This window comes from Methyloceanibacter sp. (assembly GCF_051306395.1).
GTDB lineage: Bacteria > Pseudomonadota > Alphaproteobacteria > Rhizobiales > Methyloligellaceae > Methyloceanibacter.
This window is the reverse complement of the sequence record NZ_JBPPND010000202.1, coordinates 1-56,913: the sequence shown is the minus strand read 5'-3', so window position 1 is coordinate 56,913 and position 56,913 is coordinate 1. Positions and strand designations below refer to the sequence as shown.

47 protein-coding genes, 1 rRNA gene and 1 pseudogene (1 of these 49 only partly in view) are annotated in these 56,913 nt (G+C 64.5%); 30 read left to right on the top strand and 19 right to left on the bottom strand.

Going from position 1 to position 56,913, the window contains the following annotated elements; genetic code table 11:
* The 3 genes from ACSLE4_RS10655 to ACSLE4_RS10645 form a co-directional block, all read left to right on the top strand.
* On the top strand, positions 1-1,444 hold the end of the coding sequence (locus ACSLE4_RS10655; RefSeq protein WP_435904435.1) for a response regulator. It extends 1,778 nt beyond the left edge of the window; 1,444 of the gene's 3,222 nt are visible here — the last part of the coding sequence; its start codon lies beyond the left edge, outside the window; its stop codon occupies positions 1,442-1,444.
* Positions 1,441-2,469: an adenylate/guanylate cyclase domain-containing protein gene (locus ACSLE4_RS10650; protein WP_435904434.1), complete on the top strand. Its 1,029-nt coding sequence runs from the start codon at positions 1,441-1,443 to the stop codon at positions 2,467-2,469. The genes ACSLE4_RS10655 and ACSLE4_RS10650 overlap by 4 nt, the downstream gene beginning before the upstream one ends.
* 165 nt (positions 2,470-2,634) lie before the next feature.
* Positions 2,635-3,150 carry a plastocyanin/azurin family copper-binding protein gene (locus ACSLE4_RS10645; RefSeq protein WP_435904433.1) on the top strand — a complete coding sequence of 172 codons (516 nt, stop codon included), beginning with the start codon at positions 2,635-2,637 and terminating at the stop codon, positions 3,148-3,150.
* Positions 3,151-3,216: 66 nt separating this feature from the next.
* Here the strand turns inward: ACSLE4_RS10645 and ACSLE4_RS10640 are convergent.
* Positions 3,217-3,786: pseudogene (locus tag ACSLE4_RS10640) on the bottom strand (CarD family transcriptional regulator); the annotation flags it as partial.
* A 365-nt stretch (positions 3,787-4,151) separates the two neighbouring features.
* Positions 4,152-4,490: a ferredoxin FdxA gene (fdxA, locus tag ACSLE4_RS10635; RefSeq protein WP_435904432.1), complete on the bottom strand. Its 339-nt coding sequence runs from the start codon at positions 4,488-4,490 to the stop codon at positions 4,152-4,154.
* A 306-nt stretch (positions 4,491-4,796) separates the two neighbouring features.
* Between fdxA and ACSLE4_RS10630 the strand changes: the two genes are divergently transcribed.
* Complete coding sequence (locus tag ACSLE4_RS10630; RefSeq protein ID WP_435904431.1) at positions 4,797-7,259, top strand: putative bifunctional diguanylate cyclase/phosphodiesterase; 2,463 nt, start codon at positions 4,797-4,799, stop codon at positions 7,257-7,259.
* A gap of 7 nt (positions 7,260-7,266) precedes the next feature.
* Here the strand turns inward: ACSLE4_RS10630 and ACSLE4_RS10625 are convergent, their stop codons facing one another.
* The 3 genes from ACSLE4_RS10625 to ACSLE4_RS10615 form a co-directional block, all read right to left on the bottom strand.
* Complete coding sequence (locus tag ACSLE4_RS10625; RefSeq protein WP_435904430.1) at positions 7,267-7,626, bottom strand: RNA-binding S4 domain-containing protein; 360 nt, start codon at positions 7,624-7,626, stop codon at positions 7,267-7,269.
* A 12-nt stretch (positions 7,627-7,638) separates the two neighbouring features.
* On the bottom strand, positions 7,639-10,659 hold the full coding sequence (locus tag ACSLE4_RS10620) for a helicase-related protein (protein WP_435904429.1): 3,021 nt from the start codon (positions 10,657-10,659) through the stop codon (positions 7,639-7,641).
* Positions 10,660-10,996: 337 nt separating this feature from the next.
* Positions 10,997-11,836, bottom strand: coding sequence for a DUF3108 domain-containing protein (locus ACSLE4_RS10615; RefSeq protein ID WP_435904428.1), 840 nt, complete (start codon positions 11,834-11,836; stop codon positions 10,997-10,999).
* A 256-nt stretch (positions 11,837-12,092) separates the two neighbouring features.
* Here ACSLE4_RS10615 and rpmB point away from each other — a divergent pair, with 256 nt between their 5' ends.
* The gene (gene rpmB, locus ACSLE4_RS10610; RefSeq protein ID WP_435904427.1) at positions 12,093-12,392 is read left to right on the top strand and encodes a 50S ribosomal protein L28; all 300 of its coding nucleotides are present in this window, start codon (positions 12,093-12,095) and stop codon (positions 12,390-12,392) included.
* Between the two features lie 21 nt (positions 12,393-12,413).
* Here rpmB and ACSLE4_RS10605 read toward each other — a convergent pair whose 3' ends face one another.
* The 4 genes from ACSLE4_RS10605 to ACSLE4_RS10590 form a co-directional block, all read right to left on the bottom strand.
* Positions 12,414-13,454: an esterase-like activity of phytase family protein gene (locus tag ACSLE4_RS10605; RefSeq protein WP_435904426.1), complete on the bottom strand. Its 1,041-nt coding sequence runs from the start codon at positions 13,452-13,454 to the stop codon at positions 12,414-12,416.
* 1 nt (position 13,455) lies between these two features.
* The gene (gene cobT / locus ACSLE4_RS10600) at positions 13,456-15,357 is read right to left on the bottom strand and encodes a cobaltochelatase subunit CobT (protein WP_435904425.1); all 1,902 of its coding nucleotides are present in this window, start codon (positions 15,355-15,357) and stop codon (positions 13,456-13,458) included.
* Positions 15,358-15,361: 4 nt separating this feature from the next.
* On the bottom strand, positions 15,362-16,351 hold the full coding sequence (cobS, locus tag ACSLE4_RS10595) for a cobaltochelatase subunit CobS (protein ID WP_435904424.1): 990 nt from the start codon (positions 16,349-16,351) through the stop codon (positions 15,362-15,364).
* Between the two features lie 87 nt (positions 16,352-16,438).
* Positions 16,439-17,098 carry a J domain-containing protein gene (locus ACSLE4_RS10590; RefSeq protein ID WP_435904423.1) on the bottom strand — a complete coding sequence of 220 codons (660 nt, stop codon included), beginning with the start codon at positions 17,096-17,098 and terminating at the stop codon, positions 16,439-16,441.
* A gap of 86 nt (positions 17,099-17,184) precedes the next feature.
* On the opposite strand from ACSLE4_RS10590, the gene ACSLE4_RS10585 reads away from it, so the two are divergent.
* Positions 17,185-17,466, top strand: a complete 282-nt coding sequence (locus ACSLE4_RS10585; protein ID WP_435904422.1) for a BolA family protein — start codon at positions 17,185-17,187, stop codon at positions 17,464-17,466.
* Here the strand turns inward: ACSLE4_RS10585 and ACSLE4_RS10580 are convergent.
* Genes ACSLE4_RS10580 through ACSLE4_RS10570 form a run of 3 tightly spaced genes read right to left on the bottom strand, consistent with a single transcriptional unit; the run spans position 17,461 to position 20,542 of the window.
* On the bottom strand, positions 17,461-18,765 hold the full coding sequence (locus ACSLE4_RS10580) for an HlyC/CorC family transporter (RefSeq protein WP_435904421.1): 1,305 nt from the start codon (positions 18,763-18,765) through the stop codon (positions 17,461-17,463). The two genes, ACSLE4_RS10585 and ACSLE4_RS10580, sit on opposite strands and share 6 nt — an antisense overlap.
* Positions 18,762-19,913, bottom strand: coding sequence for a 3-dehydroquinate synthase (gene aroB / locus ACSLE4_RS10575; protein WP_435904420.1), 1,152 nt, complete (start codon positions 19,911-19,913; stop codon positions 18,762-18,764). Before aroB ends, ACSLE4_RS10580 begins: the two co-directional genes overlap by 4 nt.
* A complete protein-coding gene (locus tag ACSLE4_RS10570; protein WP_435904419.1) occupies positions 19,913-20,542 on the bottom strand; it encodes a shikimate kinase in 630 nt (209 codons plus the stop codon). Before ACSLE4_RS10570 ends, aroB begins: the two co-directional genes overlap by 1 nt.
* Positions 20,543-20,696: 154 nt before the next feature.
* On the opposite strand from ACSLE4_RS10570, the gene ACSLE4_RS10565 reads away from it, so the two are divergent.
* The 5 genes from ACSLE4_RS10565 (at position 20,697) to ACSLE4_RS10545 (ending at position 25,047) form a co-directional block, all read left to right on the top strand.
* Positions 20,697-20,915 (top strand): hypothetical protein, encoded by a 219-nt coding sequence (locus ACSLE4_RS10565; protein ID WP_435904418.1) that lies wholly within the window; start codon positions 20,697-20,699, stop codon positions 20,913-20,915.
* Between the two features lie 29 nt (positions 20,916-20,944).
* Positions 20,945-21,916 (top strand): site-specific tyrosine recombinase XerD, encoded by a 972-nt coding sequence (locus ACSLE4_RS10560; protein WP_435904417.1) that lies wholly within the window; start codon positions 20,945-20,947, stop codon positions 21,914-21,916.
* A 145-nt stretch (positions 21,917-22,061) separates the two neighbouring features.
* Positions 22,062-23,012, top strand: a complete 951-nt coding sequence (locus ACSLE4_RS10555; protein WP_435904416.1) for an acetyl-CoA carboxylase carboxyltransferase subunit alpha — start codon at positions 22,062-22,064, stop codon at positions 23,010-23,012.
* 169 nt (positions 23,013-23,181) lie between these two features.
* Positions 23,182-24,132, top strand: coding sequence for a L,D-transpeptidase family protein (locus tag ACSLE4_RS10550; RefSeq protein ID WP_435904415.1), 951 nt, complete (start codon positions 23,182-23,184; stop codon positions 24,130-24,132).
* Between the two features lie 75 nt (positions 24,133-24,207).
* The gene (locus tag ACSLE4_RS10545) at positions 24,208-25,047 is read left to right on the top strand and encodes a L,D-transpeptidase family protein (protein ID WP_435904414.1); all 840 of its coding nucleotides are present in this window, start codon (positions 24,208-24,210) and stop codon (positions 25,045-25,047) included.
* Position 25,048: 1 nt separating this feature from the next.
* Here the strand turns inward: ACSLE4_RS10545 and ACSLE4_RS10540 are convergent, their stop codons facing one another.
* The 4 genes from ACSLE4_RS10540 to ACSLE4_RS10525 form a co-directional block, all read right to left on the bottom strand.
* Positions 25,049-26,821, bottom strand: a complete 1,773-nt coding sequence (locus tag ACSLE4_RS10540; protein WP_435904413.1) for an SLC13 family permease — start codon at positions 26,819-26,821, stop codon at positions 25,049-25,051.
* 133 nt (positions 26,822-26,954) lie between these two features.
* Positions 26,955-29,726, bottom strand: coding sequence for a preprotein translocase subunit SecA (gene secA, locus ACSLE4_RS10535; protein WP_435904412.1), 2,772 nt, complete (start codon positions 29,724-29,726; stop codon positions 26,955-26,957).
* Between the two features lie 212 nt (positions 29,727-29,938).
* Positions 29,939-30,472 (bottom strand): arsenate reductase ArsC, encoded by a 534-nt coding sequence (locus ACSLE4_RS10530; RefSeq protein ID WP_435904411.1) that lies wholly within the window; start codon positions 30,470-30,472, stop codon positions 29,939-29,941.
* A gap of 15 nt (positions 30,473-30,487) precedes the next feature.
* Complete coding sequence (locus ACSLE4_RS10525) at positions 30,488-30,829, bottom strand: ArsR/SmtB family transcription factor (RefSeq protein ID WP_435904410.1); 342 nt, start codon at positions 30,827-30,829, stop codon at positions 30,488-30,490.
* A gap of 156 nt (positions 30,830-30,985) precedes the next feature.
* On the opposite strand from ACSLE4_RS10525, the gene ACSLE4_RS10520 reads away from it, so the two are divergent.
* Genes ACSLE4_RS10520 through ACSLE4_RS10505 form a run of 4 tightly spaced genes read left to right on the top strand, consistent with a single transcriptional unit; the run spans position 30,986 to position 33,764 of the window.
* On the top strand, positions 30,986-31,861 hold the full coding sequence (locus ACSLE4_RS10520) for a peptidylprolyl isomerase (RefSeq protein WP_435904409.1): 876 nt from the start codon (positions 30,986-30,988) through the stop codon (positions 31,859-31,861).
* A 17-nt stretch (positions 31,862-31,878) separates the two neighbouring features.
* A complete protein-coding gene (gene argJ, locus ACSLE4_RS10515) occupies positions 31,879-33,117 on the top strand; it encodes a bifunctional glutamate N-acetyltransferase/amino-acid acetyltransferase ArgJ (protein ID WP_435904408.1) in 1,239 nt (412 codons plus the stop codon).
* Positions 33,118-33,124: 7 nt separating this feature from the next.
* Positions 33,125-33,571, top strand: a complete 447-nt coding sequence (gene mutT / locus ACSLE4_RS10510; protein WP_435904407.1) for an 8-oxo-dGTP diphosphatase MutT — start codon at positions 33,125-33,127, stop codon at positions 33,569-33,571.
* Positions 33,558-33,764, top strand: coding sequence for a Flp family type IVb pilin (locus tag ACSLE4_RS10505; RefSeq protein ID WP_435904406.1), 207 nt, complete (start codon positions 33,558-33,560; stop codon positions 33,762-33,764). The genes mutT and ACSLE4_RS10505 overlap by 14 nt, the downstream gene beginning before the upstream one ends.
* An 8-nt stretch (positions 33,765-33,772) precedes the next feature.
* Here ACSLE4_RS10505 and ACSLE4_RS10500 read toward each other — a convergent pair whose 3' ends face one another.
* Entirely contained in the window at positions 33,773-34,573 is an 801-nt protein-coding gene (locus tag ACSLE4_RS10500) for a class I SAM-dependent methyltransferase (RefSeq protein ID WP_435904405.1), read from the bottom strand.
* Between ACSLE4_RS10500 and ACSLE4_RS10495 the strand changes: the two genes are divergently transcribed.
* From ACSLE4_RS10495 to ACSLE4_RS10475, 5 genes are all read left to right on the top strand, one after another.
* Complete coding sequence (locus ACSLE4_RS10495; protein ID WP_435904404.1) at positions 34,529-35,524, top strand: double zinc ribbon domain-containing protein; 996 nt, start codon at positions 34,529-34,531, stop codon at positions 35,522-35,524. The genes ACSLE4_RS10500 and ACSLE4_RS10495 overlap by 45 nt on opposite strands.
* A 53-nt stretch (positions 35,525-35,577) precedes the next feature.
* Positions 35,578-35,877 (top strand): glutaredoxin 3, encoded by a 300-nt coding sequence (gene grxC, locus ACSLE4_RS10490; protein ID WP_435904403.1) that lies wholly within the window; start codon positions 35,578-35,580, stop codon positions 35,875-35,877.
* Positions 35,874-36,752: a carbon-nitrogen hydrolase family protein gene (locus ACSLE4_RS10485; RefSeq protein ID WP_435904402.1), complete on the top strand. Its 879-nt coding sequence runs from the start codon at positions 35,874-35,876 to the stop codon at positions 36,750-36,752. The genes grxC and ACSLE4_RS10485 overlap by 4 nt, the downstream gene beginning before the upstream one ends.
* Positions 36,749-37,183: a DUF1178 family protein gene (locus ACSLE4_RS10480; protein ID WP_435904401.1), complete on the top strand. Its 435-nt coding sequence runs from the start codon at positions 36,749-36,751 to the stop codon at positions 37,181-37,183. The genes ACSLE4_RS10485 and ACSLE4_RS10480 overlap by 4 nt, the downstream gene beginning before the upstream one ends.
* Positions 37,184-37,366: 183 nt before the next feature.
* Positions 37,367-38,194, top strand: a complete 828-nt coding sequence (locus ACSLE4_RS10475; RefSeq protein ID WP_435904400.1) for a L,D-transpeptidase — start codon at positions 37,367-37,369, stop codon at positions 38,192-38,194.
* A 6-nt stretch (positions 38,195-38,200) separates the two neighbouring features.
* Here ACSLE4_RS10475 and ubiG read toward each other — a convergent pair whose 3' ends face one another.
* Positions 38,201-38,953 carry a bifunctional 2-polyprenyl-6-hydroxyphenol methylase/3-demethylubiquinol 3-O-methyltransferase UbiG gene (ubiG, locus tag ACSLE4_RS10470; RefSeq protein WP_435904399.1) on the bottom strand — a complete coding sequence of 251 codons (753 nt, stop codon included), beginning with the start codon at positions 38,951-38,953 and terminating at the stop codon, positions 38,201-38,203.
* A gap of 162 nt (positions 38,954-39,115) precedes the next feature.
* On the opposite strand from ubiG, the gene ACSLE4_RS10465 reads away from it, so the two are divergent.
* The 9 genes from ACSLE4_RS10465 (at position 39,116) to ACSLE4_RS10425 (ending at position 53,498) form a co-directional block, all read left to right on the top strand.
* Positions 39,116-40,414, top strand: a complete 1,299-nt coding sequence (locus ACSLE4_RS10465) for an aspartate kinase (protein WP_435904398.1) — start codon at positions 39,116-39,118, stop codon at positions 40,412-40,414.
* 81 nt (positions 40,415-40,495) lie between these two features.
* A complete protein-coding gene (gene ptsP / locus ACSLE4_RS10460; RefSeq protein WP_435904397.1) occupies positions 40,496-42,754 on the top strand; it encodes a phosphoenolpyruvate--protein phosphotransferase in 2,259 nt (752 codons plus the stop codon).
* Between the two features lie 205 nt (positions 42,755-42,959).
* Positions 42,960-43,934 (top strand): helix-turn-helix domain-containing protein, encoded by a 975-nt coding sequence (locus ACSLE4_RS10455; protein WP_435904396.1) that lies wholly within the window; start codon positions 42,960-42,962, stop codon positions 43,932-43,934.
* Between the two features lie 18 nt (positions 43,935-43,952).
* A complete protein-coding gene (gene prfA / locus ACSLE4_RS10450; protein ID WP_435904395.1) occupies positions 43,953-45,044 on the top strand; it encodes a peptide chain release factor 1 in 1,092 nt (363 codons plus the stop codon).
* Positions 45,041-45,988 (top strand): peptide chain release factor N(5)-glutamine methyltransferase, encoded by a 948-nt coding sequence (prmC, locus tag ACSLE4_RS10445; protein WP_435904394.1) that lies wholly within the window; start codon positions 45,041-45,043, stop codon positions 45,986-45,988. Before prfA ends, prmC begins: the two co-directional genes overlap by 4 nt.
* A gap of 367 nt (positions 45,989-46,355) precedes the next feature.
* Positions 46,356-46,943, top strand: a complete 588-nt coding sequence (locus ACSLE4_RS10440) for a DUF4167 domain-containing protein (RefSeq protein WP_435904393.1) — start codon at positions 46,356-46,358, stop codon at positions 46,941-46,943.
* A 245-nt stretch (positions 46,944-47,188) separates the two neighbouring features.
* Positions 47,189-49,795 (top strand): ATP-dependent chaperone ClpB, encoded by a 2,607-nt coding sequence (gene clpB / locus ACSLE4_RS10435; protein WP_435904392.1) that lies wholly within the window; start codon positions 47,189-47,191, stop codon positions 49,793-49,795.
* 272 nt (positions 49,796-50,067) lie between these two features.
* Positions 50,068-51,531, top strand: a complete 1,464-nt coding sequence (locus ACSLE4_RS10430; protein WP_435904391.1) for an HlyD family secretion protein — start codon at positions 50,068-50,070, stop codon at positions 51,529-51,531.
* Complete coding sequence (locus ACSLE4_RS10425) at positions 51,528-53,498, top strand: glycosyltransferase (protein WP_435904390.1); 1,971 nt, start codon at positions 51,528-51,530, stop codon at positions 53,496-53,498. Before ACSLE4_RS10430 ends, ACSLE4_RS10425 begins: the two co-directional genes overlap by 4 nt.
* A gap of 221 nt (positions 53,499-53,719) precedes the next feature.
* On the opposite strand, the gene ACSLE4_RS10420 is transcribed toward ACSLE4_RS10425, so the two are convergent.
* A complete protein-coding gene (locus ACSLE4_RS10420) occupies positions 53,720-55,732 on the bottom strand; it encodes a peptidoglycan DD-metalloendopeptidase family protein (protein ID WP_435904389.1) in 2,013 nt (670 codons plus the stop codon).
* 822 nt (positions 55,733-56,554) lie between these two features.
* On the opposite strand from ACSLE4_RS10420, the gene ACSLE4_RS10415 reads away from it, so the two are divergent.
* A 16S ribosomal RNA gene (locus ACSLE4_RS10415) occupies positions 56,555-56,913 on the top strand; the annotation flags it as partial.

The following is a 56,913-nucleotide window of genomic DNA, read 5'->3' as shown; positions in this document are numbered from 1 at the left end:
CGCGGTACTGGGGAATATGCTCACCAGCATGACCTTCACCACGGACGAGGCTGCCTCCGGCGAAGAGGCGCTGGAGATGATGGTTCAGGCCGCCAAGCTCGGAGAGCGCTACGAGATTGCGTTCATCGACTGGCAGATGCCCGGGCTCGATGGGATCGAGACCGGACGGCGCATCCAGGCCTTGGCCGACGGGTCTAAGCCGCCGCATCTGGTGATGGTCACCGCCTACGGGCGCGAAGAGGTTCTCAAGCAGGCCGAGGAGAGCGGCTTTGAGAATGTTCTGATCAAGCCGGTCACCTCGTCGATCCTGTTCGACACTGCCGTCGTCGTTCTCGGTGGGGAGAGCGGTGACTTCGAGCCCGTGCAAGCCGCCCCCGCGATCGAAACCGATATCCTGCGAGGCGCGCGGGTCCTTTTGGTGGAGGACAACGAGATCAACCAAGAGGTGGCTATCGGCCAGCTCGAAGACGCCAACATCTTCGTGGACCTGGCCGAGAACGGCGAGCAAGCGATCCGCATGATCGAGAAGAACGACTACGACGTCGTGCTGATGGACATGCAGATGCCCGTCATGGACGGCGTTGCCGCCACGCGCATTTTGCGCTCCGACCGGCGCTACCGGGATCTGCCTATCATCGCCATGACGGCGAACGCTCTCGCGTCCGACCGCGAGCTCTGCCTAAACGTCGGCATGAACGATCACATCGCAAAGCCGATCGATCCCCACCAGCTATTCGGTGTGCTGATGCGTTGGACCCGCAGGGACGATCGTGACGATCACGGAGATGTGCCTGGCGTTCCATTGCCGCTCGACGCCGGCAAGAGCGACATGGCCCCGTTGGCGATACAGGGCATCGACACCGGCGCGGGTTTGCGTCTCACCGGCGGCAACCGCGCCCGCTATGAGGTTCTGTTGCGGAAATTCGTCGAACGGCAGGCCGATACGATCGGTGTCATACGCTTTGCGTTATCCGAGGGTGACGCGGGCGCCGCCGAACGGGCGGCGCATTCCCTCAAAGGTGTTGCCGCGACGCTTGGCGCCAGGGCTTTGTCGGCTGCCGCGGCGGAGGCTGAAGTTCTTATCCGGACCGGTCAGGACGCGGAGCAGGCCTTGGAGGCTCTCTCTCTTGCGCTAGAGCCCGTGATCAATGGCATCGACGCGGCATTGCCGCCGGAGGCGGACGATGACGCCACCGCACAGCTGTCGGGCGATCCGAGCACGGTCGTTGCCCCGCTCGCCAGGCTCAAGCAGCTCCTGGAAACCGACGATGGCGAAGCGGCCGATTTCGTCATCGACGCCAAGTCTCAGCTGGCTGGCGTCCTCACGCCCGGCGAAATCAAAAAACTGTCGACGCAGGTCGGGAATTTCGAGTTCGATGCCGCACTCGAGAATTTGTCGGGCATCGCCTCGCGCCTCTCGATCGATCTCGGAGGCGGATCGTGACCGGCTCTAAGCGAAAGCTCGTCCTGATTGTCGACGATACACCGACGAATGTTTCCGTGGTTTCCGGCGTGCTCAAAGATCAATACCGGACCAAGGTGGCCACCAACGGCGAGAAGGCCTTGGCGATTGCGACGGCGGAGGAGAAGCCCGATCTCATCCTGCTCGATGTGATGATGCCCGGTATGGACGGATTTGAGGTGTGCCGCAGGCTCAAGGCGAACCCGGATACACGAGAAATTCCGATCATCTTCCTCACGGCCAAGACCGATTCCGTCGACGAGGAGAACGGCTTCGAGGTTGGCGCGGTAGACTATATTCATAAGCCCTTCTCCGCGCCGATCGTCCTTGCCCGCGTAAGAACGCAACTTGCTTTGCAGGACGCGGTCAGCGAGGCGCAGGATGCGCGCGCCCAAGCGGATCAGTTGCTGCATGCCTTGCTGCCAAAGAAGGCGGCGGACGAGATCCGCAGCTACGGCACGGTGATCCCGCGGCGTTACGAGAACGTCGCGGTTCTGTTTTGCGACGTGAGCAACTTCACGGCCTATTGCGATCAGCACGAGCCGGAAGATGTGATCTCACGGCTCGATGCGCTGTTCGTCATCTTCGAGCGCGTCACCGCCAAACACGACCTCGAGAAGATCAAGACCATCGGCGACGGGTTCATGGCGGCGGCGGGTCTCTTGCGCGAGGTGGAGGATCCGATTGGCGCGGCGGTGCGCTGCGGCCTGGAGATGGCCTCAACCCTGATCGACGCCCATCTCGGTTGGGAGGTGCGCGTCGGCGTACACGCGGGCCCGGTGGTGGCCGGCGTTGTCGGCCAGGAGCGCTATCAGTTCGACATCTGGGGCGACACCGTCAACATCGCGGCGCGCATGGTCGGCATGAGTGCGCCCGGCACTGTCGCCGCCACGGCGGAGATCTGGGAACAGCTTCGCTCGACCTTCCACGGCGAGGCCCTTGGTGAGCTCGAAGTCAAAGGCAAAGGCACGATCTCGATCTTCGGCATCCGGGCGCTGCCGGCGTAGCATTCACCGGCGGCGGGCACTCCTTCCGGCGCTTTACCGGGAGTTCTCCCGGGCCGCATAGGGCAGAGAAACCTCCCAAATCGTCGCATTGACGCTGCTTCGCCATGGCGGCTTTACTGATGATGCTGGGCATCCTGACCATCAAGAACACCATAGGGAGGAAGGATGTCACTCCACTTCATACGACTCTCGATCGCCGTTGCCGCGCCGCTCGCTATTGCCCCAGCGGGCGCGCTTGCCGCCGAGCATGTGGTGAAAATGCTCAACGACAACGGCAAGGGCGAGTACATGGTCTTCGAGCCGAGCTATATCGAGGCCGCGCCCGGCGACACGGTGAAGTTCGTGGCCGTGGACCAGTTCCACAATGCCGAGACGATGCCCGAGATCTGGCCCGAAGGCGCGGCGACATTTCAGGGCGAACTCTCCAAAGACGTCACGCTCACGATTGAGGAACCCGGTGTCTATGGCATCAAGTGCCAGCCGCACTGGCGCAGCGACTTTACCATCACCATCGAACGGAAGGCCCTGGCGATGTTGGAGGCGGCCGGTCTCGACCTTGGGGCGCTTCCCGGCAAGCTCGTGCGCGTGCGGGGTTTTATCGAGTGGTGGAACGGCCCGATGATCGCGGCCACCCATCCCGAGCAGATCGAGGTCTTGGCGCCGGCATCGCCCGCCGGCTGAACTCCCCAAACGAAAATGGCCGGGCTTTTGGCCCGGCCATGATCCGATCCAAATCTCGGACGCCGTTTAGGCAGCCTTGCCGTGCGGTTCGGCCTCGGCAGCCGCTTTGGCAGTGCGTGCGGACTTTGCGAGCACGTCATCGATCTTGGCGACGGCGGATGCCTCGTCCAACTTCTCCACGGCGGCAAGCTCGCGCGCCATGCGGTCGAGCGCGGCTTCGTAGAGCTGACGCTCGGAATAGGACTGCTCGGGCTGGGCTTCGGAGCGGTACAGGTCGCGCACCACCTCGGCGATGGAAATGAGGTCGCCGGAGTTGATCTTGGCCTCATACTCCTGGGCGCGGCGCGACCACATGGTGCGCTTCACGCGGGCCTTGCCCTTGAGCGTCGTGAGGGCCTTCTTGACCACCTTGTCCTCGGACAGCTTGCGCATGCCGACGCTCTCAAGCTTCGAGGTCGGGACGCGAAGGGTCATCTTGTCCTTCTCGAAGTTGATGACGAACAGCTCAAGCTTCGCACCGGCAATCTCTTGCTCTTCGATGCTGACAATGCGGCCAACGCCATGGGCCGGATAGACGATGTACTCGTTCGTCCGAAATCCGTGTCTTTGCTGGGGTCTTTTCTTTTCCGGCATGCGATCGCCTCACTATTGAAAAATTACTTTGTGGGCGCGAAAGCTTGGAGCGTGAGCTTGCCCTAGAAACTCGAAAGGCCAGCGATTGGTTCGCCGGCGCCGCCAAGAGCGGCTTTCGCGGGGCAATAAGCGAGTGGTCGATCAGGAGGCCTGATCGTGCCAACTCCCTCAAGTCAGAAAAAAGCGCGCCCAAATAATGGCGTCGCCTCTTTTGGTGCTTCACGCGCCGACAGTCTGCGCCATTTCAAAAGCACCATATCACAAATTTAGTGAATCTGGAAGCCGCGCGGCAGTGCAGCATGGCGCATGAGGCGGCGCAATATGCGGCATTTTGACCATAGGGTTAACGCTTAACCCCTGGAAGGTCCTCAATCCCCTTCCCCCGGTTCCTGGGAGAAATATTTACCGAACTTGTCCGGCTCGGAGACGAAGGCGTCGGCGTCCGGGGGCGCGGGCTTCTTGGTGGTGATGTTGGGCCAAGTCTCCGAATACTGCCGGTTCACCTCCAGCCATTGGTCCAGGCTCGGCTCGGTATCCGGCTTAATAGCGTCCACCGGGCATTCCGGCTCACAGACGCCGCAATCGATGCATTCGTCAGGATGAATGACGAGCATGTTGGCGCCCTCGTAGAAACAATCCACGGGACAGACCTCAACACAGTCGGTGTACTTGCACTTGATGCAAACTTCAGTGACGACGTAAGTCATCGATTCCACATGCTCTGAGGCTTGCCCAGCCTTGTTCTCTAAAAGTCCTTATCGGGCTGTCCGACAAGCCCTGGGAGCGCCCTGCGTATAACAATAGGACGAGCAGCACAAGGCAGCGCAAGACCCCGCAAACCCTTATTTTTGGGATGCATTTGCGGCTTGGGACGCCACCATTAGGTTGAATTTCTTGGTCCGGACTAAGGGCGCGTCAATCTATTTATGGCACCTCCCGTTGGTTGTTCCGCGGTGGGCGCGCACGTAGTTGTCCGCCCGACTTTGGCGCGCCGAGAGGGGGGCCAATCTGGAATGCAAGACGTGTCCGGAGCCCTTAGCAAGCGGCTGCACCTAGCCCAGGTCTGGCCCTTGGTGGCTGTGGGCCTGCTCGGCCTGGCGGTCGCCGCGGCGGCCTGGGTCGCGGTGTCGGTCTGGGAGGAAAGGCTCGCCAAGGCCCGGTTCAATGACGGGGCGGGCGATTATCAGGCGGCTCTGCAAACCGGATTAGACCGCTATATCGACGAGATCCGGGCGGTTCGAGCCCTGTACGACGCCTCCCAGAGCGTGGACTTCCGAGAATTCGACCTCTTCACCCGCCAGATTCTCAGCGGCAACCGGGACGCGGTCGGTGCACGAGCTGATCATTCACACGATCCAATCGTCCGAATCCGATGGAGCCCGCTGGTGACAGGCAGTGAACGGGCAGCCTTCGAGCGCGCACAGCAGGCTGGCGGTCACAATGACTTCGCCATCACACAGTGGACCCTGGCCGCGCGTATCAAGGCGGAAAGACCGCGCGCCGAGTACTTCCCGGTCTTATTCAGCACCGACCACGACACCGATCCCGCCATCATCGGCATGGACCTGAACTCCGAGCCTGTCCGGCGGGACACGATCCGGCGGGCCATTGCCACCGGGAGCATGGCGACCGCGCAGGACGTCATCCTCCGGGAGCCCGGCGGCAACGACGTGCGCGGCTTCTTCGTCGCGTTGCCGGTTTACAAGCAAGGCGCGCTTCAGGGCGCTGGAGCCAAGCCCCAGGAATTACTCGGCGTACTGACTGCAAGTTTCGAAACCGAGCCGCTGATGGACGCCATTCTCGATAAGGCGGGTCTGCCGCCCACGGTCGCCGTCTATCTCTTCGCCGCCAATGCAGGCGAGAAGTCGGTACCCCTGTTCAGCCGTAGCGAGTCGCAATCCTGGCTGGCCCTGGATAAGGAGAAGGTCCAGGAGCAGCCCCATTGGTCATCACGGCTCGTCGTCGGCGATTCCCGGTGGGAGCTCTTCCTCGTGCCCATCAAGGGCGCCATGGTCGGGTACTACCGCACTTGGCTCGTCATCGGCGTGATCGGACTGATCTTCGCTGCGGTGCTCGCCTATATGTGGTCGTCGCTGCGGCACACTTTGCGCCTTGAGACGGCCAACCGGCGCATCCTCCAGCTCGCGCAGACGGACATTCTGACGTCCTTGGCAAATCGCCGCGCCTTCATGAAACGGCTCAAAATGGCCTTCAATGCGAGCCTGCGCGGCTCACCGGCATTCGCCGTGCTCTACCTGGACATCGATGACTTCAAGGACGTGAACGACACGCTTGGCCACGCCATGGGCGATCAGCTTCTCAAGGAAGTCGTGGCGCGGCTAAAAAGCGTGGTGCGGGAGGAAGACCTCGTCGCGCGCTTCGGCGGCGACGAGTTCGCCGTTCTCGCCTCTAACGTGAACGATCCCATGGAAGCCGGAACGCTCGCCGCCAGAATTGGCAAGGTTCTGACCGACCCCTTCATCATCGACGGTCACAAAATCTCCGTCGCATCGAGCATCGGCATCGCACAGTTCTCACGCGATATCGCCGGCCCCGAAGCGATGATGGTCCAGGCCGATCTCGCGCTCTATGGCGCCAAGGACGAGGGGCGCGACTGCTATCGCTTTCACAGCGAGGATCTCGACAGGCAAGTGCATGAACGGGTCCGCGTCGCACACGAGCTAAGGACGGCGATCGAGGACGGCGAACTGGAGCTCTACTACCAGCCGCAAGTCGAGCTGGCGACGGGGCGCTTGACGGGGGTCGAGGCCCTGGTGCGGTGGAACCACAAGACGCGCGGGCTGCTCACGCCCGGCTCGTTCATTGCCATTGCGGAGCGTACCGGTGCGGTGCAGCCGCTTGGCAACTGGATCTTCGATGAGGCCTGCCGGCAGATGAAGGCGTGGCAGGCCGAAGGCGTCGCGCCACACGTGCTCGCGGTCAACGTCTCGGGCGTTCAGCTCAAGTCCGCCGAGCTCGAACGGGAGGTCGAGGCCAGCATCGCCAAATGGGGCCTCAATCCCGGCGAGGTCGAACTGGAGCTCACCGAATCCGTTCTCATGGAGGCGACGCAACGGCACGGCGCTACCCTTGAGTCTCTGCGCCGCATGGGAATCCGGATTGCCATCGACGATTTCGGCACGGGCTATTCGTCACTCAAATATCTAACCACATATCCGGTCAACCGCCTGAAGCTCGCCCAAGAGTTCGTGTTCCGCGTGACGGTGGATTACCGGAACGCCGCCGTGGTACGCGCGGCCATCCGGCTTGCGCATGAGCTCGGCATCGATGTGATCGCCGAAGGCGTGGAGACGGAGGCGCAAATGCGCTTCCTGATCGGCGCCGGTTGCGAGCAAGCGCAAGGCTATTTCTTCAGCCGGCCGGTGCCCGTGTCCCAGATGACGGCGCTGCTTCATGAAGGATATATCAAGCCCGCGCCTCCGCCGCAGCAGCCGCGATTCACCTCCGCCGCGTAATCCGTTCCTAGGTCCAGCCGACACGCAAGGCGTCGAGACGGCGCCGGTCGCGCTTGGTCGGCCGCTTGCCGCTGCGCACCGGGGTTAGCGGCCTGTTGGCGGACGGCATAGGCGTGAGATCTTCATAGAGTGTTTGCGCGATTTTTGCGGGTCCGCGGCGCTCCACCGCATCGACCACGCGCACGACGGCAAGCCGCCCTTGGTTGGCGGTCGTCACCACGTCCCCGGCTTGAACCAATCGGCTCGGCTTCAGCGCCCGCTCACCATTGATGCGGACTTTTCCATCGCTAATGAGTCGTGCGGCGCCCGAACGCGTCTTCATCAGCCGCGCGCACCACAGCCATTTGTCGAGGCGCTGCGGCGTCATCGGCAACCCGGGTTAGTTTTTCTCGGGACGACTGCGGGCTGCAAGGCTGTCGCGGAGGTCTTTCAAGGCCGCGAAAGGCGAGTGTTCCGGCAGCATCCGCTCGCGCTTCGGCTGGCCTTGGCGGTCTCGGCCCTGGCGGGCTTGGCGGTCTCGATCCTGGCCTTTGGCCTGATCCCGCTCGTTGCCTTTCGCTTTCTTGTGGCCCTTGCCCTGCCGTGGTGACAGATCGCCTGCCTCCGCCGGTTTGCGCCCTTTTCCTCTGGCGTGCTGCGGCCGGTGTGGATCCCGACGCTTGCCTGGGCGCCAAATTTCGTCGAACGCGGGCTCGGTAACAGCATCCTTCGGCGCCTCCGCCACGGCGTCGGCGGTTTCGGCCGAAGGCGTCTCGGGCGGGGCCGACGCGGGTTCGGTCGCAGTCGCTTCCGCCGGCGCGGCCTCGGCAAGGGGAGCTTCTGTATGCGGAGTCTCGGCAGGTGCGGCTTCGGCCGTGGCCGGTATCGCGTCGGCACCGTTGCCGCCTTCAATCTTCCGGCGCTCCAAGCGGAAGCCAAGCGCGCGCAGAATTGAGGTGAATTCATCGCCCGAGCAGCCGACCATGGACATCAACTCCGGCACGATCCGGAAGCCGCCGTCGCCGGTGGCGCCGGAAGGGGGTGCCGCGGGCTCCTTGCGGTTTGTGCCGTTCGCCTCCGTTTGCGCCTCCGTCACCGCCGCCTGCCGCCAAATAACGCGCGCGCGGATGAGATCGGAAAGCCGCTCCAGCATGTCGATGCGGACCGCACGGTTGCCGGCCACGTGAAAGCCCGCCGCGCGCCAATAAGGCTCTGGGATTGCCTTGTCAGCGGGGACAGAGGTCAGGCCCTGTTTGGGCCGCTCGGGCAGCGCATCGGCATCGAGCCCGTGTTCTTGACCGGCATGCAGCGCCCACAGCAGAAGCAGCAGCTCTGCCGCTGCCGGCTTGAGCAGCGCCGGGAAGTAGAGATTGAAGGCGCCGAAGCGGACGCCGTATTTGCGCAATTGTCCCCGGTCCGCTTGATCGAGTGCCTTGATCTCGGCAGCGGCCGTGTCGCGGCGCAGCACCCCGAGATTCTCGGTGAGGCGGAAGGCAAGCCCGCGGGCCAGCCCGGTCAGGTCCTGCGCCTCGCTCAGCGCGATCAGCGGCTTCAGTTTGGCGTCGAGATAGGCGGCGAGCCACGAATCGAGCCGCGCCGTGACACGCTCGCGGTCGGGCGGACCCAAATACTCATCGGCGAAAAGCTCGATGCGGGGCTTCAGCGCCGTATCTCCGCGCGTGAGCCGGCCGATCTCCGAGCCTTGCCAAACGATCCGCCCATTGGGTGTGAGCGTGATGGTCTCATCGGCGGCGGCCGCGAGCGCCGCGGCACGCGAAGCGAGCTCGGTAGCGAGCACTTGCGTCGCCGCATGGAGCGCAGCCTTGCCGTGAATGCCGTCGCTCGACGCATCGGGCGTGAAGCGGAAGCCGTCCAGGCTGCCGACGAAGTGGTTCTCGACAAGAATCTGACCGTCGTCGCTGATCTCGGCCATCATCTCCTCCTTGTCACGCAAGCGCCGCATGAGCACGCTGGTGCGCCGGTCGACAAAACGTTGTGTCAGGCGCTCGTGAAGCGCGTCGGACAGCTTGTCCTCGATCGCCCTGGTGCGGTCCTGCCAGTGTTCCGGATCGTGAAGCCATTGAGCCCGGTGAGACACAAAAGTCCAGGTACGAATTTGGGCGAGGCGGTTCGACAGCGTATCGAGATCGCCGTCGGTGCGGTCGGTTTGCGATACCTGATTGGCGAACCAGTCTTCGGGAATTTTGCCTTCATCGCTCATGACATAGCGGTAGAGCGTGGCCGCAAGATCTGCGTGATCGGTGGGCGAGACCTTCCGATAGTCGGGAATCTGGCACATCTCCCACAACAGCCCGACCGCTGCCGGCGATCTCGCCAAATCGCAAATGCGCTCGTCGCGGGTCACGTTCTCCAGCGCGATGACGTCATCCACCATGCGCGAGCGGGTGAGGCGCGGATGGTCGGGCATCTCGCGCAAGCTTTCTTTCAGCGCCTCGATGGAGGCGAAGTCGAGGGTGCGGCTGCGCCATTGCAGCATGCCGACCTGGTCAAAACTGTGGGTCTCCAGCCGTTCGATCAGCTCGTGATCGAAGGGCGGGACCTGTCCTGTCACGCCGAACGTGCCGTCGTTCATATGGCGCCCGGCACGGCCGGCGATTTGGCCGATCTCCGAGGGCGAGAGATTGCGGTGGGCATGACCGTCGAATTTCCGCACGCCGGCGAAAGCGACATGATCGAGATCGAGGTTCAGCCCCATGCCAATGGCGTCGGTCGCCACCAGGAAATCCACGTCGCCGTTCTGGTAGAGCTCGACTTGGGCGTTGCGGGTGCGGGGGCTGAGGGCGCCGAGCACGACCGCGGCGCCGCCGCGCTGCCGCCGCACGAGTTCGGCGATGGCATAGACGTCGTTCACCGAGAAGGCGACGATGGCCGCGCGCCGCGGCAGGCGGGTGATCTTTTTCTCGCCGGCATAAGAGAGGTTCGACAGGCGCGGGCGCGACACGAGATTGGCGCCGGGCAGTACCTCGCGGATGGCGTCGCGCATGGTCGCCGCGCCGAGCAGCAGCGTCTCGTTGAGGCCGCGCGCGTGGAACAGGCGGTTGGTGAACACATGGCCGCGCTCGGCGTCCGCCGCGAGCTGGATCTCATCCACGGCCACGAAGTCGGCCTCGAGCTCCCGCGGCATCGCCTCCACCGTGCACACATAGAAGCGCGCGGAAGGCGGCTTGATCTTCTCCTCGCCAGTGATCAGCGCCACCTGGTTGGCGCCGGCCCGAGCCACGACCTTGTCGTAGACCTCGCGTGCCAGCAGCCTGAGCGGCAGGCCGATGACGCCGACGTCATGGGCCAGCATGCGCTCGATGGCGAGATGCGTCTTGCCGGTATTGGTCGGGCCGAGCACAGCGGTGACGCCGCGTCCTCTGGCCGGACCTGTGGATTGCGTGGATAAAGTCTTGGTCATTCTACGCACTTCTTAACGTGACTCCCGCGCGGGCCGTGAACGGGAGAAGAACGAATCTCGTCCGAATCGGTGACAAAGCCCATTCGGCTTATGTTCTGCCCCAAACTGGCACATTCTGGCGGGCGCTTTTGCGGGTGCCGGCACGATCCGGCACTTTTCGGCTCGACCCAATATCTGGCCTTTGCTCCCAGCCCGGTCTCTCTCCGCATGGGATCGCAACGGGAACAGAGCACGGACGAATCAGGGGATCGTAAATTTTCAACGTCCGTTCCCTACGACATGTTGGGTTTTGGGCTTCGCGCGTTAACACTCGGTGCGACGCCTCGCCATTACTAGCCTAGTCGACACTCGCGCGCCGGGACCCCGCGACCTGGATCGAGGTGACGACCGCGGTGCCATAGCCCACGGGTGTCGGCAGGACGATGCGGTAGGGCACATACATTTGCGTGCCCCTGACCGGCATTAGCCAGACCTCGATCTCGTCGGACTGCGTCATCATCTGGATGCCGGCATTGTTAGGCTGGTAGCCGGAGATGGGGATGAACTTCACCCGGCAAATCGCCGCCGGTCCCGAATAGGCGGTCCGCGCCGTGTTCTGGACCATAACGCGCTTCTTCGGCTTGAGCACGAGGTCGAAGCGCGACTTGCCGTCGAACACCGGGAGCATCTGATTGCAGACGCTAAGATCGCCGTGCGGATTGGTGGAGCGGGCGGTGAGAAAGGCGCCGCTCATGGGATCGAGCACGCCTTCGAGCTGCTCGCGCTTTACCGGGATCGTGCCCGGGATCGTGCCCTTGCGCGGCGAAATGGAAACCTGCTGCACGGCCCCATCGCCGAAAGTCATGCGCAAGCGCTCATCCGTCTTGCCGCCGTCGGAATAGCTGAAGGCGTAGGTGGCGGGCTCGGGCCCCGCCTCCGTCACCTCGCCGGTGCTCGCGGTGACCCCCTGCCATTTGTAGACAAGGCCCTCGAGGATGGAGAACTTGCCTTCCCCGCGCATTTGGTAGCCGCTGCCGTTCAGCGTCGTGGTGACGCTGAAATTGCCGAGATTGAAGTTGCCGACCTTGACCTGATAGACCGCGATGATGCGGGCGGCGGACGTGGCGGGGCTCTCCGCCCGGGCGCGTTCGTCCTCAAACGCCGGGCCGAGGCCGAGCGTAAGGACGGCCACAGCCATAAGGCTCAAGCAATGTCGTGCTGCCCACATGTCTCCCGACCCCTAGCAAGACGTCCTCCCGCTAGTCCTCCCTGATCCTGAGACTGTCCAGGTATTTGGCGGATTCGTCAATTCGGCCAACTTAGACGGGAATCGAGGCGGTGCCTTGACCGAATAGGACCATCCCCGTATATCTCGCCTCCCTGGCTGCCGCGCTTGTGGATAGTAACGAGCCGCAACCGGCTTTCAAAGATATTCGTTAGAAGGACATAGGACCATGGCCCGTCGCTGCGAGCTGTCCGGCAAAGCCGTGCTCACCGGCAACAATGTGAGCCATGCCAAGCGCCGGACCAGGCGCCGTTTCCTGCCGAATCTGTGCAATGTCACGCTTCAGAGCGACGTGCTGAAAAAGCGCGTCCGGCTCACCGTATCCGCCAACGCGCTCCGCTCGGTGGAGCATCGGGGCGGGCTCGACGCCTACCTGCTTAAGGCCGGCGAAGATGAGCTGTCCCTGAAGGCGCGGCGCCTGAAGCGCGAGATCGCCAAGGTGCACGAGACGCAAGCGGCCGCCTCTTAAGGCTCTCCAGGCTCCAGGCCCTCATGGCAGGGCAAACTGCATGATCAGCGACCGCTGAAACGGACTGAAATTGTCGTCCGACATCAGGGTCAGGATGGTCTCGCCGGCGCGCGAGCGGTGGACGGCGATCGCCTCCATATTGTCGATATTGAGCCGGTCGGTCGCCTCCAGCAGCACCTCGCCGTCGATCAGCTTGCCCGGTTTGAGCTCCGCCGCGCTGACACGGCGGATGCGCATCTTCACGCCTTCGCTGTAGCGGAACCGGCGTTCGAGCAGGACCAGGCCGCCGTCGGGGAGCCCCGCGGCGTCGGTGATGTCGAAGCCGCCGAGGCGCCGCACCGTGATGGGCCCGGGGCCGCGGCCGCCGATCAGCCAGCCTCGGAGATTGCCGTTTGCGTCCTTCAGCCGCTCGGAGAAGGCGACGACGGTGCCTTTCAGCCGCCCGGCATGGATCAGCGCGACGGCCTCGAGGCCTTGATTGGCGTCCATGCCCTCCGCTTCCTTCGGCAGACGCACTACCCCGTTGGGCGGCCCAAAGCTCTTCGTGGTGAAGGGGTAGCGCAGGATGCGGTGCTCGCGCTCGAAAGAGATAAGCGCCTGGCCAGCGTGCGTGTCGCCTGCCGTGAGCGCCAGCCCCTCGGCGTCGCGCTCGGCGTCCGTGCGCAGCGGCTTGCCGTCGTGGCCGAGAATCGGCCCCAGCGTCACATCCTCCATGCCCTTCAGCCAGCGGCCGTCATAGGCGAGGGTCGCGCGCATCCACGCGCCTGCGTCCGTCACGGCCAACAGCGTCGTGCCGGAGGCATCCAGCGCGATGCCGGAGAAGCCGCCGAAATGCCGCGATCTGCCGAACAGGTTGAGCCCGCCGCGGAAAATCAGCTTGCCGAACTCTTTGCGCTCCGGCCGATCGCGGTCGAAATTGATGGGAATGACGGCGACGCGCGTCTCGATCGGGCGTTCCGGCACGTCGGCGGGCTTGGCGATCAGCGAGGACGCGACGGCGCATAGGGAGCCTGCGGTGAACAGCGCAAGGGCGAGCGCCGCTCTGCGCGAAGCGAGCTTCACGTTAGTGGAGCTGCCGGCGTTTGGCGCGGGCGGCCGACGGCACGGTGCGGTGCAGTTTCCGCCAGGCGAGGTCCTCGTCGAACAGCTCGGCGAGCTTCTCGGTCATGACGCCGGCAAGCTCCTCGGCGTCGGTGATGGTGACCGCCCGCCGGTAGTAGCGGGTGACGTCGTGGCCGATGCCGATGGCGAGCAACTCGACGGGCGAGCGCGTCTCGATCTCGTTGATCACCTGGCGAAGATGCTTCTCCAGATAGGAGCCCGAATTGACGGAGAGCGTAGAATCGTCCACCGGCGCGCCATCCGAGATCATCATCAGGATGCGCCGCTGCTCGGGGCGCGCCAGCAGCCGCTGATGGGCCCAAGCCAGCGCCTCACCGTCGATATTCTCCTTGAGCAGCCCCTCGCGCATCATCAGACCGAGATTGCGCCGGGCGCGGCGCCAGGGCGTGTCGGCGGCCTTGTAGATAATGTGGCGCAGATCGTTTAGGCGGCCGGGCAGGGGCGGCTTCATGGCATTGAGCCACGCCTCGCGCGAATGTCCGCCCTTCCAGGCGCGGGTGGTGAAGCCCAGGATCTCGACCTTCACGCCGCAACGCTCCAGGGTGCGCGCCAGGATGTCGGCGCAGCAGGCCGCGACCATGATGGGCCGGCCGCGCATGGAGCCCGAGTTGTCGAGCAGAAGCGTTACCACCGTGTCGCGGAACTCAGTGTCGCGCTCCTGCTTGAAGGTGAGCGGGTGCATGGGGTCGATGATCACGCGGGTCAGCCGCCCGGCGTCGAGCATGCCCTCGTCGAGATCGAAGTCCCAGCCGCGGTTCTGCTGGGCGAGCAGCCGGCGTTGAAGCCGGTTGGCGAGCCGTGCCACGGCGCCGTGCAGCGCCACCAGTTGCTTGTCGAGAAAGGCCCGAAGCCGATCGAGCTCTTCGAGATCGCATAGATCCGGTGCGTCGATGATCTCGTCATAGGCCCGGGTAAACACCTTGTAGCCGAAGGCCTCCGGGTCATCGAGCACCGAGGTGTTTGGGCGCCAGGGATCGGAGCGGCGCGGCAGATCGGCCGCCTCGGAATCGCGGTCGAGTTGATCGGTGGCGCCGTCCTCCTGGTCCTCCAGGGTCTCCTCGGACGTGTCGTCGGGGTCGCCGCGGGTCTCCTGCGCCAGCTCGGCGCGGTCTTGGCCCTCGGCGCTCTGGTCCTCGTTGTCGGAGGCGTTGGGATCGGCTTCGCCGTCCTTGGAGCTATCCTCGTTCTCCTCGCCCTGATCGAGCTGGTCGGCAAGATTGAGCGCTGCGAGCACGTCGCGGGCGAGCCGGCCGAAGGCTTCCTGGTCCAACAGCGTCTCAGGCATGCGATCGAGCAAGGTGCGGGCTCGTTCCTCGATCCAGGGACGCCACAGATTGACCAGCGGGCGGGCTCTTGCGGGTGGCGGCGCGCCGGTCAGCCGCTCGCGCACGAGGAGCGACAGCGCATCGGGGAGCGGTGCCTCGTTGCGCTCGGTCTCTTCGGTGACGCGGCTGCGCGCGTAGCGCTGCTCCACGCGGGCGGTCAGATTGGCCGCAACGCCTTCCATGCGCCGCGCGCCGATCGCTTCCACGCGGGCCTGCTCGATCGCCTCGAACACGGAGCGGGCATCGCCGCCCGCGGGCGCGAGCGCCCGGTGGAGCCCGTCATCGTGGCAGGAGATGGAAAGCGCGGCCGCGTCCGCGTGACCGCGGATTACCGCGATCTCCTCCCTGGTGGGCACGCGAGAGGGCTCGGGCACCCGCGCGGTCTTGCCCGCAAGGCCCGGAGGCTCCGTCGAGAACACCACCTCGACGCTGCTATCGGCGGCGAGCGACCGGGTGGTGAGCGACACGGCACGTTTGAACGGATCGAGGGGCGCCTCTTTCCGCTTGTTCGCGGTCATGGGATCAGCTCAAGGCCACGTTGGCTGTCGATTGCGGCAAGTCCTCGCCGAAGCAGCGCTGATAGAACTCGGCGATCAGGCCGCGCTCCAGCTCGTCGCATTTGTTGAGGAAGGACAGGGCGAAGGCCGTGCCCACGTCGCCGAAGATCTCGGCATTTTCCGCCCAGGTGAGCACCGTGCGCGGGCTCATCACGGTGGAGAGGTCGCCGTTCATGAAGGCGTTGCGGGTCAGCTCCGCGACACGGACCATGTTGGACACGGCCTTCCGGCCTTCCTCGGTGTTCCATGACTTGGCCTTGGCCAGAACGATATTCACCTCGTCGTCATGGGGCAGATAGTTGAGGGTGGCGACGATGGACCAGCGGTCCATCTGGCCCTGATTGATCTGCTGGGTGCCGTGATAAAGGCCGCTCGTGTCGCCGAGGCCGATCGTGTTCGTGGTGGCGAACAGGCGAAACGAGGGATGTGGCCGGATGACCTTCGACTGGTCGAGCAGGGTGAGCCTGCCCGAGACTTCCAGGACGCGCTGAATGACGAACATCACGTCGGGCCGGCCCGCGTCATACTCGTCGAAGCATAGCGCCGTGTTCGTTTGGAGCGCATAAGGCAAAATGCCCTCGCGGAACTCGGTCACCTGCATGCCGTCCTTGATGACAATGGCGTCCTTGCCGACGAGGTCGATGCGGCTCACATGGCTGTCGAGGTTGATGCGGATGCACGGCCAGTTAAGCCGGGCCGCGACCTGCTCGATATGGGTCGACTTGCCGGTGCCGTGATAGCCCTGAATCATCACGCGGCGGTTGTGCTTGAATCCGGCAAGGATGGCGAGCGTCACGTCCCGGTTGAACAAATAGTCGGGGTCGAAGTCAGGAACGTGCTCGTCCGCTTGTGCGTAAGCCGGCACCTCCAAATCGCTGTCAATGCCGAAGACCTGGCGCACGGATACCGTCATGTCCGGCAAACCGGCGCCGTTTTGGGCAGCTTCAAATGTCATGATCGATGATGAGCCTGTGTGTCGCGTTTCAGTGAGGGCCCCGGGATCCCGTAAAGCCCTGATTTTGCTGGGGGCTGGCCCAGCGACCTATGCAAGCCCCGCCTGCCTTAAATAGTTATAGGCTTGGATCACTTCGCGCAACTTGTCCTCCGAGGACCGGTCCCCCTCGTTGTGATCCGGGTGGAGCCGCTTAACCAACTCCTTGAAGCGGGTCTTGATGTCCCCCTTGGTGGCATTGTCCTCAAGATCGAGCTGACGCAGCGCTTTTTTCTCCAGGCGCTTGAGGGGGCGGGTCGGCGCGGCCCCGGGCTTCGCACCGGCGGGGGCGTGGTCGCCGAACAGCCCGAAGGGATCTTGGGTCTCGAAGCGGTGGGCGTAGCCGCTCTTGCGTGCGGCGCTTTTCGCGCGATTGCGCGCCCAGGAGTTCACGCCCACGAACCAGGTTGGGCGGTTGCCGAGGAAGTCGCTCTTCTGCTGTTCGACCACGTCTTCGTCGGGCAGGCCCGAGAAATAGTTGTAGCCCTTGTTATATGCGCGCACGTGATCGAGGCAGTAGCGGTGATACTGCCCTTCGAGGCCACGGCCCTTCGGCGCCGGGTAAAGACCCGGCTCGCCGCACCCCTCCCACTCGCATTTCGGGCAGGTATCGCGCAGCAGACGGTTCTCGTCGGGCTTGACGCGGAGGCGGTCGAAGAATTTTGAATCGAGCTTCATGGAATCGGCATTATGGGAAGCTGTATTGGTCACAACAAGAATGGCTCCACGATGACAATAGCGATAGTCTGGCCGGTTAAATGCCGCGCACGCCGTTGGACGCGAGGACAGTCCCACCCATGAGCGTCGAACAGTCGATCAGAGAGAAGTTGGCCCAAGCCTTCGCGCCGGTGGCGCTCGATGTGGTCAACGAGTCCCATCGCCACGCGGGCCATGCGGGCTCACCCGGCACCGGCGAAAGCCACTTCGCCGTCAAAGTGGTGTCGGAAGCCTTCGCCGGCAAGTCGCGGGTGGAACGCCACCGCATGGTGAATGCGGTTCTGGCCGATGAACTCGCGGGGAAGATCCACGCGCTTGCCATCACCGCGCTCAGCCCGGAAGAGGGCGCGCGGACCTCATGAGGTCGCGTCGGTTTCCTTGGTCTCGGCGCGCGCCTTGTCCAGCGGCATCACGCGTAAGCTCGTAATGCGGTTGCGGTGACGCCTTAAAACCTCGAAGCGGAAATCGTGGAAGGTGAAGGCCTGCCCCGGGTTTGGGATGGTCTGCGCCTCGTGAATGACGAGTCCCGCCACGGTGGTCGCTTCATCGTCGGGCAGGTCCCACTCCATGAGCCGGTTGACGTCGCGGATCGGCACCAGCCCGTCGACGATCAGCGAGCCGTCGGATTGCGGCTTGGCCTGTGCGGCGGCGATGTCCGTCTCGTCGGTGATGTCGCCGACGATCTCCTCGATGATGTCCTCCAGGGTCAGGAGTCCCATCACCTCGCCGTACTCGTCGACGACGACGGCGAAATGGGCTTTGCGCTTTAGGAAGGCGTTGAGCTGATCCTTCAGCGTCGTGGCGTCGGGCACGAACCAGGGCGGCGCGGCGAGCGTCATGACGTCGATCTTGGAAACGTCGCCCTTTGAATCGCGCAAGGCCTGAAGCAGCGTCCGTGCATGCAGGACGCCGACGATCTCCTCGCGCTCGCCGCGCCAGAGCGGCAGCCTGGTATGCGGGCTCCTCAGCGCAGCATCGACGATCTCGCCGGGCGGCAGATCCGCGTCGATCGCGTCCATGTTGGTCCGATGCACCATGATGTCCGACACGGCGAGGTCGCGCAGGTCGAGCACGCCGCCCAGCATGTCGCGATCGAGCTTCACCACGCCGCCTTCCTTGTGGTGCAGCTCGATGGCGCCTCTGATCTCCTCATGCGCCGACAGTACGTCGGCGTCATCGGCGATAGAGCTGCCGAACAGGCGCAAGGTATGTCGCACGAGGAATTGCAGCGTCGCGGTCACCGGCGCCAGCACGGCGACGAGCACTTTGAGAATCGGCGCCACGGCCAGTGCCATACGGTCGGCGTTGAGGATGGCGTAGGTCTTGGGCAGCACCTCGGCGAACAAGACGACAACGACGGTCATGACGATAGTTGCGTAGACCACGCCGGCCTCGCCGAATAGCCTTAGGAAAAGGCTGGTCGCCAGCGCGGAGGCGGCGATGTTGACAAGGTTGTTGCCGAGCAGCAGCGCGCCGATTAGCCGCTCACGCGAGGAAAGCAGCCGGGTCACGAGCTTGGCCCGGAGGTTGTCGTCTTCCTCGAGCGCGTGCATGCGCGCGCGGCTCGCCGCCGTAAGTGCCGTTTCCGAACCTGAGAAGAACGCGGAAAGGACGAGCAGGCCAACGATGGCGCCGAGCGTAAGGCCTAATGCTAGGGTCATGCTCGCGCACACTCCCGTTTCAGGAAGTCGGTCACTTGCTCCATGGACACGTCGCTCTCGACGAAAGCCTGCCCGATGCCGCGCACGAGCACGAGCACCAGCTTGCCGCCGGTGACCTTCTTGTCCTGCGCCATGAGGCGCAGCAGCTCGCCGGGTGTCGGCGTGCCGCCGGGAATGGCGGCGATCTCGGTGGGAAGACCCACGGCGCGGAAATGCTGCGCGATGCGAGCAGCGTCATCGTCCGAGCACAAGCCGCGTTCGGCGGAGTAGGTGAAGGCGAGCCGCATGCCGATGGCGATGGCCTCGCCGTGCAGCAGGCGGTCGGAGTAGCCGGCGAAGGCCTCCAGCGCATGGCCGAAGGTGTGCCCGAGATTGAGTAGCGCGCGCTTGCCGCTCAGCTCGCGCTCGTCCGCGACGACGATCTCCGCCTTGGCGCGGGCGCTCGTCTCAACGGCATGGCGGCGCTTGCCGTCTTGGCCTGCGAACACGTCTCCCCAGTTCTCCTCCAGCCAGACGAAGAACGGCGCATCCCCGAGGAGCCCGTATTTCGCCACCTCGGCGTAGCCCGCGCGGAACTCCCGGTCGCTCAAGGTCGACAGCACCGAAACGTCGGAGAGCACGAGGCTCGGCTGATGGAAGGTGCCGATCAGGTTCTTGCCTTGCTTGGTGTCGATACCGGTCTTGCCGCCGATGGCCGAGTCGACTTGGGCCAGGAGCGAGGTCGGCATCTGCACGACGCGCACGCCGCGGCGCAGGATGGAAGCGGCGAAGCCGGCAAGGTCGCCCACCACGCCTCCGCCAAAGGCAATGATGCAGTCGCCGCGCTCGACGCCGAAATCGAGCAGCGTCTCACAGAGCTTGGCCAGCACGGGAAAGCTCTTGCTCGCCTCGCCCGGCGCAACTATGGCCGAACCGAGAAACACGCCTTCTTTTTCCAGGCTCGTCTTGAGCGGCGCGAGATGAAGGTCGGCGACATTTGCGTCGCTGACGACTGCGAAGCGCGCGCGGGGCAGAAGCGCGTTCAGACGCGCGCCCGCAGCGCCGATCAGGTCCTCGCCGATGACGATCGCATAGCCGCGCTCGGCCAGTCCCACGTCGATGCTTGTCTCGTTTGTACCGGCGGCGAGTCCCGCCGTGCTGTCGCCCATCAGTGCACCTTCTTGCGGCGCGCTCTTGGCGCGGGCATCGCGTCGCAGCCGAGTTTGGCGGCGAGTGCGTCGACCACGTTGCCGACGATCACCTCGTGGGGCACTTCGCGACTCTCAACGGTGATGTCGGCTTTTGTATAGACGGGATTGCGCTCGGCCATCAGCTCTTTCATTACGGTTTCGGGGTCGTCCACGGCGAGCAAGGGCCGGTTGTCGCGGCGGCCGACACGTTTCATGAGCACGCGCAACTCCGCCTTGAGCCAGATCGAAATGCCGCCCGCCTCGATGGCGGCCCGGGTCTGCGGGTTCATATAGGCACCGCCGCCCGTGGCCAACACTTGGGGGCCGCTTTCCAAGAGCCGGGCGATGACCTTGCGCTCGCCGTCCCGAAAATAGCGCTCGCCATGCTCGGCAAAAATCTCTTTGATGCTCTGGCCCGCCGCCTGCTCGATCTCGCTGTCGGCGTCGGTGAAGGGCAGATCGAGCCAGTTCGCCAGGCGCCGGCCCACGGCCGTCTTGCCGGCGCCCATGAGCCCGATCAGCACGACGGAGCGCGTGCCAAGGGATTGGCGGATTTGCGCCAATTGCCGGTCGCGGTCCTTGCTATGTTCAGCCACGCGTAAGGTCATCTTCGCTGGGGGAGCCTTAATTTGTCCCATGCTGACAGGACGGTGTCGAATCGTCCATGATAGGGATGGTAGGGGGTTAAGGCGCCCGGTGGTTTTGAGTCATAATAGGCCCCCTGTTTGGGACCAATAGACAGTTAGGAACGCGAGCGCCTCGATGCCTACCTTGTTTCGTTTCCTCGCGGTTTTAGGGACGATCGCTGGTATCGTCGCTGGAAGCCTTTATGTGCTCGCCGAATACTTTCAGCCAGAGCCCAAGGAAATCTCCAAAGCTTTGCGCAACGTCAAGGCGGAGCCCCTCGCTGCGGGCGCCACCGCTTCCACCACGCCCAAAGAGCCGTCCATCACCTTGCCGCCGAGTCATCGCGCGCAATAGGCCCGCGCCGCCGGCGAGGGGGTAGAGCCTTGGCCGGGACCAAGAACGCGAAAAAGGCCGCGGGCGACTCCGAGCTTGCGCTGTTCCTCGACATGCTCATGGCCGAGCGCGGGGCCGCCGCCCACACCGTCGACGCCTATACGCGGGACATCTCCGATTTTCTCGCCTTTCTCGCCGTCAAGAAGAGCAGCGCGGCAAAGGCCTCCGCCGATCATGTGCGCGCCTATCTCGAAAGCCTCGCGGGCAAGGGGCTGGCGCCCACCTCGCGCGCCCGGAAGCTCTCAGCCATCCGCCAGTTTTTCCGCTTCTTGTTGGGGGAGGGCTTGCGCGCCGACGACCCGACCTCCGCCATAGACAGTCCGAAACTGGGCCGGCCGCTGCCGAAGATCTTGTCGCTCTCCGAGGTGGAGACGCTGATCGACACCGCCAAGCTGGCCTGTGACACGTCGGCCGAGGGCGCCCCCCGCCGGCGGGCTCTGCGGCTCTATGCCGTGCTTGAGACGCTTTATGCCTCGGGCTTACGCGTGTCGGAGCTGATCGCGCTGCCGCGCAACGTGCTCGCCGCGGACGACCGGGTGCTCACCATCACCGGCAAAGGCGGGCGTGAACGGCTCGTGCCGCTGAACGACGCGGCGCGCGGCGCACTGGCCGCGCATCTCGCGGCGCTCAAGAACGACGAGGGGCTTGCCGCGTCGTCTTGGCTGTTTCCCACCGGAGACGGCGGGCAGCACATCACCCGTCAGCGCCTCGGCCAGGAGTTGAAGGGGTTGGCGCTTGCAGCGAATCTCGATCCGGCTCGGGTCTCGCCGCATGTGCTGCGCCATGCCTTTGCCAGCCATCTCCTGGAGCGGGGCGCGGATTTGCGCACGGTCCAGCAGCTTCTGGGGCACGCGGACATCTCGACCACCCAGATCTACACCCATGTGATCGAGGAACGCTTGCGCCGGCTGGTGGAACAGCATCACCCGTTGGCTCAGGCTCACTTAACGAAACGGCGCTAGTCTCCTGGTTTGAGCGGCACGGGCCGCCGGTTGACACGCAGTCGTCACGAGGCCACTTACAACCGGATTTCCGTTGTCTTTCCTTTTGTCGTAAGGATGCCCGCTCGGGAAAATCCGGGTTTCCCAAGGGGTCTAGCCAAGCTGCATGCGTACATATCTCGATTTCGAAAAGCCGATCGCGGAGCTTGAGAGCAAGGTCGCCGAGTTGAAGGCGCTCTCGGGCGATGAGTCCGTGTCGATCAACGAGGAACTCGCGCGGCTCGAGACCAAGGCCCACGATGCGCTGGTGGCGACCTACGCGGAGCTCACGCCGTGGCAAAAGACGCAAGTCGCCCGCCACCCGGAGCGGCCGCATTTCAAGCACTACATCGAAGGCTTGGTGCGCGACTTCACGCCGCTCGCCGGCGACCGGTATTTCGCCGAGGACGAGGCGATCATCGGCGGCATGGGCCGGCTCGCGGGCCGTTCGGTCATGGTGCTCGGCCACGAAAAGGGCTCCGACACCGAAGGCCGCATCAAGCATAATTTCGGCATGGCCCGCCCCGAGGGCTACCGCAAGGCGGTTCGCCTGATGGAGATGGCCGACCGGTTCTCGTTGCCCGTTGTGAGCCTGGTCGATACGGCGGGCGCCTATCCCGGCATCGGCGCCGAGGAGCGCGGTCAGGCCGAGGCCATCGCGAGGAGCACCGATTGCTGCTTGCGGATCGGCGTGCCCATCGTCTCGCTCATCATCGGCGAGGGGGGCTCGGGCGGCGCGGTCGCCATCGCCACGGCGAACCGCATCTACATGCTGGAACACTCGATCTACACCGTGGCCTCTCCGGAGGCCGCCGCCTCGATCCTGTGGCGCGACTCGAGCCGGGCCCAGGACGCGGCGACCAATATGAAAATCACGGCTCAGGACCTGCTGAGGCTCGGAATCGTCGATGGAATCATCCCCGAGCCGGTGGGCGGGGCCCATCGGGACGGGGAGGGCGTCGTCAAGGCCGCCGGCGACGTGATCGTGAAGGCCATCGCCTCGTTCGACGGCCTGTCTCCGGAGGAAATTCGCAAGGATAGGCGTGAAAAATTCCTCGCCATGGGCCGGGCTGACTGACCCACATTTTCGCCCAAAAAAGCGCCATCTTTTTAGTCCAACTCGGTCTAAGTAAGCGTATTATACCTTGCCGAAATCGGGGGAAGCCGAGGGCTTGGCGCGGGTCCGCGTAAGGTTCTCTTAACCCATCTCACTTGATCTTGGCCGAGGTGCGCGAGGGGCACTGCGTATGCTTCGTTCAAGGTTTATCACAGCCGTTCTTACGGTCTGCGTGGTCGCGCTCGCGGCCGCGCTGTCTGGCTGTGGCAATTTTTCTCCGCCCTATATGAAGCCGCTCTCGCCCCAGACACGCGCGCTGCTGGCCGAAAAGGGCATGACCGAGCAGCAGCCCATTCTCATCCGCATCTTCAAGGCTGAGTCCGAGCTTGAAGTCTGGAAGCAGAAGGACGACGGTCACTACTACCATTTCAAGACCTATCCGATCTGCGCCTACTCCGGCGGCTTGGGTCCGAAGTTGAAGCAGGGCGATCGGCAGGCGCCGGAGGGATTTTATCTGGTCGACAAGGATCTGATGAATCCGAAGAGCCAATATCACCTCGCCTTCAATATCGGATTCCCCAACGCCTATGACCGCGCGCTCGGCCGCACGGGCTCCAACCTAATGGTGCATGGCGATTGCACGTCGTCGGGCTGCTACGCCATGACCGACGCGGTGGTGGAGGAAATCTACATCCTGGCGCGAGAGGCGCTCACCAGCGGCCAGGAAAACTTCCAGCTGCATGCGTTTCCCTTCCGCATGACCGCGGCCAACCTGGCGGCGCAACGCGAGCATGATTGGTACCAGTTCTGGGCCAATCTGAAAGAAGGCTACGACTACTTCGAGACCACGCGTCTCGCGCCGCGCCTCGCGGTGTGCGGCGAACGCTATGTGGTAAATGCTGCCTTCGTCGACGGGAAGTATCCCAATCCAAGAGGCTCGTGCCCGCGGTATCAGAAGCTGCCCGTGGTCGCGTTCAAGCCGCCGAAGCAGAGCGAGGAGCCGAACATGTCTCATGCTTCGCTGGCGAAGCCGCTCGGCAGCACGCTCGACCTGAGCTTTGGAGCGATCACGCCGACATATCAGGCCATGACGCTGGGGCCGGCGACGCCCGCGCCTGAGAAAAAGACAAAGAAGAAATAGCCTCGCCCTACGACGGCGGCACGCGCCGCGTTATAGTCCATCCTCTGGCCTCTTTCCTCTGGCGTGTGACTGGCGATGTTGCGGTCTCTTCTCGTTTCTCTTGTTGTCCTGGCGCTCGCGGGCGGCGCCTATTTCCTGTTCTCCCCGCAAGGGCGGCAGCTCATCGACCGCGTCACCATCAATTGGGACCGGGCCGAATACAAGGCGCTGCACCGCGCCGACAAGCCGTTGCCCGGCACGCCTGACCTCTCGCGCTTTGCCGCCAGGCTGGATCGTGCCGGGGTGAAGCCGGGGCTCCCGGTTCACCTGCGCATCTACAAGCTCGAATCGGAGATCGAGCTTTGGGTGCAGAAAGACGGACGCTTTCAGCTATTCGCCACCTATCCGATCTGCATGTGGTCCGGACGCCTGGGGCCGAAGCTGAAAGAGGGCGACCGGCAGGCCCCGGAAGGCTTTTATACAGTGAGCAAGGACGCGCTCAATCCGAACAGCCGGATGCATCTCTCCTTCAATCTCGGCTTCCCCAACGTCTACGACCGGGGTAAGGGCCGTACCGGCTCCTTCCTCATGGTGCATGGCGGCTGCGCGTCGATCGGCTGCTACGCGGTGACCGATGGCGTGGTGGACGAGATCTGGGCCTTCGTCACCAAGGCGCTGGACAACGGGCAGGATCGGATTCCGGTGCACGCGTTTCCCTTCCGCATGACCGAGCGCAACATGCGCTTGCGGAGCGGCGATCAATGGAGCGGCTTCTGGGGGGACCTCAAGAAAGGCCACGACCTGTTCGAGAGGTCAGGGGTGCCGCCCAAGGTGAGCGTGTGCGAGGGCCGCTACGCGTTCGAGCCGGGAAGCCTCGCTACGGTCGCAAGCGCGGTCGAGCAGCACTGCCCACCGGAGATCGCCGGCAATTCGTAAGCTAGATCGGCCAAAAATAGAGAGTGAGCGGCGTGCCGGCGAGCAGCACGATGATCGAGAGCGGCAGGCCCAGCCGCCAATAATCGCTGAAACGGTAGCCGCCGGGGCCCATCACCAACGTATTGCACTGATGGCCGATGGGCGTGAGGAAGTCGCACGCGGCGCCGATCGCGACCCCCATGAGGAACGGGTCCGGGTTGTAGCCGAGATTGGCGGCGAAGCTCGCTGCGATGGGCGCCATGACGAGCACGGTGGCGGCGTTGTTGAGAAACGGCGTCACCGCCATGGCGGCTGCCATCAGCAGCAGCAGCGCTCCATAGGCCGGCAACGAGGACGCCGTCTCTGACAGCCACGTCGCGATGAGATCGGTGCCGCCGGTAGTGCGCAGCGCGTCACTCACCGGAATCAGGGCTCCGAGCATGACGAGAATCGGCCATTCGATCGCGTCATAGGCCTCGCTCAAGGAGAGCGACCGGAAGAGCAGCAGAAGCACAGCCGCGCCGAAAAAGGCGACGGCGACAGGCACCAGATTGGCGGCGACGAGCCCCATGGCCGCGGCCAGGACACCCAAAGGTACAAGGCTGCCCCGGCGGCCGATCCGCAAATCGCGCTCCGCGAGTGGCAACAGATGCAATTCGCCGAGGGTCTCCGGCATGGTCTTGAGGTTGCCCTGGAGTACGACGACGTCGCCCGCGCGCAGCTTCACCGTCCGGAGGCGGTTGGCGATCCGCCGTCCGGTGCGGCTCACCGCAAGCAGGTTGATGGCGTGACGGTCGGCGAGCTTGAGTCGACCAACCGAATAGCCGATGAGCTGCGAGTCTGGCGTAATGACGGCTTCCATGATGCCGACGTCGTCGCTCGGCGTGTCGCGCTCCTTGCTGTCCTCGTCCCGGATCAGCGTCAGTTTTTCAAGGGCCACGATACGTTCCAGCGCCGATGGCTCGCCACGCAAGATCAAGACGTCGTCGGCCTTGATGATGCTGTTGCCGGCGGGGTCGAAGCGGCGCTTGGGCCCACGAATGACGGCGATGACTTCGACCTCTCCCTCACCGAGATCCTCGAGCGCTTTCACGGTGATGTCGGCGGCGGGCGAGTCCGCCGGCACTGTGACCTCGGTGGTGTAACCTTCGAGCTTGAAGGCCGCGTCCATGGACACCGCACCCTTGCGGTCGGTGGGCAATAGCCGCCAGCCGAAAATGAGAAACAGGAATCCCAGACATGCGAGCGTGGCCCCGACCGGCGCGAAGTCGAACATGTGGAACGGCTCACCCAGAATTTGCTCGCGCACGCGCGATACGATGATGTTGGGCGAGGTGCCGATCAGGGTGATGATTCCGCCGAGCAGCGCGCCGAACGACATTGGCATCAACAGCGAGGACGGTGACGTCCCGGTGCGACGGCCGAACTGGAACGCGACGGGCATGAGCATGGCGAGGGCGCCGATGTTCTTCACAAAGGCCGCGAGTATCGTGACGGAGCCGGTAAGGGCGGCGACTTGCCGGGTGACATCGGTAAGGTAGGGGCCGAGCCTTCGGACGACGCGTTCGATCACGCCGGAGCGGCCCACCGCGGCGCTGACAAGCAGCGCGCTCGCTACGATGATGACGATGTCGTCGCTGAACCCTGAGAACGCTTTATCGGGCGGCACGATGCCGGCGGTGATCGCGGCGAGCAGCGCCAGAAGCGCGACCACGTCGTAGCGCAGACGCCCCCAGATGAAGAGCGCCATCATGGCGATCACAATTGCGAAGGCGAGCGCCTGGTCGAGCGTCATGTGGCCTGAAAGTCCCCTTGAGAGTCCCCGAACAACAAGCGCCGTACCGTCCCAACGGTTCCCGCCTCGGGCAGGGCTCTGCGGATCGTCGGCAGGCCTGCCCCGCGAGCAGGGCAAGTCCGGTCATGCCCTATTAGCCGAAGGCGCCGTGGCAGTGCTTGTATTTCTTGCCGGAGCCGCAAGGGCACAGCGCGTTGCGCTGAACCTTACCCCAGGTCGAGGGATCGGCCGGATCGACAGCCGCTGCGGCTATTTTGCGGGCGCGTGCGGGTCGGGCAGCGCCGCCGCCTACGGGCCCGGCACCTGCCGCTTCCAAGGCGAACTCGTCTTCGCCGGTGGTCGGATCGATGTGATGGGCCTCCATCGGCGGCAAGTCGGCCCCTTCCAGAGGGGGGGCGTCATCCTGCGGGGCGAGTTCCACATGCATCAGTTGCCCGGTCACCGCCTCGCGCAGACGGGAGAGCATCCCCTCGAACAGGGTGAAGCTCTCGCTCTTGTATTCGTTGAGCGGGTCGCGCTGGCCGTAGCCGCGCAAGCCGATCACCTGGCGCAGATGCTCCAGCGTGATGATGTGCTCGCGCCACAGCCCGTCGATGGTCTGCAGCAGGATGGCGCGCTCGAGCTGGCGCATGATCTGCGGGCCGAACTGCGCCGCCTTCTTGGCGGCGGCTTCGTCGGTGGCCTTGATCAACCGCTCGTGGATCTCCGCCTCGCCGATGCCTTCCTCGTCGGCCCAATCGGCGACAGGCAGGTCGAGGCCGAAGATGTTGTTCACCTGCTCCTTCAGCCCGTCGAGGTCCCACTGTTCGGGATAGGATTTTTCGGGGATCGCTTGGGCGACCAGGTCGTCGACCACGTAGCGGCGCATCTCGGCGACGGTCTCATTCAGGTCCGCGTCGCCCAGGAGCTCGCGGCGCTGCTCGAAGATCGCCTTGCGCTGGTCGTTCATCACATTGTCGAATTTGAGCAGGTTCTTACGAATGTCGAAGTTGCGCGCCTCGACCTTGGCTTGCGCCTTCTCCAGCGCCTTGTTGATCCAAGGGTGGACGATGGCTTCGCCGTCTTTGAGGCCGAGCGTGCGCAGCATTCCGTCCATGCGCTCCGACCCGAAGATGCGCATGAGGTCGTCCTCGAGCGACAGGAAAAAGCGGGAGCGGCCCGGGTCGCCTTGGCGGCCTGAGCGGCCGCGCAGCTGATTGTCGATGCGCCGGCTTTCGTGACGCTCGGTACCGATCACGTAAAGGCCGCCGGCATCCAGCGCATCTTTCTTCTTCTTGGCGATGTCGGCGGCGATCTCGGTGCGCCTCTTCTCGATCTCCTCCGGCGTGGGCTCCTTGCCCTTTTCCGCCTGCTCGGCGAGCCAGCTCTCGATTTGCATGTCGGGATTGCCGCCTAGTTGAATGTCGGTGCCGCGGCCCGCCATGTTGGTGGCGATGGTCACCGCGCCCGGCACGCCGGCCTGGGCGATAATGAACGCCTCTTGCTCGTGATAGCGCGCGTTGAGCACGTTGTGCGGAACCTTGTCCTTCTTTAGCAGCTCCGACAGCACCTCGGACTTCTCGATGGAGGTGGTGCCGACCAGCATGGGCTGGCCGCGCTTCTGGGCGTCTTTGATGAGCTCGATGATCGCCAGATATTTCTCGTTCGCCGTGCGATAGACCTCGTCGTCCTCGTCGTCGCGGACCATGGGCATGTTGGTCGGCACCTCGACCACGTCGAGGCCGTAAATGTCCATGAACTCGTCCGCCTCGGTGGCGGCGGTACCGGTCATACCGGCGAGCTTCTCATAGAGGCGAAAGTAGTTCTGGAAGGTGATGGTGGCGAGCGTCTGGTTCTCGGGCTGGATGGTCACGTGCTCCTTGGCCTCGAGCGCCTGGTGCAGACCTTCCGAATAGCGCCGGCCGGACATCATGCGGCCGGTAAACTCGTCGATGATGACAACCTCGTCGTTCTTCACGATGTAGTCGCGGTCGCGCAGGAACAGCTTGTGGGCGCGCAGCGCCTGCTGCACGTGATGCACGATGCTGACGTTCTCCACGTCGTAGAGGGACTCGCCCTTCAGCAGGCCGGCCTCGCTCAAGAGCTGCTCGACATGCTCATTGCCCGCTTCGGTAAGCGTCACATGGCGGGTCTTCTCGTCGAGATCGTAGTCCTCTTCGACCAGCTTGGGGATGAACACGTCGATGGTGGTGTAGAGGTCCGAGCGGTCGTCGAGCGGCCCCGAAATGATGAGCGGTGTGCGCGCTTCGTCGATGAGAATGGAGTCCACCTCGTCGACGATGGCGAAGAAGTGGCTGCGCTGCACCATCTCGTCGCTGGTGTATTTCATGTTGTCGCGCAGATAGTCGAAGCCGAATTCGTTGTTCGTGCCGTAGGTGACGTCGCAGGCATATTGTGCCTTGCGCTCCGCGTCGTTCATGTCGTGCACGATGGTGCCGACGGTGAGCCCGAGAAATTCGTAGACGGCGCTCATCCAGGCGGCGTCGCGGCTGGCCAAATAGTCGTTGACGGTGACGACATGGACGCCGCGGCCGGCGAGCGCGTTGAGATAGACGGGCAGGGTGGCGACAAGCGTCTTACCTTCACCGGTCTTCATCTCGGCGATGCGGCCCTCGTGCAGCACCATGCCGCCGATCAGCTGCATATCGAAATGGCGCTGGTGAAGCGTGCGCTTGGCGGCCTCGCGGACCGTGGCAAAGGCTTCCGGGAGCAAATCGTCGAGTGTCTCGCCATCGGCGAGGCGCTTGCGGAATTGGTCGCTACGGGCGCGAAGGTCCTCGTCGGACAGCGCGGCTGTTTCGGGCTCAAGCGCGTTGATGGCCTCGACCGCGTTTGTGAACGTCTTGAGCCTACGGTCGTTGGCGGAGCCGAAGACTTTGGTGGCGAAATTGCCGAAGGAAAGCATCGAACCTTATGCCTCTTATGGCCTGAGCCGGGCCGATTGGGGCTGTGGCGAAACAAGCCCGTTAGGTCCGTGGCTGGCGATGTGTGGCAATCCCCGGCGAAAGCTCGCCAAACCATGTTCGGAAAATGACGAAAAATGCCGGGGATCAACGCGGTTGAGACATAAGAGGCGCCCTTACCCTTGTCAACGCGACGTGCGGGAGCAGGCGGGGCTTAGGCCGGCTCCTTGGAGGCCGGAACGCCGGCCTTGCCGATGTCGTCCAGGTGCTTTTGGAGGGAGAGCTTGCTCAAGCTGGCAAGTGGCAGGTTGACGAAGATCGAGATGCGCTGGTTCAGCATACGGAAGCAGTCGTCGAAGGCGAAGGCCTTCTCCGCTTCGGTGCCCTCCACGGCGGCAGGATCGGGCAAACCCCAATGCGCGGTCATGGGCTGGCCTGGCCAGATGGGGCAGACCTCGTTCGCGGCGTTGTCGCAAACGGTGAATACGAAGTCGAGCTTCGGCGCGTCCGGGCCGGCGAACTCTTCCCAGGATTTGGAGCGTAGGCTCGATACGTCGAAATTCGTCTTTCGTAACAGGTTCAGCGCGCGGGGATTGACTTCACCGGTCGGCATGCTGCCTGCGCTATAGGCATGGAATTTCCCCTGGCCCAGGCGGTTCAGGAGGCATTCGGCCATGATAGAGCGGGCCGAGTTGCCGGTGCACAAGAAGAGCACGTTCAACGGGTCGTGGCTGTTGGTAGCGTTCATGGCGGTTTCCTCCAGTTATTCCGAACAACACGCAGAGAGGGTGGACTCGATCACCGGCCCGCAAACGGCAGGTTCGCCTTGGCAGCAATCCTCCACCAGGAAGGAGAGCAGGGCCCGGGTGCCCTCAAGGTCCACGGCGTAGATCACGGAGCGACCGGCTTTCCGGGCCTGCACGAGCTTGGCCCGGCACAGGATGGCAAGGTGGGATGACATTGTGTTGTGGGGCACGCCGAGCGCCCGAGCGATATCGCCGGCGGCCATCCCCTTGCTCCCGGTGCGGATGAGCAGGCGAAAGACTTTGAGCCGGCTTTCCTGGGCCACCGCGCTCAAGGCGGATACGGCGTGTGATATGTCCATAATTCTGGAAATATAGACGAGAATGAGCGGGCGTCAATTCCTCCCGCTTGGCAATGGCCAAGGCCAACGCTAAGAAGGCGTTAGGGGAAGCGCCCAAACCCGCGCGCCACGCCATTCAGAGAGCGAATGGCGCGCAGAAGACGAGGATTAAATTCTGTGAAAACTTGGTCAGCCTTGCTGCTCCTCGCAGCGTCCGTTTCTTTTGTGCCGCTCGCCACCGCTGCCGACGACGCCGTCGTGGCGCGTGTCGATGGGGTGGATATCAAGCAGTCCGATCTCGACTTCGCCGCCTCCGAGGTGGGTCCTCGGCTGGGCAATTACCGGCCCGAGGACCGCAAGCGCGTGCTGCTGCAATTCGTCATCGAGAACGAGTTGATGGCCGCGGCCGGCAAGAAGGAGAATCTGGACGAGGCCGACGACTTCGACGCCCGGATCAAGTATCACCAGCGGCGTGCTCTGCGCGATGCTTACTTCGACGCGAGCATCTCCGGCGCGGTGGACGAGGGGGACGCCAAGAAAATCTACGAAGACAAGATCGCCAAGACAAAGCCGGAGCAGGAAGTGCATGCTCGGCATATCCTCGTCAGCTCCGAGGAAGAAGCAAAGAAGGTGAAGGAACGCCTGGAGAAGGGCGAGGACTTCGCCGCTGTCGCCAAGGAAACGTCGAAGGACACGAACGCCGAAGGCGGCGATCTCGGCTTCTTCTCCCGCGGCCAGATGCTGAAGCCGTTCGAGGAGGCGGCCTTCGCGCTCGACGTCGGCAAGATTTCCGATCCGGTGCAGACGCAGTTCGGCTGGCACATCATCAAGGTCGAGGAAAAGCGCGATCAGAAGCTGCCGAGCTTCGATGAGGTCAAGGAAGCCATCAAGACCCAGCTCGTGGCCCAGAAGGCGCAGGCCGTGGTCACGGATTTGCGAAACGGGGCCGAGATCGAGATCGTCGACCCGGACATCAAGCGGTCCATGGACGACGCCGCCATGCGTGGCGAAGCGCCGCCCCTGCCGGATGAGAAGTTCGACGAGGACCATTAAGCCTCCAGCGATTAGCCTTGGCTAAGATCTCGCCTTTCGCGCCACACAGCCTGCCCGCGTTACCGGCGATCGAGGGGGTGCGCTTGGCCGCGTGCGCGGCCGGTATCCGCTATCCTGGACGCACGGATCTCCTGCTCGCCTTATTCGAACCCACGACGACGGTCGCCGGCGTGTTCACCCGGTCCAAGACCGCTTCCGCGGCGGTCGAATGGTGCCGGGAGCATCTGGCCCACGGCATGGCGCGCGCGCTCGTGGTCAATTCCGGCAACGCCAATGCCTTCACAGGCATGCGCGGGCGTGAGGCGGTGAGAGCGACCGCGCAGGCCGCGTCGCGCGTGGCAGATTGTCTCGAGGCGGATGTCTATATTTCGTCCACCGGGGTAATCGGCGAACCGCTCGATCCCGCCAAGTTCGTCGGCCGGCTTGCCGAGCTTGCCGATCAGGCCGAGCCTGACGCCTATGAGATGGCGGCGCGGGCGATCATGACCACCGACACGTTCCCCAAGCTCGCTACGCGATCCTGCGAGATCGCCGGGGTAACGGTGACGCTCAACGGCATCGCCAAGGGCGCGGGCATGATCGCGCCGGACATGGCGACCATGCTGGCTTATCTCTTTACGGACGCGGCGATCGAACCTGCCGCCCTCCACGAAGTCATGGCGCCGCTCGTCGAGGACAGCTTCAACGCCATCACCATCGACAGCGACACCTCGACCAGCGACACGGTGCTGCTGTTCGCGACCGGCGCGGCGGCGAAGCGCGGTGCTCCGCGGATCGCGCGAGGCGACGATCCGCGTCTCGAAGGGTTCCGTACCGCGCTGTTCGATCTGATGCGCGATCTCGCCCATCAGATCGTCAAGGACGGCGAGGGCCTCACCAAGTTCGTCAAGGTGACGGTTATGGGCGCGGAGTCCAAACAGGCCGCCCGCGTCATTGCCAAGTCCATCTGCAACTCTCCTCTGGTGAAGACGGCGCTTGCCGGCGAGGACCCGAATTGGGGCCGCATCGTCATGGCGGTCGGCAAAGCGGGCGAGCGGGCCGACCGCGACAGGCTGGCGATCTGGTTCGGCGATATCGAGGTGGCCAAGGACGGCGAGAGGGCGCCCGCATATGAAGAGGCGCAGGGCGCGGCCTATATGAAGCGCCCCGAGATCGATATCGCCGTCGACGTGGGCGTGGGCGACGGGCGGGACACGATGTGGACCTGCGATCTCACCAAGGAGTATATCGCCATCAACGCTGACTACCGGTCCTAAGCGGCGCATGGGGCAGGAAGGCGGAAAACGCGTCGTGCTCGTCGCGGCCTGCGTGTTGATCGATGCGCAAGACCGCGTGCTCATCAGCCAACGGCCGGAAGGGAAGCCGCTTGCGGGCCTGTGGGAGTTCCCGGGCGGCAAGGTGGAAAGGCACGAGACGCCCGAGGACGCGCTGATCCGGGAGCTGAAAGAAGAGCTCGGGATCGCGGTATCCGAACCGGGACTCCTTCCCTTAACGTTTGCCAGTCATGCTTACCCCGCCTTTCATCTGCTCATGCCGGTTTATGCGTGCCGGCGCTGGCAGGGAAAGGTGACTGCGCATGAGGGGCAGGCGCTCGCCTGGGTCGGCGCCGAGGCGCTGACCGCCTACGCCATGCCTCCGGCGGACGAACCGTTGAAACAGACGCTGCCAGGTCTTTTGAGATTGCTAGGGGAAAGCCATGCGGGCGACTGAAAACAACCAGCCAGGCTTCAAGGCCCGGGTCGGGACTGCGCTGTGCGCCTTTGCGTCGGATTGCTCCGGCGCCACGATCGTCGAGTATGCTGTCTTACTGGTTGCTCTCTGCGCTGCCGTCCTGGCCGGGGTCGCTGTGTTGGGAGGTGGCTTAGAGACCGCTTTCGGGCAAATCGCCGGGTTGCTTGGCTAGCCCCACTTCTATCCTTCTTCGTCTTTCGATGCTTTTCGGAACGGTGCCTTGTCGCCGGCCGAATGCTCCTGCGTGTGAAGGGCGTCGGCGAGCCGCGCTTGGGCGCTGCCAGGCTTCAAGGGCTGCTGCTGACTGGCATGAGGCGCCCATCCGCTCATGAACACGAATTGAAACGTCGCGGTGACCTTGCCGTCGGGCGTGCCGTGCCGTTCGCGATAAATGTCTTCGGCGCGCGCTAGCGTGCGGCGGGGCAGGGGTGTCTTGCTACGGACCGTCAACACATTGCCGCCGCCGAGCGCGCGCACCTCGCGCATCAGCTCGCGCGGCGAGGGGTAGACGACGGTCAGTTCCTCCGCGTCCGCTACCGGCAGGGCGAAGCCAGCGCGCTGAAGCAGCGCCCCATAGGCGCGCACGTCGCCGAACGGCGACACGCGCGGGGAGGCGCCCCCCTCCATTTCGCCTTCGGCCTCGATCAGGCATTCGCGTAGCTCGATCAGCGCCCGGGCGCCGAGGGCCGCGGCCATGAACAGACCGTCCGGCGCCAGTGCGCGTCTGATTTGAATGAGGCTGCCGGGAAGATCGTTGACGCGGTGTAGCGCCAGACCGGAGACGACGAGGTTCAAGCTTGCGTCTTTGAAGGGGAGCAGGTCCTCGTCGCAGACAAGCGCCGGCCGGGGGCACAGCGCGGCGTAGTCGTAAACGCTCTCGGCATAGATCATCTCGCCCACAGACGGCAGCGCACCGACGGTGCGGCCCAAGAGGCCGTGAAAGGCGCCGAGATCGAGGGCGCGCGGGAAGTCTCGCAGCATGATCTCGACGCGCTCGGCGATCTCGCGGGCCACATGCGCAATCAGAAACTCGCGCTCTGCGACCTCGTGAGCAAAGCGGGCCCGGCGCTGGCGCAACAGGCGACGGTCGAAGAGGGCCTGGTCGCCGCTCATGAGGCCTCCCGCGCGGCGCATCCACGCGGTATCATGGGCGCCATGTCGATGAGCGAGATACAGTCTCCGCGCAGGCTCGCGTGGCGCTCGGCGCTCGGTGCGGCCGCCGATCTGTTGCTGCCGCCGGTGTGCATCGGCTGCCGGGCGCGCGTCCAGTCCCATGGGCTTCTGTGTGGCGACTGTTTCGCCGGGATCGAGTTCATCGCGCCTCCTCTTTGCGCCCGGCTCGGCGTGCCGCTGCCTTACGACGTGGGCGCGCCGTCCTTGTCGGCGGCGGCGATCGCCGCGCCCCCAGTCTACGACCGGGCGCGGGCCGTGGCGCGCTATTCGCAGACCATGCGCGATCTGATCCAGAGCTTCAAATACCGCGACCGGCAGGAGGGGCTCGCCCTGTTCGGGCGGTGGATGGCGCGCGCGGGCGCCGAGCTTCTGGCCGACGCCGATCTGATCGTGCCGGTGCCGCTCTACCGCTCGCGCCTGTGGTGGCGACGCTTCAACCAGTCCGCCCTTCTGGCCCAAGACGTGGCACGGCTGGCGAGCGTGCCTGCCGATTGCTTCGTGCTGAAGCGCGTCCGGCGTACGGTAAGTCAGGTGGGGCTCTCGGCCGAGCAGCGCAAACGCAACGTGGCCGGCGCCTTCAAGGTGGACCCGGCGCGCAAGTCCGAGCTCAAAGGCAAAAGGATCGTCGTGGTCGACGACGTCATCACCACGGGCGCCACGGCGGAAGCCTGCGCGCGGGTGCTCAGCCGCGCCGGTGCGGCCCGGGTCGATGTCTTGGCGCTGGCGCGCGCCGTGGAGCCGGCAGCCTTCGTGCTTTAGGCGCGGCTCTGCGGAGCCTTGCGCCGCTGTCGGTAAAGTCCCAGTTAGCTTCTATGATCGTACTTTACACGACAAAGTTCTGCGGCTTCTGTGCCGCGGCGAAGCGCCTTCTGGCCAAGAAGGGCCTCGTCTTCGAGGAGATTGATGTGGGCTTCGATTCTGCCAAGCGGGTGGAGATGACGCAGCGGGCCGGCGGCATGCGCACCGTGCCGCAAATATTCATCCATGACCGGCATGTCGGCGGTTACAACGAGCTCGCCGCGCTCGATCGCGATAATCAACTCGAGGCTTGGCTCACCAACGACCCTGCTGCGTTGCCCGCCGACACCTTTCGGAATCTCTCAGAGCAATGAGCGCATCTTCCGGCAAGCCGTTTCGTGCGGCCCTGGTCCAGCTCCGGGCAGGCCGCGCCATCCATCCCAATCTCGATCAGGCCGAGGCGTTGATCCGCCAGGCGGCGCGCGGCGGCGCGCAGTATGTGCAGACGCCGGAGAATACCGCGCTCATGGAGCTCGAACCCGAGCTCGTGTTGAAGCAAGTCCAGCCGGAAGACGAGAGCGTGCCGCTCGCGCGCTTGCGGGCGCTCGCGGGCGAGCTCGGCATTTGGCTCCATGCGGGCTCGATTGGCATCAAGATCGACGCCGCACGGGTCGCCAATCGCTCTTATCTGCTCGATCCCCACGGGGAGATCGCCGCGCGTTACGACAAGCTGCATATGTTCGATGTGGATTTGGCGAACGGCGAATCCTATCGCGAGTCCCAATATTATGGGCCTGGCGCAAAGACGGTGCTGGCCGATCTGCCTTGGGGCCGGCTCGGCATGACGATTTGCTATGATCTGCGCTTCCCGGCGCTCTACCGCGCGCTTGCCACGGCGGGCGCCAACCTGATCGCCATCCCGGCTGCCTTCACCAAGCAGACGGGGCAGGCGCATTGGCATGTGCTGGTGCGGGCGCGCGCCATCGAGACCGGCGCCTTCGTATTCGCCGCCACGCAAGGGGGCTTGCATGAGAACGGCCGGGAGACATTCGGACACTCTATGATCGTGTCGCCGTGGGGAGAGATCTTGGCCGAGGCCGGCGAGGACCCCGGCGTCGTCTTCGCCGACATCGATCTTGCACTCTCCGGGGAGGCCCGGGCGCGGATCCCCGCGCTCAAACATGGGCGCCCCTTCGAGATCGAGATCGCGGGCGCCGCGCAAGGCGCTGCGCGGAAGGAGGCATCGTGATCCGGTTCGCGCTCACCTGCGAAGAGGGACACGTCTTCGATGCCTGGTTCTCGTCGGGAGACTCCTATGACGAGCAGACCGAGGCCGGCGTGATCGTCTGCCCGACCTGCGGCAGTGCGGAGGTGGGCAAGGCCCCCATGGCGCCGGCGGTGCTCCGGGGGCGGGGCCAGGCGACCGCGCCGGAAAACGAATCACTTGCCATGGCGGCTGGGAAACAGACCTACGCCTTCTTGAAGGGCCTGCGGGAGCATCTGGAGGCCAACGCCGACGATGTCGGAAAAAATTTCCCGGAAGAGGCCCGCAAGATCCACTACGGCGAAAAAGAAGAGCGCAATATTTACGGCGAGGCCAGCTCCGAAGAGGCTAAGGCCTTGCACGAAGAGGGAATTCCCGCTCTGCCCTTGCCCAAGCTGCCCGAGGAACACAATTAATCTAAAAGCGTTGCCACAGTCCGGTTGCCTTTCGCCGGTAACGTCTTGTTTGGGGGCCTCGGGTACAAAAAAGACGCAACTTCTCGCGAGGCACCCTGGTAAAGCCTTGTTGGCCCTGTATTCTGAGGCTGCCGGGCGGTGGTTTGCGCGTAAACCAGGGAACGAACGATGCGCCTCTCTCTCATGCGACCCCGAAATCTGACCTTTCTCGCGGCTGCCGCTCTCGTGGCGGTCCTGCTTGCGAATCCCGCAAGCGCCGAGCCCTCCACCGACGCGACGACGCCGGACCTCGATCTCAGCGAGCCTTCGGCGCTCGCCGGTCCCCAGGAGGACGCGCTCTCGTCACAGCCAGAGCCCGTGTATCCGGACGGCGAACCTGACATCGAGACGGTCGCGAGCGACGACGCGGATGAGGATGCCGCGCCGTCTGCCCCCATCGTCGTGGCGAATATCGACAAGGGTACGCAGCAGATGACCGTCTTCGTCGACGGCGTCGAAACGTATACTTGGCCGGTGTCGACCGGCATTGGCGGCTATTCGACACCGTCGGGCGATTTCACCGCCAGCTCGATGAACAAGATTTGGTACTCGAGGCAGTGGGACAACGCGCCCATGCCGCATGCCGTGTTCTTCACCAAGAAGGGGCACGCCATCCATGGCACCAACGAGGTCAAGAAGCTCGGCAAGCCGGCCTCGCATGGCTGCGTGCGGCTGTCGCCCAAGAACGCCGAGACATTCTTCAATCTTGTCAAAGAGACGGGCCTCGAAAACACCCAGGTTGTGCTTGCAGGCGTGACACCGGGCGGCGAGTACAAGGTCACGCAGCCCCGGCCTCGCGACCGTGATAATCGGGGGCGCGACCCCTACGGCTATTACGACCGCTACGGCTACTACGAAGAGCAGCCGCCGGTTCAGCGCCAGCGCCGCCGCCTGTTCCAGCCCTATTATCAGGCGCCGCCCCCGCAATATCAGCAGCAGCCGCGCCGCAAGCGCTGGTTCTTCCGCAACTAGCGGGGGCTAGCCGGCCTTCGTCGCCGTGGCGAAATAGTTCACGTCGGTGTCTCGCGAGAGGCTCCAGCGGTCGCCGAGCGGGTCGTAGACCATGCCCGTCGTGTCGGTGAGGCTGAGGCCTGCGCCGCTCAAGGCGGCCTTCAATTCGTCGGGCCTGACGAAACGCTCCCATTGATGGGTGCCCACAGGGACCCAGCGCAATACGTATTCGGCGCCGACGATGGCCAGCGCATAGGCTTTGAAGGTGCGGTTCAGGGTGGAGAGGATCATGAGGCCGCCGGGCGCGATCAGAGGCGCGATCCGTTCCAAGAAGGCGGGGACGTCCGGGACATGCTCGACCACTTCCAGCAGCAGCACCGCATCGAATTGGCGGCCCGCTTCCGCCAAGGTCTCCGCGGTCGTGGCCTCGTAAGCGATTTTCAGCCCCGCGCCGTCCGCGTGGGTCTTCGCCGCTTCGATGGTCTCTTCAGCCGGGTCGATGCCGGTGACCTCGGCACCGAGACGGGCCAGAGGCTCGGCGACAAGCCCGCCGCCGCAGCCGATATCGAGCACGCTCAGACCTTCGAGGCTCGGCGGCGCCTTGGGATCGCGCCCGAAATGCGCGCAGAGCCGGTCGCGGAGATAGGTAAGGCGGGTCGGGGTGATCTGGTGGAGCGGCCGGAACGGGCCCTTCTCGTCCCACCACTCACCGGCGAGTTTGGCGAAGCGGGCGATCTCGTCGCGATCAAGCGTGGCGGAGCTGGCGGGGGTCGCGGTCATCGGGGCATTGGCCGTCCGCCTCCGCGCCCTGTCAAGGCGCGTTCCCCCCTCTCTTCTTCTGGGGGAGGGACGCATGTTGCGGCGGTGAGCCCTTATCAGTAGAAAGAGCCGAATTTGCCGGCCGGTCCAGAAAGAGGACCGGCCCTCTTATTGTGAGCAGCCATGTCCTTGCTGGTGTTGAAATTCGGCGGCACGTCGGTGGCCGACCTCGAGCGCATCCGCAACGTCGCCGCGCATGTGAAGCGCGAGGCGGACGCCGGGCATGCCTGCGCGGTGGTGGTCTCGGCCATGGCCGGGCAGACCAATCAGCTCGTCTCCTGGGTCGAGGAAGCCTGGGGCTACAAGGCGCGCAGCCAGAACGGCGCGGAGGCCTCCGCCCTCTACGACACGCGCGAATACGATGCGGTGGTCTCCTCCGGCGAGCAGGTCACCTCCGGCCTCCTGGCTCTGGTGCTCCAGGCCATGGGCGTCAACGCCCGTTCCTGGCAGGGCTGGCAGATTCCGGTCCGGACCGACGCGGCGCACCGGGCGGCGCGCATCACCGGCATCGACGTGATCGAGATCAAGGACCGCATGCTTGCCGGCGAGGTGGCGGTGGTCGCCGGCTTTCAGGGCATCGCGCCTGGAAACCGGATCGCTACCCTCGGCCGGGGCGGCTCGGACACGAGCGCGGTGGCTTTAGCGGCGGCCCTCCAGGCCGACCGCTGCGATATCTATACGGACGTGGACGGGGTCTATACCACCGACCCCCGCGTGGTGCCGAAGGCGCACCGGCTGGACCGCATCTCCTACGAGGAGATGCTAGAAATGGCCTCGCAAGGGGCCAAGGTACTGCAAACCCGCTCCGTGGAGCTCGCCATGCAAAGGGGCGTGCGCGTGCTGGTGCGCTCCAGCTTCGAGGCGCCGGACCTCCCCGGTAACGGCAATGCCGAGACGGGCGAGGGGATCGGGACACTTGTTTGCCATGAGGATGAGATCGTGGAGCAGAACGTCGTCAGTGGAATTGCTTATGCGCGGGACGAGGCCAAGGTGACCCTGCTCAAGGTGGCCGACAAGCCGGGCGTCGCGGCGCAGGTCTTCAGCCCCTTGGCCGATGCTCATATTAATGTCGACATGATCGTGCAGAACGTCTCCGAGGATGGGCGCTCGACCGATCTCACCTTCACAGTGCAAAGCGCCGATCTCGACCGGGCGCTCGAAGTCTTAACAAAGGCGAAGGACGCCATCGGTTATCTCGACCTGCGCGGCTCGACCGATATCGCCAAGGTTTCCGCCATCGGCGTCGGGATGCGAAGCCATGCGGGCGTCGCCGCGCAAATGTTCAGCGCGCTTGCCGAAAAGGGCATCAATATCGAGGCGATCTCGACCTCCGAGATCAAAATCAGCGTGCTGATCGATGCGGCCTATGCCGAACTTGCGGTGCGAACCTTGCATTCCCTATTTGGGCTGGACGGCCGCTAGGGGCCAAAAAGGGGCTAAGCTGGGCTTCGATCTCTAGAAGGCTCGGTCGGCCGCGGAAGCGGAGGCCGGGAACTTATTGCTATGCCTGCGTCAGTTGGTGCTCCAAGACAGATGCTCCGCCGCCTTCGGGAGGTGATGGCGGAGCATGAGAGCGCGCAGGCGCGCCTCGACAAGGTGGTGATGCTGATCGCCTCCAATATCGTGGCCGAGGTGTGCTCGCTCTATCTGCGGCGCCGCGACGGTTCGCTCGAACTGGTCGCCACCGAGGGCCTGAACCCGGGCGCGGTCCACAACACGCATCTGAAGCCCGGCGAAGGTCTGGTCGGCCTCGTCGCGGAGCAGGCGGAGCCGAAGCAGTTCGCCGACGCCCAGCACCATCCGGCCTTCTCCTACCGGCCGGAGACGGGTGAGGAGGCCTATCACTCCTTCGTCGGCGTGCCGATCCTGCGGGGGGGTCACACGATCGGCGTGCTGACCGTGCAGAACCGCACCATGCGCCAATATGGCGACGAGGAGGTGGAGGCGCTTCAGACCACGGCGATGGTGATCGCCGAGACGCTGGCTTCGGGCGGCATCGTGTCCGACGAGGTCACCGCCGAGACGCGGCGCGATTCAAATGCACGCTTCACCGGTCAGCCGATCTCCGAAAGCGTCGCGCTGGGCCATGTCGTGTTGCATGAGCCGCGTATTGTGGTGACGCGGCTGATCGCCGAGGACGCCGAGCTAGAACTGCGGCGGCTGCAACAGGCCATCGAGGATCTGACCGGGCAGATCGACGACATGATGGAGCGCGGCGATCTCGCACGCGCCGGCGAGCACCACGAGGTGCTCGAAGCTTTCCGGATGTTCGCGCACGACCACGGCTGGCGGCGCCGTCTCCACGAGGCGCTGGCAACTGGCCTCACGGCGGAGGCCGCGGTGCAACGCGTGCGCAACGACACGCGCGCGCGCATGCTGCGCATGCCCGACCAGCGGTTCCGCGACCGCCTGCACGACATCGACGATCTGTCGAACCGGCTGCTGCGTTTTCTGTCCGGAGGCACGGAGACCGCGGCCACCGGCAGCCTGCCCGAGGACGCCATCGTCATCGCGCGCACCATGGGGCCGGCGGAGCTGCTGGATTACGACCGGCAGCGCTTGCGCGGCCTCGTGCTCGAGGAAGGCGGCGTCAACAGCCACGTCGCCATCGTGGCACGCGCGCTCGGCATCGCCGCCATCACCCAGTGCAAGGGCGTGCTGGAAGCGGTGGAGCAAGGCGACGCGGCGATCGTCGATGCGCAAGGGGGCGAACTGCATCTTAGGCCCACCCAAGAGGTCATCTCGGCCTATGCGGACAAGGTGCGTTTCCAGGCGCGGAAGCAGGCGCAGTACGCGGCCTTGCGCAACGTGCCTGCCATGACGCTGGACGATCAGCGGGTCGGGCTCCACATCAATGCCGGCCTTCTATTCGACTTGCCGCATCTCGATCAGTCTGGCGCCGACGGCATCGGACTGTTCCGCACCGAGCTTCAGTTCATGATCTCCTCGACTTTCCCGCGCCTCGATCAGCAGACGCGGCTTTACAAGTCGATCCTCGATTCTGCGGGGGGCAGGCCCGTGGTGTTCCGCTCGCTCGACGTCGGCGGCGACAAGGTCATTCCCTATTTCCGCGCGGGCGCGGAGGAGAATCCGGCGCTCGGCTGGCGCGCGATCCGCATGGCGCTCGACCGGCCCGCCCTGTTCCGCACGCAGATCCGGGCGCTGCTGCGCGCCGCCCAGGGGCGCGAGCTACGCGTCATGCTGCCAATGATCTCCGACGTGTCCGAGTTCGAGACCGCGCGCGCATTGATTGACCGGGAACTCACCATCCTCAAGAAGCATGGACGCACGGAGCCGTCCAAGCTGATGGTCGGGGCCATGATCGAGGTGCCGGCGCTGCTATGGCAGCTCGACAACCTGCTTCCCTTGACGGACTTCGTCTCGGTCGGCTCGAACGATCTGGTGCAGTTCCTGTTCGCCGCGGATCGGGGCAATGACCGCGTGTCGGGTCGGTTCGACGCCCTGAGCCCCGCGGCGCTGCGTGCGCTGCGGCAAATCGTGCTCGCGGCGGACCGGCACGGCACGCCGCTGACTTTGTGCGGCGAAATGGCGGGCAGGCCCCTTGAGGCCATGGCGCTGGTCGGGCTTGGGTTCCGCTCCATTTCCATGGCGCCCGCCTCGGTCGGGCCGGTCAAGGCCATGGTTTTGTCGCTGGATGCGGAAAATCTGCGCAGTCGGCTCGATACGCTGCTCGAAGAGCGGAAAACCTCTCTTCGCGAAGATTTGAAGCGCTTTGCCGCCGAAACCGGCGTTCAGATTTAGGGCCCGCGGGCGAGAAGGTCTGCACCCCATGCGCCGATATGGTAATCTCGCCAAGACTTGCAAACTCATCGTCATTGGGCTTGTGTTAGCAGGGGATTTCGGGAGATGGGATCGGCCGAGCGTGGGGCGCTGGGCCGCTGCGAGGACCAAAGGACCCGCTGCCGGATACCGGCTGGCGATGTCTGCATATTCACAGGATTAGGAAATGCCTGCCGGCTATGATGCGGAAGTGGCCGAGCTCTTTCGGGACCTCAGGGTTGCCAGCAACCTCACCGAAACGGACCTCGCCCAGCGGATTGCGACACCGATCGAGGTGGTCCAAGCGTTAGAGCAGGGCGCGATCTACGCGCTGCCGCCGTGGCCAGAGACCTGCCGCGTGGTCAACGCCTATGGCACGCTGCTCAATCTCGACACGCGCCCGCTGCTCCGGCGCATCTACGCGCAGCTTGAAGCGGGCATCGTGGAGCTAAGGCCCAAAACCATGCCGGATGTTCCCGTCATGGCGCCGCAATCCGGCGCCGGCGCGTATGGCGGCAATGCGGGGCAGGTTCCCCAACCGCCGGCCATGCCGCAGCCGCCGGTTTGGCCGAACGGTGAAGGCACGCCCCAACAGAACGCCCCGCAGCCGCGGGCGCCGCAACCTCAGGCGCCGCAGCCTCAGGCGCCACGTCCGCAAGCGCCTCAGCCGCAAGCCCCCCAGCCCCAAGCCCCGCAGCCGCAAGCTTGGCCGGGAGGCGCATCCCAGTTTCCGCAAAACCCGCCCGGCGCTGCTCCGCCTCAGGCGCCGCAAGCGCCCGCGTGGCCCAATGGGCCGCAAGCCCCTCAAGCCCAGCCGCAACCCTATCCGCCCGAGCCGCAAGCTTATCAGCCGCCTCCTCAAGGTTATGCGCCCCAACCTGGTGGCTACGCGTCCGGGCCGGCGGAAGCTCCGGCCCACGAAGACGCGATGTTCCTGGGCGAGCCGGAGCCCGAGACCGAGCCGAAACAGAAGAAGCCGGCGCTTCTCAAATGGGGCATCGGCGCGCTTGTTGCGGCCGTGGTTCTGGTTGGCCTATGGATGGCGCTTGGCGACTCCTCGTCCGATTCTGGGTCGTCCTCCGGTTTCAACACTTCGGATCCGGTTCTCGATCCGGACGATCCGCGCAGCCGCAAGGCTGACCGGCTTCCCAACAATTTCTAGGCTTTCCCGCCTCATCACATGACGACCATTCCCGCCGAGAAGCTCGACAAGCTCGTCGCCCGTTGGCAGGCCGTGCAAGCCGAGCTCGCCTCCCGCGCCGACCAGGAAAGCTATGTGCAGCTCTCCCGGGAGTTCGCCGAGCTCGACCCCATCGTGGCGACGATCAACGCATTGCGCGAGGCGCAGCGTGAGCGTGACGGGTTGCAAGAGATCATCGACGATATCGGTTCCGACCAGGCGATGAAGGATCTCGCTTGGGAAGAGATCGGCGAGCTCGATGAAAAAATCGAGACGTTTGAGCGTCAATTGAAGGTGCAGCTTCTGCCCAAGGACGACGCCGACGAGAAGAGCGCCATCCTCGAATTGCGCGCCGGCACGGGCGGGGACGAGGCGGCGCTGTTTGCCGGCGATCTGTTCCGCATGTATCAGCGCTTCGCCGACCGGCATGGCTGGAAGGTCAATGTCATGTCGGCGAGCGAGTCCGCCACCGGCGGGTATAAGGAAATTATCGCCAATATATCGGGCAAGGGCGTGTTCGCGCGCATGAAATACGAGTCGGGCGTGCATCGCGTGCAGCGCGTGCCGGAGACGGAGGCACAAGGGCGCATCCACACCTCGGCGGCGACGGTGGCGGTGCTCCCCGAAGCCGAAGAGGTGGACGTGCAGATCGATGAGAAGGATCTGCGCGTCGACGTGTTCCGGGCGAGCGGTCCTGGCGGGCAGTCGGTGAACACGACCGATAGCGCGGTGCGCATCACCCATCTGCCGTCGGGTCTTGTCGTGATCCAGCAGGACGAGAAGTCCCAGCACAAGAACCGGGCCAAGGCCATGAAGGTGCTGCGCTCGCGCCTTTACGACCTGGAGCGGGCCAAGCTCGATGAGGAGCGGGCCCAAGACCGGCGCAGCCAGATCGGCTCGGGCGACCGCTCGCAGCGCATCCGCACCTACAACTTCCCGCAAGGCCGGGTGACGGACCACCGGATCGGGCTGACCACTCACCAATTGCACATGGTGCTGGCGGGCGAGCCGGCGCTTGACGAGGTCATCGACGCGCTGATCACCGAGGACCAGGCCAACCAGCTTGCCGCCATGGAAGAGCACGGGTCATGATCGAGACCCTCGATATCGCTCAGAGCCTCGATGCGGCCCATGTCGCGGCGGCGCGGGCGTTGCGGGATGGGGGCATCGACACGCCTGCGCTCGATGCGCGGGTGCTCCTCTGCCATTCCACCGGGCTGTCTCACGAGACTCTGATCGCCCATGGGCGCGATCCACTCTTGCCCGAGGCGGCGGCGCGGCTGACCGGATATGTGACGCGGCGGCTCGCGGGCGAGCCGGTGTCGCGCATCAAGGGCTGTCGCGAGTTCTACGGGCGGGATTTCCGCATCGATCCCCACACGCTCGACCCGCGCCCGGACACGGAGACGCTGGTTGGCGCCGCGCTCCGGATCGTCGCGGAAAATGGCCTAGAGGACCGGCCGCTTAGGCTGCTCGACCTCGGCACGGGCTCGGGCTGCATTCTCCTTACTCTGCTCGCCGAGCTGCCCAACGCCGAAGGAACCGGCACCGATCTGAGCTCCGGGGCCTTGCGGCTTGCGGCGGAGAACGCCCGGCGCCTGCGGGTCGATGGGCGGGCCCGGTTCGCCGCGGCGGACTGGTTCGAAGGACTTTCCGGCCAATTCGACCTCATCCTCGCCAATCCGCCCTATATCGCGGCCGGGGAGATCGCGGCACTTTCCCCGGAGGTCGCCGGCCACGACCCCAGGCGGGCGCTCGATGGCGGGGCGGACGGGCTTGACGCCTATCGGCGTATTGCCGCCAAAGCAGTTGATTTCCTCGTCCCGGGAGGGCATCTCCTGGTCGAGATCGGTCCGACCCAAGCCCAAGCTGTATCTAGGCTTTTTCGGGCTGACGGGCTCGCCGTCGAGGGGGACGGCGTTCTGTTCGACCTGGCCGGGCGCCCCCGCGGCCTCCATGCCGAGAGGTCCGAGAGGGTGCGCGGAACGTCGCAGGCCTCTAAAAATAAGCTTGGAAAACCGGGATGTTCGGGGTAGCTTCAGGACAGCGAATTGAGGATATTCGGCCTGCGTAGAGCGGATTCTTGGCGCGGCCGGTTGCATGGCAACAAGAGCGGATATCTCGTGAACCTCGATTGACAGGCGGGCGCGCCTCTCGGGACGTTCAAGAGTCGCTCAATCGCCCATCAGGTTTTGGTTGGCTGGCGCAAGTTCTGGATGCATGACGCTCAGCGCCGAGGGGCCGACCCAAGACAAGGCAGCAAATAATAAGAACCGTTGCGACGACTGCGTGGCCGATCCGGCTTTTCGGGCGCAATGCGCGCCGAATGTGAGCGCAAGTCAGATTTGGGAGCAGGGAGCGAAGTACGCGGCTTTCAGGCCGCCAATCAGGTGAACAAGGCATATGAGGCAAGGACAGCAGAATCGCAGGGGTCGTGGCCGCAGCCGTAAGCCCCAAAATCCGTTAGCACGGAGCTACGAGTCGAACGGGCCCGACGTGAAGATCCGCGGGACCGCATCGCACGTCGCCGAGAAGTACATGTCGCTCGCCCGCGACGCGCTCGCCTCCGGCGACATCGTGACGGCGGAAAGCTATCTCCAGCACGCCGAGCACTATAATCGCATCATCATGGCGGCCCAGACGCCAGCCACCTCTCAGCCCGGCGCCCCGCAGGGCGACGCGCCGAACGGCGGCGGACGGCCGCAGAGCCGCTGGCATTCGGATTCCGACGAAGAAGACTCCGAATCCGAAGAGTCGGAAGCGGCCACTGAGCAGAGCAGCGGTGGACAGAGCGGCGGCGGCCAAGGCGGCGGCAGCCAGGACCGCGAGCGCCATGAGGGAAACCGGGAGCATCACGGCGGCGGACGTGGCCGCGGTCGTGGCCGTCAGGGCGGCAACGGCGCCGACAATGTGCGCGATGCCAATGGCGCCGAGCCGGCCGAGGCCAAGGCGACGGACGAAAGCGAGAATGCTCCCGACACGGTGAGCTAGGCCTTTCTCCCTCTTCAGACGTGCTTCTAACCCTTCGCCAACGGTGATGGGCCGCCATGCGCTGGTCCTTTCGCCGGCGCGCGGTGTTTGCGATCCCTCAAGGCTCAGCCCCCTTTTTGTGCGGTAAACGGCTCGCTATATGTCCGTTAACGCGCCCCTGGTAAGAGGCTCGATCAACGGCTCCCGCCACCTGAAACGACACTTCCGGGCCACCCTCACGCCTGGCCGATCCACGAGGGAAGATCATGGATTTCGAGAAGCTTTCCGACCGTCTCAAGGGATTCTTGCAAGCCGCGCAGACCATTGCCGTGCGCGACGGCAACCCGCAGATCACCCCTGAACATTTCCTCAAGGCCCTGCTCGACGACCCGGAAGGGCTCGCGGCGGGGCTGATCGGCCGCGCCGGCGGCGATGCGAAAATCGCGCTGACACGGACCGACGCGGCGCTCGCCAAGCTGCCGAAAGTCTCAGGTTCCGGCGCCCAACAGCCGCAGATGACCCCGGGGCTCGCGCGCGTACTCGACCAGGCCGAGCAGATCTCCACCAAGGCGGGCGACAGCTTCATCACCGTGGAGCGGGCGCTCCAGGCGCTGGCCATGACCAAGGAGGGCGGCAGCGCCGGAATTCTGAAGGATGCGGGCGTCACCCCGCAGAGCCTGAACGAGGCGATCAACGATCTGCGCAAGGGCCGCACCGCCGATAGCGCCGGCGCCGAGCAGCAATACGACGCGCTGAAGCGCTACACCCGCGACTTCACCGAGGCGGCCGCAAAAGGCGAGCTCGATCCCGTGATCGGCCGCGACGAGGAGATCCGCCGCACGATCCAGGTGCTCTCGCGCCGCACCAAGAACAATCCCGTGCTGATCGGCGAGCCGGGCGTCGGCAAGACCGCCATCGTCGAGGGCCTGGCGCACCGCATCGTCAAGGGCGACGTGCCGGAGAGCCTGAAGGACAAGAAGGTGCTGTCGCTCGACATGGGCTCGCTCATCGCCGGCGCCAAATATCGCGGCGAGTTCGAGGAGCGGCTGAAAGCCGTGCTCAGCGAGATCGAAGCCTCGAACGGCCAGGTCATCCTCTTCATCGACGAGATGCATACGCTGGTCGGCGCCGGCAAGGCCGACGGCGCCATGGACGCCTCCAATCTGCTGAAGCCCGCGCTCGCCCGCGGCCAGCTTCACTGCGTCGGCGCCACCACGCTCGATGAGTACCGCAAGCATGTGGAAAAGGACGCGGCGCTCGCCAGGCGCTTCCAGCCGGTGTTCGTGCCGGAGCCCAGCGTCGAGGACACCATCTCCATTCTGCGCGGGCTGAAAGAGAAATACGAGCTGCATCACGGCGTGCGGATTTCCGACGCGGCGCTGGTCGCCGCGGCGACGCTCTCGAACCGCTACATCTCGGACCGCTTTCTCCCCGACAAGGCCATCGACCTGGTGGACGAGGCGGCCTCGCGACTTCGCATGCAGGTGGACTCCAAGCCCGAAGAGCTGGACGAGCTCGACCGGCGGATCATGCAGCTCAAGATCGAGCGCGAGGCCCTGAAGAAGGAGACGGATAGCGCCTCCAAGGACCGCCTCGAAAAGCTCGAGAAGGAGCTCGCCAATTTGGAGGAGAGCGCCAACGCCCTCGCCGGCCGCTGGCAGGAAGAGAAGGCGAAGCTCGGCGCCGCGCAGAAGATCAAGGAAGACCTCGACCACGCCCGCATCGAGCTCGAGCAGGCGCAGCGCAAGGGCGACCTGACCAAGGCGGGCGAGCTCGCCTATGGGGTGATCCCCGACCTGGAGGCGAAGCTTCAGGCGATCGAGGAGGAAGAGGGCAAGGCCGGCAGCCTCGCCCAAGAAGTCGTCGAGCCCGACATGATCGCGCAGGTGGTTTCGCGCTGGACCGGCATCCCCGTGGACAAGATGCTCGAAGGCGAGCGCGAAAAGCTCTTGGCCATGGAGACGGAGATCGCCCGCCGCGTGGTCGGCCAGGAGGAGGCGGTCAGGGCCGTGTCGACGGCCGTGCGCCGCTCACGCGCAGGGCTCCAAGACCCCAACCGGCCCATGGGCTCGTTCATGTTTCTGGGCCCGACCGGCGTCGGCAAGACGGAGCTGTCGCGCGCGCTCGCCGAGTTCCTGTTCGACGACGAGCACGCCATCCTGCGCGTCGACATGTCCGAATATATGGAGAAGCACGCGGTGGCCCGGCTCATCGGCGCGCCGCCCGGCTATGTCGGCTACGAGGAGGGGGGCGCGCTGACCGAAGCCGTGCGTCGGCGCCCGTACCAAGTGATTTTGTTCGACGAGATCGAGAAGGCGCATCCGGACGTGTTCAACGTGCTGCTGCAAGTGCTCGACGACGGCCGCCTGACCGACGGCCAGGGCCGCACGGTCGACTTCCGCAACACGCTCATCATCATGACCTCCAATCTCGGCTCCGAATATCTCGTCAATCAGAAGGAGGGCGAGGATTCAGACGCCGTGGAAAGCCAGGTCATGGAGGTGGTGCGCCGGCATTTTCGGCCCGAGTTCCTGAACCGCGTCGACGAGATCATCCTGTTCCACCGCTTGCGCCGCGAGCACATGGCGAACATCGTCGACATCCAGATGAAGCGGCTCGCCAAGCTCCTGACCGACCGCAAGATCATCCTCGACTTGGACGAAGACGCCAAGACCTGGCTCGGCAACAAGGGCTACGACCCGGCTTACGGTGCGCGTCCCTTGAAGCGCGTGATCCAGAAATTCGTGCAAGACCCGCTGGCCGAGCAGATCCTCGAAGGCAAGCTCCACGACGGCGAGACCGTGAAGGTCTCCGTCCGCGACGGCAACCTCACCTTCAACGGCGAAGCTTCCGGCAGGGCGCAGGCGGCTTAGGGGGCCCCAGAGTCCTCATTGTCACGCCCGCGAAAGCGGGCCTCCAGTATCTCCTGGCTTCATAATTGCTGATCGCCCGGTCAAGCCGGTCAAATATCGCCGACATTCTGAGGGCGGGCTTAACGTTCCGCAAAGCATCGCGAACGGATTAACGCCTCTGGGCGAGGGGCGTTGAGAACTTCCTGACATCTCCCTGTTACGTCTTCGGCATGTAAAACGCGATTGGCTCCTGGGGTGGCGGGCCGTCTGCGCATGATGTGGGGACATGGATAATGGGGAGCAATCCTCGCGACTTCGGCAATCTCGCCGAGATTCTCGATCTTGAACCGAGCGATGCGCTCGAATACGAGGCGCAATCACGAGATTCGGATTTTGCCGGAACCCTGACGGGCGCCGGTGCGCTTCAGGCGCGGCTGGCCGAGCAGGTGCGCGCTTGGGATGAGAACCCCGAGACGGCGCTGCCGCCTCGGCCCTCTGAAACGGTGCCTGGTGACGGCGTGGAGCCCGGCGAGAGCGCCGCTCCCGCCAAGTCGCGCAAAGCCGTCTGGTGGCGCGTGGTCAAGACCTTGGTGGCGTTCGCCGCCGTCATCGCCCTCGGCTGGACGCCGCTGCAGCGCTTCCTGCAGACGACGAGTGCCGAGGCCACGGTCAATGCGCGCCTTGTCACGCTGCGCGCGCCGATCGACGGGACGGTCACGATCCCCGCTCGGGTCCAGGACGCCGGCACGACGATCGACGCGGGCATGCCGCTGTTGAACATCGACAATCCGCGCGCGGACCGCGCGCAGCTGGACACGCTTCGCCGCCAGATCTCCGGGCTCGAGTCCGAGCGTCAGGCGCTGACGCGCCGCAAAGCTCAGCTCCAGGGGCTGCAAGGGCAGCTCCGTGAGCAGCGCGACGCCTTCCAGAAGGGCCGCGTCGAGCAGCTCGACGCGCGTGTCGCCGAACTCACGGCGGAGATCGCGGGCGCGACCGCCAAGCAGGAAGAGACCGAGAGCGCGTTTACGCGCGCCACGCGCCTCAAGGAGAACGGCTGGCAGACGGATGCGGCTCTCGACAAGGCCGAGCGCGATCACAAGGTCGCCGTGAACATGGCGGAATCGCTGCGGCAGAAGCTGATCGGCACCAGGGTCGAGCTCGATGCCGCGCGGCGGGGCCTGTTCGTTGGGGACAGCTACAACGACATTCCGCGCACCGCCCAGCGGCTCGACGAGGTCAAGCAGCAGGTCATCGACCTTGACGGCGAGATTGACGAGAAGACGCTTCGCATCGCGCAGCTCCAATCGGAGCTGACCAAGGAAGAACAGCGCTTCACCTTGCGCTCGGCGGCGAATCTGACGGCGCCGGTTCCCGGCCGCATCTGGGAAGTGCTGACCTCGGATGGCGAGCAGGTCTCTCAGGGCCAGGAACTGATCCGCGTCTTGGATTGCGGGGGCGTCCTCGTGAGCGCCGCGGTCAGCGAGGCGGTCTACAATTCACTCAAGATCGGCCAGCCGGCCACGTTCCATCTGCGTGGCGAGTCGGAGGAGCGGCAGGGCCGCGTCGCCGGTCTTCATGGCTTGGCCGCCGCTCCCGCCAACCTGGCGATCCAGCAGACGGCATTGGCGCGCGAGCCGTATCACGTGTCGGTGGAGGTGCCGAACCTCGCGACGGGTCCGGACTGCCATGTGGGGCGCACCGGCAAAGTGACATTCAACACCTCCGCGGGATCGACGTCGCTTGCTGTCGCGAAATGACCTACGCGTCCGGCGTCACCTATTGGGAGCAGTTCCTCCCCGGGTTGACCATCATCTTTCTGGCGATCGCGGTGCTGCCTTGGCTCAACCGCGACAATAGCTGGATCCGTACGGGCGTCATTGCCCTATGCCTGTTCGTCTCTTGGCGCTACCTGCTTTGGCGGATCGGCTTCACGCTTCCGCCGATCGGGTTCACGCTCGATTACGCGGCGGGGCTGATCTTCGTGGTGGTGGAGACGCTCGCCATGATCGGCGGGACGCTTTCTCTTCTATTTCTCACACGAACGATCAATCGCACGCCCGAGGTGGAGCGCAATCTCCCATGGGTGCGCAGCCTGCCGCGCGCTCCCTTGGTCGACGTGCTGATCTGCACCTATAACGAGGACAAGAGCATTCTGGAGCGCACGATTATCGGCGCTCTGGCCCTCGACTATCCCAATTTTCGTCTGTGGGTCTGCGACGACGGCCGCCGTGCGTGGCTGAAAGAGCTGTGCGAGCAGCATGATTGCGGCTACATCACGCGGCCCGACAACGCCCACGCCAAGGCCGGGAACATCAATAACGCGCTCGCTCATCTCGCCTCCCTGCCGGAGAAGCCGGACTTCATCTCGATCCTCGATGCCGACTTCGTGCCGAAATCGACCTTTCTGAAGCGCACCATGTCGTTGATGCGCGATGAGGGCGTGGGCATCGTGCAAACGCCTCAGCACTTCCTCAACCCCGACCCCATCCAGACCAATTTGGCGATGACGCGCGTCTGGCCGGACGAGCAGCGCTATTTCTTCGGCGTGGTGATGCCGGCCAAGGACGCTTGGGGCTGCGCCTTTTGTTGCGGCACGTCATCTCTCATCCGCTTTGTGCCGCTGATGAAGATCGGCGGATTCCCGACGGACTCCGTGACAGAGGATTATCTGCTGACTTTGCGCCTCAAGGAGACAGGGTTCCGCACGGTCTTCCTCGACGAGATTCTGTCGCTCGGGCTCGCGCCGGAAGGTCTCAAGGAGTACATCACCCAGCGCAGCCGCTGGGCGCTCGGCTTCATGCAGATTGTCCGTGGAGCGAGTGGGCCGTTCCGCATTGGCAATGGACTGTCCTTCATCGACCGGGTCGGCCTCATCGAGACCTTTCTACATTGGTCGATGACCTTCACCTTCCGCGCCCTCACGCTCATCGTTCCGGCGATCTATCTGCTGTTCGACATTCGGGCGGTCTACGTCAATGTGGGCGACGCGATCTCTTATTTCGCGCCGGCCTTCGCCGCACAGATCGCCATCGCCGCCTGGATTTCGCGCGGCCGGCTCATCCCGATCATGTCGGATCTCAGTCAGTTGCTATGCGCCGACGCCGTCATGAAGTCGTGCGCCATCGGCCTGTTCAAGAAGCAGGGCCACAAGTTCAAGGTGACCGCCAAGGGCCGCAGCCGCGCCGTGAAGTCGATACAGTGGCCGCTACTGCGCAGCTTCTTTCCTTATTTATTCTTGACGGTCGCGGGCATTCTGTGGGCATTCGTCCTCGACGATACGCGGCCGCTGGCCGATGCGAGCGGCATGGCGCTCCTGTGGAGCTGGTACAACATCGCGCTCCTGCTTCTGGCCTGCTTCGTCGCTGTGGAAGCCGCCGACCGCCGCGGCAACGAACGCTTCCATGTGAACCGTACGGGCCTACTCGCCACGCCCAGCGGGACGCAGTGGTTCCACATCGCCGACATTTCCGTATCCGGCATGCGCTTCAAAGGCGCGGCGCCAGCGGCATTAGGGACGCCCGTGCATGTGCGCTACGACAATCTCGACGTGGCGGCGACTGTCGCGCGCATCGGTGAGGACGATTTCGCGGTGCATTTCGCCGAAAGCCCCGCGAACCGCAAGGCCTTGATCCAGCACGTCTATACCGGTCCCTACCACGCCGAAGTCCACGATGTCCGGCCTTCCAAGGTCGCCACCGCGCTCCTCGCCCGCGTGTTCAGGTAGACCTTTCGGCTCTTCCGAAGCGACTTGAGCACGTCATCCTGAGGTGCGCGCCTAAGGCGCGCCTCGAAGGGTGGCGAAAGCCGGGATCCAGAGTCAAAAGCTCGGCGCAAGCGGCTCTTGATTCCGGCTGCCGCCTTAACGTCGAGAAGATCGGATTGTCGGGGAGGGGGAGAGAATGAGAAGGAAGCTTAGTTCGTTTTGACTTGTTACTGGGTCACTTGTCACTGGGTCACTTGGGCGACGCGGCTGGTGACGGGATCGAGCTGCATGAGGGCTTCGATGCGGCGGCGCTCTTTCTGGAAGGCGGCGAGCTCGCGTCCTTCGAGCTTTAGGCCGCGCGGTACGGCGATGGTCATCGGGTTGACGAACTTGTTGTTGACTAGGACCTCGAAGTGACAATGCGGGCCGGTGGAGCGTCCGGTTGAGCCGACATAGCCGATGATCTGGCCTTGCTTCACATGGGCGCCGGGTTTGGAGCCGGAGGCGAAGCGCGTCATGTGGCCGTAGGCAGTGGCGAAGCCGTTGGCGTGGCGGATGCGGATATAGTTGCCGTAGCCGCCGTGGCGCTCGGCCATCTCGATCGTGCCGTCGCCAGCGGCGAGGATCGGGGTGCCTGACGGCGCGGCCCAGTCGACGCCGGTATGCATGCGGATGCGGCGGAGCAGCGGATGGCGGCGGGTGCCGAAGCCGCTCGTGAAGCGGCCGCCCTTCACGGGATTGCGCATCAGGAACTTCTTGGCGCTCGACCCGTGCTCGTCATAGTAATCGATCGCGTCGTCCGGGGTGCGGAAGCGGTAGAATTTGCGTACCTCGCCGCCCACTGTCATCGCGGTGTAGAGCAACTCGCCCGCTTCGTCCCCGTTCGAGCCATCGGCGTCGAAGAACACTTCGAACGTGTCGCCGGAGCGCGCCTTCTGCTTGAAGTCCACGTCGTAGGAATGGACGCGCAGCAGCTGGAGGATCGTGTCGGACGGAAGCTTCTGGTCGAGGGCTGCCTGGTAGAAGCTCTGATAAAGGCTGGCGCGGTTCGAGGCCGTGATCACCACGTCGCCGTCCGGGGTCTTGGTGGAGGCGAGATAGTCGCCGTCGCGGTTGCGCGAGGCGGTGACGATGTGGTTGCCGTCTTTATCGAAGATGCTGACGCGGACCGGCTCCATCTGGCCGGAGTCGGAGGGCGCCGGCACGAGGCGGAAGTCGAGTTTCTGTTTGGGGCGCAGATCTTCGGGGCCGAACACGGCATCGAGGCTGTCGACGATGGCGGTGGCCAGAGATTTGTCGGTGCCGGCTTCGAGGAACACGCCCATCAGATTGTCGCCATTGCCGACCTCGATGATCTTGGGCTCGGCGTTGGCGACTTCTTCTTGGTTGAGGTCGTCTTCGTCGTCGAGCGTCTTCTGCATCACGGTGGTGTTGGGCAAGAAGCGCGGGCGCTCTACCTCGCCGGGACGGTAGGAGGCGAACTGGAGCCTGGCCTCGCCGCCGCTCTCGCCGAGGGCTACCGGCTGGTCCGCATAGGCGAAGTTCTCCGCCGCGCGCGCTACCAGGCGGTCTACCCGGTCGGGCTCGAGCTCGATGTTGTCAACGGCCGGCAGAACGCCCCCTGGCACGTCGACGACATCGACGATGAGCGATTGGCTGGGGTCGGCCGCATCCTCGCCGCCGCCGATGGGCGTCGTGTCGGAATAGAGCTTGAAGGGATTGAAGGCGGGGAGCTGGTCGGCGTTTTCGGGAATGTCGGTGGCAAGGCCGGCGACGATGCGCAGATACGGCTTGATGGTGATGAACTCGCGGGTGCCTTGGCGCTCAACCACCGTATCGTGGATTACGTGGCGGCTGGCGAAGCCCGCGGAGGTCGTCTCGATGCGGTCTTCTTTCTGGCCGGAAGCGCTCTGGGCATCTTGGGCGAGGCGGGCGCCTCTGATCGGCTGAAGGGCGGCGAGGCTCGCGCGCTTGATGGAATTCACCATGCCCGAGCCGTCGGACATATTCATGGAGGCATAGATGGCGACGCCGATGAGGCAGACGCCGACCATGCCGGCGAGACAGGTGCTCGCCATCCATTTGAGGCGTGTGCCGGCGCCGTCATGGCCCGATTCGCAGAAAAAGACCGGCGGCAGCTCGCGCTCGGTCTTCGGTGTCTCGCCAAGAAGAATGGTGGGGAGTCCACGGGGCGCGGCCGGCACGAGTGCCTGGCCAAGCTTACGGCGCGCAAATCCCCCACGGCGCTTAAACAATGCGCTTTCCTCCCGTCTACCGGCTGCCGCCTGTGCGCTCGTTTTGAGCGCGATTCCAAGTTCCCTCAGGCGGACAACACCGAAGCGGTTAGCTGTCCTTGCAGCGAGCTAGACTTGCGCCGATGGGATTTTCCCGGACCCCCCAGGCTTCCCTGTCTCTTAAGGCCCACGGTCGCCCGGGGCCTTGTAAGTGAGCTGGAAGCTTATTAGGTCTTGGTTCGTCCCCCTCGGCGGGTCATCTTACCCATACTCCCTAAGTATGGTTACCACGCCGTTAACGACGCGAGAGTGACGACGTATTCGGGCAGGAATGTGGCTTCGCAGCCACGGACCAACCGAAAAACAAATCCCCGCTCACAAACCGTTATGGGCCCTTGACATGGCCCGGCCAAATCCCTAAATACAAGTTTCGCGCGGGTCGTTTCCCAGCTTCCTGCGGGACTATACGCGACTGCGCGATCCATCGGACAGAAGCGGGGATGCCCGGGTTTTTCTTCCCGGCTGACACCGGCTGTCGTTGACTCCCAAGGGCGGTTTTGCTTCCATTGGGGGTTCGGGAGTGTGGCTTCGGCCGCTCTGCCACCGGCTCTTTGACATTGTAATATGAAGAAAGGGAAACGCGGACGGCGGAGTCCTTGCGTGCCGGTCCTCGAAAGAGGGTCGGCGTCGAGACTCTGACGGTCTTGCGTTTTTCAAGAAGCCAATAGGCGTGTTGCGCGTCGTCCTTCGGGATGGCGTGGTTTCATGCTTGTTGGGAACTCGTCAAAACGCAGCGACCCCCTGGATAATTCCATCCAGGGATTAGTCAGAAAATCGAATTCTCAACTTGAGAGTTTGATCCTGGCTCAGAACGAACGCTGGCGGCAGGCCTAACACATGCAAGTCGAACGAGAAGCCACCTTCGGGTGGTGGACAGTGGCAGACGGGTGAGTAACGCGTGGGAACGTGCCTTTCGGTTCGGGATAACCCAGGGAAACTTGGGCTAATACCGGATACGCCCTTCGGGGGAAAGATTCATTGCCGAAAGATCGGCCCGCGTCGGATTAGCTTGTTGGTGGGGTAAAAGCCTACCAAGGCGACGATCCGTAGCTGGTCTGAGAGGATGACCAGCCACACTGGGACTGAGACACGGCCCAGACTCCTACGGGAGGCAGCAGTGGGGAATATTGGACAATGGGCGA

What these genes read in the sequence shown, in the direction of transcription:
- grxC (WP_435904403.1), top strand. Translation starts at nt 35,578, where the DNA reads ATGATCGTACTTTACACGACAAAGTTCTGCGGCTTCTGTGCCGCGGCG.
- cobT (WP_435904425.1), bottom strand. Translation starts at nt 15,357, where the DNA reads ATGACCGCGAACAAGCGGAAAGAGGCGCCCCTCGATCCGTTCAAACGT.
- ubiG (WP_435904399.1), bottom strand. Translation starts at nt 38,953, where the DNA reads ATGACCGCGACCCCCGCCAGCTCCGCCACGCTTGATCGCGACGAGATC.
- ACSLE4_RS10555 (WP_435904416.1), top strand. Translation starts at nt 22,062, where the DNA reads ATGCGTACATATCTCGATTTCGAAAAGCCGATCGCGGAGCTTGAGAGC.
- ACSLE4_RS10585 (WP_435904422.1), top strand. Translation starts at nt 17,185, where the DNA reads ATGAGCGTCGAACAGTCGATCAGAGAGAAGTTGGCCCAAGCCTTCGCG.
- clpB (WP_435904392.1), top strand. Translation starts at nt 47,189, where the DNA reads ATGGATTTCGAGAAGCTTTCCGACCGTCTCAAGGGATTCTTGCAAGCC.
- ACSLE4_RS10530 (WP_435904411.1), bottom strand. Translation starts at nt 30,472, where the DNA reads ATGAACGCTACCAACAGCCACGACCCGTTGAACGTGCTCTTCTTGTGC.
- ACSLE4_RS10430 (WP_435904391.1), top strand. Translation starts at nt 50,068, where the DNA reads ATGGGGAGCAATCCTCGCGACTTCGGCAATCTCGCCGAGATTCTCGAT.
- ACSLE4_RS10550 (WP_435904415.1), top strand. Translation starts at nt 23,182, where the DNA reads ATGCTTCGTTCAAGGTTTATCACAGCCGTTCTTACGGTCTGCGTGGTC.
- ACSLE4_RS10455 (WP_435904396.1), top strand. Translation starts at nt 42,960, where the DNA reads ATGCCTGCCGGCTATGATGCGGAAGTGGCCGAGCTCTTTCGGGACCTC.
- rpmB (WP_435904427.1), top strand. Translation starts at nt 12,093, where the DNA reads ATGGCCCGTCGCTGCGAGCTGTCCGGCAAAGCCGTGCTCACCGGCAAC.
- ACSLE4_RS10465 (WP_435904398.1), top strand. Translation starts at nt 39,116, where the DNA reads ATGTCCTTGCTGGTGTTGAAATTCGGCGGCACGTCGGTGGCCGACCTC.
- ACSLE4_RS10570 (WP_435904419.1), bottom strand. Translation starts at nt 20,542, where the DNA reads ATGACCTTACGCGTGGCTGAACATAGCAAGGACCGCGACCGGCAATTG.
- ACSLE4_RS10625 (WP_435904430.1), bottom strand. Translation starts at nt 7,626, where the DNA reads ATGACGCCGCAGCGCCTCGACAAATGGCTGTGGTGCGCGCGGCTGATG.
- secA (WP_435904412.1), bottom strand. Translation starts at nt 29,726, where the DNA reads ATGCTTTCCTTCGGCAATTTCGCCACCAAAGTCTTCGGCTCCGCCAAC.
- ACSLE4_RS10565 (WP_435904418.1), top strand. Translation starts at nt 20,697, where the DNA reads ATGCCTACCTTGTTTCGTTTCCTCGCGGTTTTAGGGACGATCGCTGGT.
- prmC (WP_435904394.1), top strand. Translation starts at nt 45,041, where the DNA reads ATGATCGAGACCCTCGATATCGCTCAGAGCCTCGATGCGGCCCATGTC.
- ACSLE4_RS10645 (WP_435904433.1), top strand. Translation starts at nt 2,635, where the DNA reads ATGTCACTCCACTTCATACGACTCTCGATCGCCGTTGCCGCGCCGCTC.
- mutT (WP_435904407.1), top strand. Translation starts at nt 33,125, where the DNA reads ATGGGGCAGGAAGGCGGAAAACGCGTCGTGCTCGTCGCGGCCTGCGTG.
- ACSLE4_RS10580 (WP_435904421.1), bottom strand. Translation starts at nt 18,765, where the DNA reads ATGACCCTAGCATTAGGCCTTACGCTCGGCGCCATCGTTGGCCTGCTC.
- ACSLE4_RS10630 (WP_435904431.1), top strand. Translation starts at nt 4,797, where the DNA reads ATGCAAGACGTGTCCGGAGCCCTTAGCAAGCGGCTGCACCTAGCCCAG.
- ACSLE4_RS10505 (WP_435904406.1), top strand. Translation starts at nt 33,558, where the DNA reads ATGCGGGCGACTGAAAACAACCAGCCAGGCTTCAAGGCCCGGGTCGGG.
- ACSLE4_RS10545 (WP_435904414.1), top strand. Translation starts at nt 24,208, where the DNA reads ATGTTGCGGTCTCTTCTCGTTTCTCTTGTTGTCCTGGCGCTCGCGGGC.
- ACSLE4_RS10485 (WP_435904402.1), top strand. Translation starts at nt 35,874, where the DNA reads ATGAGCGCATCTTCCGGCAAGCCGTTTCGTGCGGCCCTGGTCCAGCTC.
- ACSLE4_RS10425 (WP_435904390.1), top strand. Translation starts at nt 51,528, where the DNA reads ATGACCTACGCGTCCGGCGTCACCTATTGGGAGCAGTTCCTCCCCGGG.
- aroB (WP_435904420.1), bottom strand. Translation starts at nt 19,913, where the DNA reads ATGGGCGACAGCACGGCGGGACTCGCCGCCGGTACAAACGAGACAAGC.
- ACSLE4_RS10500 (WP_435904405.1), bottom strand. Translation starts at nt 34,573, where the DNA reads ATGCTGCGAGACTTCCCGCGCGCCCTCGATCTCGGCGCCTTTCACGGC.
- ACSLE4_RS10620 (WP_435904429.1), bottom strand. Translation starts at nt 10,659, where the DNA reads ATGACCAAGACTTTATCCACGCAATCCACAGGTCCGGCCAGAGGACGC.
- ACSLE4_RS10540 (WP_435904413.1), bottom strand. Translation starts at nt 26,821, where the DNA reads ATGACGCTCGACCAGGCGCTCGCCTTCGCAATTGTGATCGCCATGATG.
- ACSLE4_RS10615 (WP_435904428.1), bottom strand. Translation starts at nt 11,836, where the DNA reads ATGGCTGTGGCCGTCCTTACGCTCGGCCTCGGCCCGGCGTTTGAGGAC.
- prfA (WP_435904395.1), top strand. Translation starts at nt 43,953, where the DNA reads ATGACGACCATTCCCGCCGAGAAGCTCGACAAGCTCGTCGCCCGTTGG.
- ACSLE4_RS10440 (WP_435904393.1), top strand. Translation starts at nt 46,356, where the DNA reads ATGAGGCAAGGACAGCAGAATCGCAGGGGTCGTGGCCGCAGCCGTAAG.
- ptsP (WP_435904397.1), top strand. Translation starts at nt 40,496, where the DNA reads ATGCCTGCGTCAGTTGGTGCTCCAAGACAGATGCTCCGCCGCCTTCGG.
- ACSLE4_RS10475 (WP_435904400.1), top strand. Translation starts at nt 37,367, where the DNA reads ATGCGACCCCGAAATCTGACCTTTCTCGCGGCTGCCGCTCTCGTGGCG.
- fdxA (WP_435904432.1), bottom strand. Translation starts at nt 4,490, where the DNA reads ATGACTTACGTCGTCACTGAAGTTTGCATCAAGTGCAAGTACACCGAC.
- ACSLE4_RS10525 (WP_435904410.1), bottom strand. Translation starts at nt 30,829, where the DNA reads ATGGACATATCACACGCCGTATCCGCCTTGAGCGCGGTGGCCCAGGAA.
- cobS (WP_435904424.1), bottom strand. Translation starts at nt 16,351, where the DNA reads ATGACATTTGAAGCTGCCCAAAACGGCGCCGGTTTGCCGGACATGACG.